Origin of the sequence: Oceaniglobus roseus (assembly GCF_002869745.1) — a bacterium.
In the GTDB taxonomy this organism is placed as follows: Bacteria; Pseudomonadota; Alphaproteobacteria; order Rhodobacterales; family Rhodobacteraceae; genus Oceaniglobus; species Oceaniglobus roseus.
On record NZ_PNOS01000033.1, the window covers coordinates 1 to 53,498 of the forward strand.

A 53,498-nucleotide genomic window follows, 5' to 3' on the forward strand; every position below is an offset into this window, starting at 1 on the left:
CGGCACCCGCGAAAGCGGCAGCGACCGCCTGCGCAACGCCGCCGTGGGCGCGGCCATCGGCGCCGCCGGCGGGGCCGTCGTCGGCAACATCCTGGACAAGCAGGCGCAGGAACTGCGCGGCGACTTCAGCAACGGCGCCATCGACGTCGTGAACACCGGCAACGAGCTGATCGTGCGGATGCCCCAGGATATCCTGTTCGCCACCGACAGCGCCGCCGTCTCGCCCGGCCTCCAGGGCGACCTGCGGGTTCTGGCGTCGAACCTGAACCGCTACCCGAACTCGATCGTCGAGGTGCAGGGCCACACCGACAGCGACGGTGCCGCCGCCTACAACCTCGACCTGTCGCAGCGCCGGGCGCAGTCGGTGTCGTCGATCCTGATCGCCAACGGCGTGTCCTCGGGCCGCGTGCGCGCGGTCGGCTACGGCGAGGACCGCCCGGTGGCCAGCAACCTGACCGCCGCGGGCAAGGCGCAGAACCGCCGCGTGGACATCGTGATCCGCCCGACGAACTGATCGCCCGCCGGGCGAACGGCAAAGGGGCCGGGCTTCGCAGCCCGGCCCTTTTTGCTGTGCGGGACCGGTGCACGGGCGGACGGTGCCCGCTCTCCGGACGATGCCGCGGGATCGCCCCTTGCTTCTCCGTCCCGCGAAGTGGTCATATAAGCTGACCAATCCAGCGGGGCCGCCATGCCGTTCCAGAAGATCCAGCCCGAGAAACTGTCCCGCTCCGTCGTCCGGCAGATCGAGCTCCTGATCCTGCGCGGCATCCTGCGCCCCGGCGAACGCCTGCCCTCGGAACGCGACCTGGCCGAGAAGATGGGCGTCTCCCGCCCCTCCCTGCGCGAGGCGGTGGGCGAGTTGCAGGCGCGGGGGCTGCTGACCAGCCGGGCAGGGGCGGGGATCTTCGTCTCCGACATCATCGGCTCGGCCTTCTCGCCCGCCCTCGTCGCGCTGTTCGGCAGCCACGAGGAGGCGGTGTTCGACTGCATCGCCTTCCGCCGCGACCTCGAGGGGCTGGCGGCCGAGCGCGCGGCCAGCCACGGCAGCGAGAGCGACCTGAAGCTGATCGCGACGCTGATGGAGAAGATGGAGGCGGCGCACGGCAAGCGCGATCCCTCGGAGGAGGCGGAGCTGGACGCCGCCTTTCATTTCGCCATCATCGAGGCGAGCCACAACGTGATAATGCTGCACATGATGCGCGCGATGTACGACCTGCTTCGGCAGGGCGTCTTCTACAACCGCCAGATCATGTTCCGGCAGAAATCCACCCGCGGCCTCCTGCTGGAGCAGCACCGCGCGATCAACGCGGCGCTGCAGGCGCGGGACGGGGCCGCGGCGAGGGCGGCGGTGGCGGATCACCTGACCTTCGTCGAGACCGCGCTGGCCGACCAGGTGAAGGCCGAGCGGAACGAGGTCATCGCCCGCCAGAGACTTGAACACGAACAGGGCCGCTGAATGAAAACGCTGATCGTCCTCGCCCATCCCGAGCCGCGCTCGTTCAACGGCCAGTGGGCCGAGGCGACCCGCGCCGCCTGTGCCGCGCTTGGCCACGAGGTGATGGTCGCCGACCTCTGTGCCGAGGGGTTCGACCCGGTGGAACGGGCAGCGCATTACCCCGCGCCGCTGTCGCCCTTCGACCCGCTGAAGAACCAGGAACAGGCAAGCAAGGCCGCGGCCCTGCCCGAGGACGTGCGCCGCCACGTGGCGAACATCCGCGCCGCCGACCGGATCGTGTTCCACTTCCCGATGTGGTGGTTCGGCCCGCCCGCGATCCTGAAGGGCTGGATGGACCGTTGCCTGCCCCATGGCGAGCTGCACACGGGGTCGGAGCGCTTCGACACCGGGCGCCTGCGCCACGTCTCGGCGCTGTTCTGCGTCTCGACCGGCGGGACCGAGGCCCAGTCGGGCCCGGACGGCAAGGAGGGGGACACGCGGCTGCTGCTCTGGCCGCTGGCGCAGACCCTGCGCTATTGCGGGGTCGAGGTGCTACAGCCGCGCATCGTCCACGGCGTCCACGGCTATCATCGCCCCGAGGGGCAGGCGAAGCTCGGGCGGGCGCTGGAGCACATGCTGGCGACGCAGGGGCAGGCGATGGCGGAGTGGGACAGCGCGCCGCGGATCCCGTTCAACGCCGACAGCGACTTCGACGAAAGCCAGCGGCTGAAGGACGGCGCGCCCAGTCACTCGCCGTTCATCCGCAAACCGGACTGAGCGGGGAAAGCGCCGCGCGCATCCCCCCGGAAACGCGAAAACCCGGCCTCGCGGCCGGGTTTTCCTGTCTTGCGGCGATCCGGAAGGATCAGTGCAGCTTGGCTTCCACCGTCCGGATCGAGTCGTCGATCAGGGCGTTGGCGCGGGCGCCGTCCATGTCCTTCTTCAGGACCTCGGCGGCGGCGGCCACGGCGACCTGGATCGCCCGGTTGCGCACGTCGCGCACGGCCTGCGCCTGGGCCTGGTCGATCTGGTCCTCGGCCGCCTGCAGGCGGCGGCGGATCGAGACCTCCAGATCCGCCTTCGCCTTGGCCGAGGCCGTCTCGGCCTCTTCCCTGGCGGAGGCGACGATGCGGTCGGCCTGGGCCTGCACCTCGGTCTGCTTGCGCTCGTAGGAGGCCAGCAGCGCCTGGGCGTCCTCGCGCAGCTTGCGCGCCTCGTCGAGGTTCGCCCGGATGCCCTCGGCCCGCTTGTCGAGCATCGACATCAGCGTGGAGGGCACCTTGAAGTAGACCAGCACCCCGAGGAACAGGATGAAGGCGATCAGCACCACGAAGTTGGTGTTGTTCAGCGAAAAGAACGGCCCCGTGGCGGCCAGCGCGGGGCTGGCGGCCAGGGTTGCGGCGAGGGCGGGAAGGGTGAGTCTCATCGTTTTCATCCTTTCAGCCGCGCCTCGACGGCGCCGTCGATGGCCGCCTGGTCGCCCGAGCCGCCAAGCGCGGTGACAAGCGCCCCGGCGGTGTCCTTGGCCACTTCCTCGATCGCGGCCATGGCGCCCTTGCGGATCTCGTCGATGGCGGCCTCGGACTCGGCCGATTTCGCCGCGATCTCCTCGTCAGCCTTCGCCATGGCGGCGTCCAGGTCCTTCTGGATGTCGGCCTTGGCCGCGGCGACGATGCGCCCCGCCTCGGCACGGGCATCGGCCAGCGCCTTGTCATAGGCCTTCTCGGCCTCCTGGGCGCGGATCTTCAGCTCTTCCGCGGCGGCGATGTGGTTGGTGATCGTGCCCTGCCGTTCGGCCAGCACGCCCCCGACCCGGGGCAGGCCGATGCGGGTCAGGATGAAGTAGATCGCGACCAGCGCGATGATCAGCCAGAAGACCTGGTTCGGGAACCAGTCCGCACAGAGCTGCGGCATCCCGATGGCGCCGCCGTTTGGGCCGACGCAGCTGCCGGCAAGTTCGGTTGTGATCGGCTCAGTCGCCATGTCGTCCCCCTGAAACCTTGAAATGCGGCGGGCGGGCCCCCGAGGAGGGGACCCACCCGGCCGGAAGGATCAAGCGTCGATCAGACGGCGAACATCAGCAGCAGCGCGACGAGGAACGAGAAGATCCCCAGGGCTTCCGCGAAGGCGATGCCGATGAACAGCGTCGCGGTCTGGCCCGCGGCGGCCGACGGGTTGCGCAGGGCGCCCGCCAGGAAGTTGCCGGCCACGTGGCCCACACCGATGGCCGAGGCGCCCGAACCGATGGCGGCCAGGCCGGCACCGATGAATTGACCCATGTTTGCGATATCGCCTTCCATGTCTTCTCTCCTTAGGATGGAATTTTTTGCGTGTCGTGTGCCGGGCCGTCCGGCCCGCCGTTGCGTCGGGGTGGGGTGTCGCCCCACCCGTCGTGTCAGTGATGCGGATGCAGCGCGTCCTTGAGGTAGACGCAGGTGAGGATCGTGAACACGTAGGCCTGGATGAAGGCCACCAGCAGTTCCAGCGCGTAGACCGCCGTGATCGCCGCGATCGGCAGGATCGAGAACAGGCCAAGCGCGCCGGCGAAGCCCGCGAACACCTTGATCACCGCGTGGCCGGCCATCAGGTTGCCGGCAAGACGGATGGAGTGGCTGACCGGGCGCACGAAGTACGAGATCAGCTCGATGATCGCGAGGATCGGGCGCAGCACCAGCGGCGCCGAGCTGACCCAGAACAGGCCGAGGAAGCCGGGGCCGTTCTTGATGAAGCCGAGCACGGTGACCGACAGGAACACCGCCAGCGCGAGGACCGCCGTCACGGCGATGTGCGAGGTGGTGGTGAAGGCCATCGGGATCAGGCCGATGAAGTTCGAGATCACGATGAACAGGAACAGCGTCATGATGTAGGGGAAGTACTTCACCCCTTCCTTGCCGGTCACGTCCTCGACCATCTTGTAGATGAATCCGTAGGCGAGTTCGGCGATCGACTGCGCGCGCGACGGCACGATGTTGCGGCCGCGGGTGCCGATCACCATCAGCAGCGCGACGCAGGCCACGGCGACCGCCATCCACAGCGTCACGTTGGTGACGGTGAACATGCCCACCGGCCCGTCGCCGAACAGCGGCTTGACGATGAACTGGTCCATCGGGTGGATGTTCAGCCCGCCGTGGGCCGCCTCGGCCCCGTGCGCGGCGGCCTCGGCCCCGTGTTCCGTCGCGGTCGCGGTCTCCGTCGCCATCCCTCAGTCCCTCTTCTCAGTGGCGCGGAGCTCTTCGTCCGCCGCCCGTATCGCCTCGTCCTGGAGTTCCTTCGCGGTGCGCATCATCGTCTTGACGCCCGCCGCAAGGCCCAGTCCCACAAAGATCAGCATGAACCACGGCAGGGTGCCCAGCAGCACGTCCAGCCCGTATCCCATGCCGAAGCCGATCCCCAGACCGGCCACAAGCTCGATCACCATGCGCCAGGCGATGTTCGCCTGGCTGTAATGGCTGTCCGTCTTCGGCTTCGGACCATGTTCCGCTTTCGCGGCGGCGATCCTGTCCTCCAGCGCCTTGAGGCGCGCGGCTGATGGATCGTCGGCCATGGCAGACCCCCTTGACGGCTGGCGGGACACTAGAAAGGTGCCCCCCCCGAGTCAAGGCGGAGCGGGCCGTTGCGGACCGGGCGCAAGTGATTGATATATTGACGGATTTCATTAGGTCGCCCCGTGCGCGACGATCAGCGCGTCGCCGCTTGGCGCCATATGCGGCCCGCCGCAATATTCAACCCGCAGGTTGACGATATGCGGGGGCGGTGGCACGAGATGCCATGGCTCCCTCGCTCGACATGGTGTTTTCCGCCCTCGCCGATCCGACGCGGCGCGAGATCCTGTCGATGCTGCTGGAGGATGACATGGCGGTGACGGACGTCGCCGAACCCTTCGCCATGTCGCTGGCCGCCGTCTCGAAGCACCTGGCGGTGCTGGCTGCCGCCGGGCTTATCACACAGGAGCGGCGGGGGCGGGTGAAGTGGTGCAAGCTCGAACCCGACGCCATGCGGGCGGCGTCGGTCTGGATGCAGGGGTTCGGTCAGTTCGAACCGGTGCATCTGGAAGCGTTCGAGAGGTTCCTCAGGCAGGAACTGCCCGAAGGGGATCCGGCCTCAGAGCACGAATGACACGATGGCCACCACGATGACCACGAGGCCGACGATATAGATGATGCGGTTCATTTGAGCTCTCCGTTGGAAGGGGGGAGGGCCGGTGCGACTGGATCGTCCCGGCCCGCGTGCGGCGACGGGATCAGGCCACGAAGTTGACGATGGCGACGACGATCACGACAAGGCCGACAAGGTAGATGATGGCGTTCATGGTGAGTTCCTTTCGATGTTGTTCACACAACATCGTGAGCGCCGCCTGGTTCCCTCCGATCGGTGCCCGCCGGCTTTCGCCCGGCAGTTTTCCGCAAGGTCCCGGCCATACCGGGGCTTCGGAAAAGAAACGGGCGGACCGCGAGGGTCCGCCCGGGAAGATGCTCAGGATGACCGCCCCGCCGGGGTGGCCGTCACGATGCCGGATCAGTTGCCCGTCGTAGTCGTGGTGGTGGTGGTGTTCTCGTCGTCGTTGTTGCCGACGATCAGCACCACGGCCAGCAGCGCGGCGGCGGCGGCGCCACCGGCAACGGCCGGGTTGATCTCCGACGCGCCGGCCGGCAGGCCGGTCACGTTGGCGCCGGTCGGGCGGAAGTCGGCACCGTTGCAGTTCGGCACTTCGACCGAGGAGGCGCGGGTGGACGTCGGCGCCTCGAACTGGACGCTCGGGTACTTCGACTGAAGCACGGCGACGATCTGCGCGTTGACGGAGGCGACGCGCTGGTTGTTGCCCGATGCCGGCATCGAGATGTTGCAGGTCGCGGCCTGGGCGGCGATGGCGGTGCCAAGAACGGCGAAGCCGGAAACGGCCATGGCCCGTGCAAGTGTCTTGAAGGTCATAATGGTCCTCACCCTTCTAAAGCTGTTCGGGGTCGTTTAATCACAGTGACGGCGGCCAGCAAAGCCCAAATCTCTGCTCGGCGTAAAATCACCGATGCAAATTAACGCAGTGATGCATTTTGGTGCGGCACGCCCGCCGGAGATAACACCAATAGGGCGGGAATCGTCAAGACCGACGCGTTTGGCGACACGGGAAACGCCCCCCGTAGGCGCTGACCGGGGGGCTGCCTAGCCCGGGGTCCAGCCGCGCACTTCCTCCTTCAGGAACCGCAGGAAGCTCTGCACCTTCACGGTGCGGTGCAGGTCCACGTGGGTGACGAGCCAGAGCGGCGATTCCCACTCCGGGCGCGGCGGCATCACCTGCACGAGGTCGGGCATTTCGCGCGCCTCGATCGCCGACAGGAAGCCGAGGCCCGCGCCCTCGGAAATCGCCGACCGCATCCCCATGATGTCGCCCGTGCGATAGGTCACGGACGAGCGCGGGACGTTCCCTGCCAGCCAACGGAAGAAGGGCGCGCGGCTGTCCACGTCGTCGGGGCCGCAGATCCGGTGCCGCGCGAGGTCCGCGTCGTCCTTCGGCGTACCCATCTCGGCGATGTAGGCCCGGCTGGCGTACAGCGCGACGGGATCCTTCAGGAACGGCTGCACCACGTTGTCGGGATCCTGCGGCGCGGCGCCCGCGCGGATCGCCACGTGCGCCTCGCCGTATTCCAGCCGGAACACCCGGTCGCCGGTCAGGAACCGCACCACCAGACCCGGATGCGCGGCCTGGAAGCGGACCATGATCGGCGTCAGCATCTGCGCGAAGCTCGACAGCGAGGTGACGACAAGCTCGCCCGTGACCGAATCCCCCTGGCCGCGGATCCGGCCCGCGAGCTGGGTGAACTGGTCGTCCGTCGCCTGCGCCACGGTCAGCAGGTCCGCCCCCGCCTCGGTCGCCGTGTAGCCGCGGGCGTGCCGCTGGAACAGCTTCACCCCCAGCTGCGCCTCGAGCGAGTCGATGTGGCGGATGACGGTGGCGTGGTGGACGCCCAGGGCCTCGGCCGCGCCGCTGACCGTGCCCAGCCGCGCGACGTGATAGGCGGGCCGCACCTCGTCCCAGGTCGTGATCGTCATCGTCTTTGCGGCTCCGGCTCGGTTCCGCGGAAGGCAACGCCATCCCCGGGCCCGACGCAAGCCCGATGATGTGCCGGGACGGAGTCGGACCGGGGCCGGGCCGATGCGGCGGGCGCCCCCCCCCCCCCCCCCCCCCAGCCGAGTTCTGCGCATCTGCGCACAGGTGCACGGCAGTTCCTGCCCTTTATCCCGAGCAAGGCACCGTTACCTTCTCCTGCATCGAAATATCCCGTTCTCTTGAAAGGACACCCGACATGACCCGCATCCTCCGGATCGACTCTTCCGCCAACCTCGAGACCTCCGTCACCCGTCGCCTGACCGACCGCGTGATCGACCGGTTCGACGGCGCCCGCGTCACCACCCGCGACCTCGCCCGCGAGCCGCTGCCGCAGATCACCGGCACCTGGGCCGTCGCCCGCGCCACCCCCGCGGCCGACCGCAGCCCCGAGCATGTCGAGGCGCTGCGCCAGTCCGACGCCCTGGTGGCCGAGCTTCAGGACGCCGACGTCGTGGTGATCGGCGCGCCGGTCTACAACTTCTCGGTGCCCGCCTCGCTGAAGGCCTGGATCGACCTCGTCGCGCGCACCGGCGTCACCTTCCGCTACACCGCCGAGGGACCCGAGGGCCTGCTGAAGGGCAAGCGCGCGATCGTCGTCTCGGCCTCGGGCGGCACCCCGGCGGGTGGCGAGATGGACTTCAACACCCGCTACCTGAAGACGGTCCTGGGCTTCCTCGGCATCACCGACGTGACCGTCGTCTCCGCCGACACGCTGGCGACGGATGCCGAGGGCACCATCGCCCGGGCCGAGGCCGCGATCGACGCGCTCGACACCGCGGCGCTGAAGAAGGCCGCCTGAGCCCGCATCCCGCAGCCAATCTTGACTCCCGGCGCCGGCGCGGCTAACAGCGCGCCAGTTCCGGGAGTCTCCATGTCTTCCGGTCCCCGCAGATGTGCGGGGATCGCCCCCCACCAGCGCGTTGCGTCCGTGGGGGCGTTCGGCGTTTGGCCCGTGCCATGCGCCGTTTGAACCGCCGCCGGTCCGTGCCCACATGCGGATCACCCGAAACCGTTCCGGAAGGACGCGCGCATGTTTGAAAATCTGTCCGAACGCCTCTCCGGCGTCTTCGACCGGCTGACGAAGCAGGGCGCGCTGTCCGAGGACGACGTGAAGACGGCCCTGCGCGAGGTCCGCGTGGCCCTTCTGGAGGCGGACGTGTCGCTGCCGGTGGCCCGCGACTTCGTCAAGGCGGTGCAGGACAAGGCGACGGGGCAGGCGGTGACGAAGTCGGTCACCCCCGGCCAGCAGGTGGTCAAGATCGTCCACGACGAGCTGGTGCACGTGCTGGCGGGCGACGACGAGGATCCCGGCAGCCTGCGCATCGACAACCCGCCCGCGGCGATCCTGATGGTCGGCCTCCAGGGCGGCGGCAAGACGACGACCACCGCGAAGCTGGCGAAACGCCTCGCCGCCCGCGGCGGCAAGCGGATCCTCATGGCCTCGCTCGACGTGAACCGCCCCGCGGCGATGGAGCAGCTGGCGATCCTCGGGAGCCAGATCGGCGTCGACACCCTGCCGATCGTCCCGGGCCAGAAGCCCGTGGACATCGCGAAGCGGGCGAAGCAGCAGGCGGCGCTCGGCGGCTACGATGTCTACATGCTCGACACCGCCGGCCGCCTCTCGATCGACGACGCGCTGATGGCCGAGGTCGCGGCGGTCCGCGACGTCGCCAACCCGCGCGAGACGCTGCTGGTGGTCGACGGCCTGACCGGCCAGGACGCCGTCCACACGGCCGAGAACTTCGACGAGCGCATCGGCATCACCGGCGTCGTGCTGACCCGGATGGACGGCGACGGCCGCGGCGGCGCCGCGCTCTCCATGCGCGCCGTCACCGGCAAGCCGATCAAGTTCGTGGGCCTCGGCGAGAAGCTCGACGCGCTCGAGGAATTCCACCCCGAGCGGGTGGCGGGCCGGATCCTCGGCATGGGCGACATCGTCGCGCTGGTCGAGAAGGCCCAGGCGACCATCGAGGCCGAACAGGCCGAGCGGATGATGAAGCGCTTCCAGAAGGGTCAGTTCAACATGAACGACCTGAAGATGCAGCTGGAACAGATGCTGAAGATGGGCGGCATGGAAGGCGTCATGGGCATGATGCCCGGCATGGCCAAGATGCAGAAGCAGGTCGCCGAGGCGGGCTTCGACGACACCGTGCTGAAGCGCCAGATCGCCCTGATCCAGTCGATGACGAAGAAGGAGCGCGCCAATCCCGCGATCCTCCAGGCCTCCCGCAAGAAGCGGATCGCGGCCGGGTCGGGGCTGGAAGTCTCGGAACTGAACAAGCTTCTGAAGATGCAGCGCCAGATGGGCGACATGATGAAGAAGATGGGCAAGATGGGGAAGGGCGGCATGCTGAAGCAGGCGATGCGCGGCATGTTCGGCGGCAAGGGCATGCCGTCCGAGGCCGACATCCAGGCCGCGCAGGCCCAGATGGGGTCCGGCAAGGGCGGCGCGCTGCCCCCGGGCTTTCCCGGCGGTGCGGGCGGCTTCCCGGGGCTCGGCGGCGGCGCGTCACTGCCCCCGGGCCTCAGCGGCTTCGGCAAGAAGAAGTGATCATGGCTTCTTCTTTGTCCAAATACTCCCGCCGGAGGCATCCCCGGCCCGCCACGGGCACGGCCCCCGGCCTGACGCGGGACGGTCGCCCATGCTGATCCCCACCCTCACGACCGAGCGGCTGACCCTGCGCGCGCCGGTGCCTGCGGACCTGCCGGTGTTCACCGAGTTCCGCATGTCCGAACGCTCCCGCACCGTCGGCGGCCCCTTCACCGAGGATCAGGCCTTCCACCAGTTCTGCGGCATCTTCGGCCACTGGAACGTCCGCGGTTACGGCCGCTGGATCGTCGCCGACGGCGAAACCGACGCGCCGCTCGGCATCGTCGGCCCCTTCCATCCGCCCAACTGGCCCGAGCCCGAGCTCGCCTGGACGGTCTTCGCCGCGGGCGAGGGGCGGGGCGTGGCCTTCGAGGCGGCACAGGCCGCCCGCCGCCACATCTACGGCACCCTCGGCTGGCCGACGCTGATCAGCTGCGTCGCGCCGGACAACGCCCGCTCCCTCGCGCTCGCGCGGCGCATGGGCTGCACCGCGGACGGGCAGTTCGAACATCCGGACCACGGCATCCTGCACATCTGGCGCCACCCGGCCCCGGAGGCGCTGCAATGACGACGCTCGCCACCGACCGCTTCCTGCTGCGCAAGCCGCAGCCCTCGGACCTGCCCGCCTGGACGGCGTTCTTCCGCACCCCCCGCGCCACCTGGATCGGCGGCGGGCCCGAGCAGGCGGACCGCGCCTGGCGCGCCTTCGCGGGCATCCTCGGCCACTGGGACCTCCGCGGCTACGGCTTCCTCACCGTCGAATCGCGCGACACCGGCGCGCCCCTTGGCCTGATCGGACCCTGGTGCCCCGAGCCCTGGCCCGAGCGCGAGATCGCCTGGAACCTCTGGGACGCAGACCGGGAGGGCACCGGCGTCATGGCCGAGGCGGGCCGCGCCGTGCTGGCGCACGTCTTCGGCGACCTCGGCTGGGACACCGCCGTCAGCTACGTCGACCCCGCCAACGCCCGCTCCGCCGCGCTGGCCCGCCGCCTCGGCGCCGACGAGGATCCCGGCGCCCCGCGACCGGGCGGCGAGGTCGGCAGGGACACCCTCGTCTTCCGCCATCGCCCCGGTGCCGAAACGGCTCCGACGCCCCGTGCCCGCAAGGAAACCACTGCATGAGCGATCCCGCGACCCGCGCCGCCGAACTACTGAAGGAGCATCGCGCCAGCATCGACCGGCTGGACGCGATCCTCGTCTACACCCTGGCCGAGCGCTTCAAGCACACCCAGGGCGTCGGCCGGCTCAAGGCCGAGCACGACCTGCCGCCCTCCGATCCCGCCCGCGAGGCGCAGCAGATCGCGCGGCTCGAAACCCTTTGCGCGGATTCGGGGCTGGATCCCGAATTCGCCAGGAAATTCCTGGCCTTCATCATCCGGGAAGTCATCAAGCACCACGAAAGCCACCTCTCGTAGGATGAGTGATTCCCTCCATCCTGCCCAAGCCATTCAAAGGAGATAACCACAATGGCCATGAAGATCCGACTCGCCCGCGGCGGCTCCAAGAAGCGTCCGCACTACGCCATCGTCGCCACCGATTCGCGGATGCCCCGCGACGGCCGCTTCCTCGAGAAGCTCGGCACCTACAACCCGCTGCTCGCCAAGGACGACGAGAACCGGGTGAAGATGGACGCCGAGCGCGTGCAGTACTGGCTTGGCCACGGCGCCCAGCCGACCGACCGCGTCGCCCGGATGCTGGAAGCCGCGGGCCTGCGCGACAAGGCGACCCGCAACAACCCCAAGAAGGGCACCCCGGGCAAGGCCGCGACCGAGCGCGCGAAGCAGAAGGAAGCCAAGGCCGCTGCCGCCGCCGAGGCCGCCAGCGCCCCGGCCGACGAGTAAGACCGACGAACAAGACCGACCGGCAGGCGCCCCGCCATCGCGGCAGGGCGCCGCGCCTTCCTCCTCTGCGCGCGGGAAACAGCGACATGGGCCAGTCCGGCAAGGTGTGCGTCGGTGCCGTCTCGGGTGCCTTCGGGGTGCGCGGCGACGTGCGGCTGAAAAGCTTCTGCGCCGATCCCGAGGCGATCGCCGACTATGGCCCGCTGACCGATGAAAGCGGCGCGCGGAGCTTCGACATCCGCCTCACCGGGCAGGTCAAGGGCGGCTTCACCGCGCGCCTCTCGGGCGTCGCCACGAAGGAGCAGGCCGACGCCATGAAGGGGCTGCGCCTGTTCGCGCCGCGCGACCGCCTGCCGAACCTCGACGACGACGAATATTACCATGCCGACCTGATCGGCCTGCCGGTCTTCGACACCGGAGGCGTGCAGATCGGCACCGTGAAGGCGGTGCTGAACCACGGTGCCTCGGACCTTCTGGAGCTGCACCGCCCCGGATCGCCCTCCACGGTGCTGCTGCCCTTCACCCGCGATGCGGTGCCCACCGTCGACATCGCGGCGGGCCGGATCGTCGCCGATCCGCCCGAGGGCCTGCTGGATTGAGCTCACGTTTTCGGGAACAAGCCCCGGTGCCCCCGCGTTCTGCGACCGAACCGGCGCAGAGGCCGGAAACCGAAAGGGCATGTCATGCTGAAGCTCATCCTCATCCTGCTCGTGGTCGCGGCCGTCGCCTCGCTCCTCGGGTTCAACTTCATCTCCGGCGCGGCCCTGACCGGCGCCAAGTTCCTGATCGGCGTGGCCCTGGTGCTGTTCCTGCTGGTGCTGCTCGGCATCGTCGCCATCGCCTAGACCATTCCCGCGGGGGCGCGGATGGCTGATCCCGCCCCCCGCGTCATCGTCCACGCGGGCTTCCACAAGACCGGCACCACCAGCCTGCAGGCCTTCGTGGAGCGCCACCGGAAGGCGCTGTCCCCCTACGCACAGATCCACATCAAGACGGACCTCGGCCGCGCCCGTTATCTCGGGCGGTGGTACGGACAGCGCCCCTCGGCCTTCCGGCGGTGGCTGTTCCGCCTTGGCCTCGCGGCCTTCCTCCGGCGGCTCGACGACGGCCCCGTGCACTTCATCTCGCGCGAAAGCTTCTCCGGCATGATGCCGGGCTTCCATCGCCGCGGACGGCGCGTCACCGGCTACGGAGACACGGCGATCCCGCTGGCCCGCGCCATCGTCGACGGGTTGCGGCGCCGTTTCGGTCCGGAGGTGCGGATCGAGTTCCTCTACACCCTGCGCGACGGCGAGGCCTTCGTCCGCTCGCTCCATGGCCACATCCTGCGCACGAGCCCCCTGACCGAGGACGAGGCGGCCTTCCGTGCCGGCTTCCCCGCCGAGGTCGACCTCGCGGCCGAGGCGGCGCGGATCGCCGCCGCCATCGCGCCCGTGCCGGTGCACACCGAGCGGCTGGAGGAGATGACGCGCCACCGCCTCGGCCCCGGCATCGCCGTGCTGCGCCTGCTGGGCGTCCCGCGGGAGGAGTGGCGCCGCTTCACCGCCGCGCCGCCGAACAATCCCGGCCCCGATGCCGGACAGCGTGCGGAGATGCTGGAGATCAACCGCACCGGCGGCCGCCGCGCCGCCCTGCGCAGGCGCAAGGAGGCGCTGATGGCCGCGCGTCCCTGACCCGCTTGCCATCCGCGCCGCGCCGGTGCATCGAACGGCCCGTTGAGCCCCGAAGGAGCCCGCCATGCCCGAGGATCCCCCCGCCCGGTCCCACGGCCGCCTGACGATCCAGCCCACGGCCGTCCCGCGCGACCTGATGGACGAGGTGCCCCGCATCAAGGGCGCCTGGTGCGCCCGCGTCATCACCCTGTTCCCCGAGGCGTTCCCGGGCGTCCTCGGCGCGTCGCTGACCGGCAAGGCGCTGCAGGACGGTCTGTGGCAGCTCGACCCGATCGACCTGCGCCTGTTCGGCGAGGGGCGGCACCGCAACGTCGACGACACGCCGGCGGGGGGCGGGGCAGGGATGGTGCTGCGCGCCGACATCCTGCACCGCGCCCTGCGCCACGCCGCCCGCGGCACGCCACAGGACCGGGGGCGCTGGCCGGTGATGTACCTGTCCCCGCGGGGACGCCGGTTCGACCAGGCCATGGCGCAGCGGCTGAGCGCGACCGAGGGGATCACCCTGCTCTGCGGCCGGTTCGAGGGCGTGGACGAGCGGGTGCTGGAGCATCACGGCATCGAGGAGGTGTCGCTCGGGGATTTCGTGCTGACCGGGGGCGAGATTGCCGCACAGGCCTTGATCGACGCCACGGTCCGCCTTATACCCCGCGTGCTCGGGAATCATGCATCGACGCAGGAGGAATCCTTTTCGGAGGGCCTGCTGGAGCATCCCCAGTACACGAAACCCGCTCTCTGGGAAGGCCGCGCGATACCGGACATTCTCCTGTCCGGCCACCACGCGAACATCGCCGCCTGGAGACGGGAACAGGCCGAAAGGCTGACCAAGGAACGCCGCCCTGATCTCTGGCGGGCCTACTGTGCGCAGCACGGCAGGGACCCGGAGGACGACCGAGAGCTCTGAGGGTGCTTTGCAACAGCGGGAACAACCCGTGCAACATGAGGAGCGTGTCAGATGGATCTGATCGCACAGCTCGAGGCCGAACAGATCGCGGCCCTGGGGAAGGATATCCCCGATTTCAAGGCGGGTGACACCATCCGCGTCGGCTACAAGGTGACCGAGGGCACCCGGACCCGCGTGCAGAACTACGAGGGCGTCTGCATCTCGCGCAAGAACGGCAAGGGCATCGCCGGCTCGTTCACCGTCCGCAAGATCTCCTTCGGCGAGGGCGTGGAGCGCGTGTTCCCGCTGCACTCGACCAACATCGACAGCATCACCGTCGTGCGCCGCGGCAAGGTGCGCCGGGCGAAGCTGTACTACCTGCGCGACCGTCGCGGCAAGTCGGCCCGGATCGCCGAGGTCACCAACTACCGCCCGTTGTCCGACGACAAATCGGCCTGAGGAGCAGCCCCATGAAAGCCAACATCCATCCCGACTACCACATCATCGACGTCAAGATGACGAACGGCGACGTGGTGCAGATGAAATCCACCTGGGGCAAGGAAGGCGACCAGATGTCGCTCGACATCGACCCCTCGGTGCACCCGGCCTGGACCGGCGGCTCGCAGCGCCTGATGGACACCGGCGGCCGCGTGTCGAAGTTCAAGAAGAAATACGAGGGTCTCGGCTTCTGAGAGAAGCCGGACACCGACATCTTCCGCGGGCCGCCCCATCTCGGGCGGCCCGTTTGCTTTTGCGCTGCGCCATGAACTTTCAATGCCTCCGGCGGGGATATTTGGAAAGCAAAGATGGGGAGCGATTCCACAGGCATCTTTGCTTCTTAAATATCCCCGCCGGAGGCATTTGACTATCGTGAGAGACGTCAGCCGCCCCAGCCCTCGCCCTGCATCTCGCGCAGGCGCGAGGCGGTGCGCTCGAACTCGAACAGGCCCGCGCCCTCGAGGTAGAGGCGTTCGGGCAGGTCGGCGGCGGACAGGATCAGCTTGACCTTCGCCTCGTAGAGCGCGTCGATCAGGGTCACGAAGCGGCGCGCCTCGTTGTAGTTGTCGCTGGAGAGCCGCGGCACGTTCTCCAGCAGCAGCACCCGCACCGCGTCGGCGAGGGCGAGATAGTCGGCGGCGCCAAGGGCGCGGCCGCAGAGATCCCAGAAGCTGGCGCGCGCCACGCCGCCGGAGAACTGCGGCACCTCGACCGTGCGGCCCTGGACCTTGAGGTGCAGCGGTTCGGGATCGGGGCCTGCCAGCGTCTCCCACAGCCGGTCCATGGCGGCGCGGCTTTCGGCGTCGAGGGGCGTGAAGTAGACCGGCGAGCCGCCGAGGCGGTCCTGGCGGTAATCCTTCTCGGCCGCGAGCTCGCGCACCTCCATGTGCGCCTTCAGGTAGGCGATGAAGGGCAGGAACAGCTGCCGGTTCAGCCCGTCCTTGTAGAGGTCGTCGGGCACCCGGTTGGACGTCGTGACGATGGCGACGCCGCCGCCGATCAGCATCTCGAACAGCCGGCCCACCAGCATCGCGTCGGTGATGTCGGTGATCTGCATCTCGTCGAGGCAGAGCAGCCGGAGCCCCTTCGCGATCTCCTTGCCCACCGGCTCGAGCGCGTCGTCCACGCCGCGCTTGCGGGCGGCGATCATGCCCTTGTGCACCTCCTGCATGAAGGCATGGAAGTGGACGCGGCGCTTCTCGGGAAGGTCGACCGAGCGGAAGAACAGGTCCATCAGCATCGACTTGCCGCGCCCGACCCCGCCCCAGAGGTAGAGGCCGCGGATCGGCTCGGGCGCGCGGCGGGTGAAGAAGCCGCTCTTCCTCACCGGCTTGGCGAGGTCCCCGGCGATCCGCTCGAAGGACGGCAGGACGGCGCGTTGCACCGGGTCGTCCGCGATCTCGCCCGCCGCGATGCGCTGTTCGTAGAGGTCTTCCAGTGCGCCCATGCCGCCCCCGCTGTTCCGCCCGATGGCCTAGCCCATACCGCCGCGCGATCAAAGCCCTTCCGGCCATCGCGGCCGCGGGGGCGGGCCCCCACGAAATCTGATTTGACCGGGGGCGCGGCACGGCCCAATGATCCCCGGCATGGAACAGACCCGCGCCCCCCTGCTGACGCCCGTCCTCGTGACCGGCTGCCTGATCATCCTGGTCAGCTTCGCCATCCGTGCCTCGTTCGGGGTGTTCCAGATCCCCATCGCGTCGGAGTTCGGCTGGATGCGGGCCGACTTCTCGCTTGCCATCGCGGTGCAGAACCTGGCCTGGGGCGTGGGCCAGCCGCTGTTCGCCGCGCTGGCCGAACGGATCGGCGACCGGAAGGCGATCGTGCTGGGTGCGCTGACCTATGCCGCGGGGCTGGTGCTGTCCTCCTTTGCGGTGACGCCCGAGCAGCACCAGCTGCTGGAGATCCTCGTCGGCTTCGGCATCGCGGGCACCGGGTTCGGCGTGATCCTGGCCGTGGTAGGCCGCGCGGCGAGCCCCGAGCGGCGGTCGATGTCGCTGGCCGTGGCCACCGCCGCCGGCTCGGCCGGGCAGGTGATCGGCGCACCCACGGCCGAGTGGCTGCTGTCCTTCCTGCCCTGGCAGCAGGTCTTCACCGTCTTCGCCGCGGCGATCCTGCTGGTGCTCCTCGTGCTGCCGATGATGCGGGCGCCGAAGGTCGCGGGGCCGGTCGAGGTCGAGGAGGCGATGATGGCGAACCTGCTGCGGGCCTTCCGCGATCCCTCCTATACGCTGATCTTCGTCGGCTTCTTCTCCTGCGGCTACCAGCTGGGCTTCATCACCGCGCATTTCCCGGCCTTCGTGACCGAGATGTGCGGGCCGATCATGGCGGGCGGGATCCTGGCGACGCTCGGCATCTCGACCACCTCGGCGCTCGGGGCCGTGGCGATCTCGCTGATCGGGCTGGCCAACATCGCCGGCACGCTGGTGGCGGGGTGGCTCGGGCAGAAGTACCAGAAGAAGTACCTCTTGGCGGGGATCTATGCCGGGCGGACGCTGGCCTCGGTGCTGTTCATCGTCACGCCGATGACGCCCGGTTCCGTCCTGCTGTTCTCCACCGTCATGGGGGCGCTGTGGCTGGCCACGGTGCCGCTGACCTCGGGCCTCGTCGCGGCGCTCTACGGGGCGCGCTACATGGGGACGCTGTTCGGGATCATCTTCTTTTCCCATCAGCTTGGCAGCTTCATGGGCGTGTGGCTGGGTGGGCGGCTCTACGACCTGCAGGGGGACTACACGCTGGTCTGGTGGATCGGGATCGGCGTCGGCGCCTTCTCGGCGCTGGTCCACCTGCCGATCCGCGAGCGCGGGGCCCGGCCGGTCGCGGCCTGAAGCGACGTTGCCGCGGGGCGCCAATGCGCCCGAAGGGCAGATGGCGTCGCGCGTCGGCGCGGCTATTGGATCAGACCTGTCCGCCCCCGGCGAAGGCTGCCGCGTGGCGCCCGGCCCAGCGGCCCGTGGCAAGGCAGGCGGTGACGAGGTAGCCCCCCGTGGGCGCGTCCCAGTCGATCATCTCGCCCGCCGCGAACACGCCGGGGTGGCCCTTCAGCATCAGCCTGTCGTCGAGGGCGTCGAGGGCGAGGCCGCCGACGGTCGAGATCGCCTCGTCCATGGGGCGGAACCCTGCGTGTTCCAGCGGAAGGGCCTTCGCCAGCCCGGCCAGAGCCGCGCCTTCGGGCAGGGGGCGGCCGAAGGTCATCAGCAGGCCGAGGCGCGCGGGGTCCAGTCTCAGCGCCTTGCGCAGGTGGTTCGACAGGCTCGCCTTGCCGCGGGGCCGCGACAGGCGCTCGGCGACCTTCCCGGCGGGCCAGTCGGGCAGGAGGTCGATGGTCACGGGATGGCCCGCGCGGATCGCGGCGGAGACGGCGTAGATGCCGCCGCCTTCGAGGCCTTGGGCCGAGATCACGTATTCGCCGCGGTGGACGGCGTCGGGCGTGGCGAGGGCGGTGCCCTTGACCGGGGTGCCAAAGAGCCGTTCCATCTGCGGTGGCCAGTCGACGGCGAGGGCGGCGTTGGAGGGGGCGAAGGGACGGGTCGGGATGCCGCGCGCGGCGGCGAGACCGGCCCAGCGGCCGTCCGAGCCGAGCCGCGCCCAGCTTGCCCCGCCGAGGGCGAGGACGGTGGTGTCGGGGCGCAGGGTCTCGGGACCTTCGGGCGTGTCGAAGGTGAAGGCGCCGTCCTGCCAGCCGGTCCAGCGCCAGCGGGTGCGGGCGGTGACGCCGCGCTCCGCCAGGCGGCGCAGCCAGGCGCGCAGCAGGGGCGAGGCCTTCATCGCACTCGGAAAGACCCGCCCGGAGGAGCCGGTGAAGACCTCCTGCCCGAAGCCGCGCGCCCAGGCCTGCACCTCGGCCGGGCCGAAAGCGGCGAGGGCGGGGGCGAGGGGGCCGGTTTCGCCGTAAGCGGCGAGGAACTCGGCGGGGGCCTCGTCCTTGGTGAGGTTCAGCCCCGACTTCCCGGCCATGAGCAGCTTGCGCCCGAGGCTCGGCATCCGGTCCGCGAGGGTGACGGCGAGGCCGGCCCGCGCCACTTCCTCGGCGGCCATCAGGCCGGCGGGGCCGCCGCCGATGACGAGGGCGGATCTGTGCGGGCGTGTGGTCATGCCTCAAGCACCACGGCCGCGCTGACACGGATTTTGAGGTCGACACCGCGGAGAGGACTTTCCCGGCGGCAACGCCGTGCAGCAACCGGTTGGAGATTACGTCCGGATGGCCCTACTTCAGGGATGTCACAGAACCGGACCGCGCTCCCTTGCCCGATACCACAGACCCGATCTGCCCGCTCTGCCTGCGCCCGATCCCGCCGGACGTGCCGCAGAGCCTGCACCACCTCGTCCCGAAGCTGCGGGGCGGGAAGGGCGGGCCGACCGTGCTGATGCACCATGTCTGTCATCGCGAGATCCATGCCGCGCTCAGCGAAACCGAACTCGCGCGGCAGTACAACACCCCCGAGGCCCTGCGCGCCCATCCGCGTCTTGCCCGGTTCGCGGCCTGGGTGGCGAAACGTCCGCCCGGCTTCGCCTCGAAGATCCCCGGCAGGCGGCGTCATCGCTAGCTGCGGGCGGGCCGCGCGCGGCGGCTTTCGCGCCAGAGGGTGAACAGCCCCGCGCCGACGACGATCGAGGCGCCGAGGATCACCGCCGGGCGGATCGTCTCGCCGAAGACGAGGACGCCGAACATCGAGGCGAAGACCAGCTGGAAATACGAGAACGGCTGAACCGCGCTTGCCTCCGCCGCCTCGTAGACCTTGATCAGCAGATAATGGCCGAAGGCCCCGGTCATGCAGAGCACGGCCATCCACACCCAGTCCGGCGCGCTCATCGGCTCCCAGCTCCAGAGGCCGAAGGGGGTGATGACGATGGCGCCCATGACCCCGGTCCAGAAGAACGAGGTCGCGGCGGTGTCCTTCCGCGCGACATAGCGGGTCAGCAGGCCGTAGAGCGCGAACATCAGCGCCGCGACGAGGGCGACGAGGGAGTAGGGCGAGAACACGCCCGAGCCCGGTTGCAGGATCACGAGGATCCCGAGGAAGCCGACGGCGATCGCCAGCCAGCGCCGCCAGCCCACGGATTCGCCCAGCACCGGCCCCGACAGCGCCGCCACCAGCAGCGGGTAGCAGGCGAAGATCGCGTGCGATTCGACAAGTCCGAGGTGGACGAAGGCCAGCACGGTCACGCAGATCTCCAGCGCCAGCAGCACGCCGCGGAATCCCTGGACCAGCGGCTGCTCGGTCGCCGCGGCGGCGCGCAGACCGCCCGCCCGGCGGGCCGACACGGTCATGCAGAAGGCGGCGAAGAACCAGTAGCGCACCGTCACCACCATCAGCACGTTGTACTGGGTGCCGAGGTGGCGCGAGATCCCGTCCTGCATGGCGAAGACGAAGGTCGTCACGATCATCAGCAGGATGCCGCGGCGGGTGTCGTTGCCGGTCATGGGGCGGGCTCCAGCGCGCAGGCGGTCATGTGCCGCTTGCGCCCGTAGCCCGGCGCGCGGGTCACCGCGAAGCCCGCCTCGGCCAGCGCCCGGCGGACGTGGCCCGCGGCGGTATAGGTGGCGGCGGTGCCGCCCGGCGCGGTGTGGCGGGCGACCTCGGCCATCAGGTCGGGCGACCAGAGTTCGGGGTTCTTCGCGGGCGAGAAGCCGTCGAGGAACCAGGCGTCTGCCTGCCCCTGCCAGCGGGTAAGCGTCTGCCGCGCGTCCCCGGCGACGAGCGTGACGGTCAGCCCCGGCAGGGGGACGGTGCCGTCCCTGAGCCGCCAGACCGGCCCGAGGGCGGCGGAGATGCCGGCGAGGTCGGGGAAGGCGGCGTGGGCCTCGAGGATCTCGCCCTCGTCCAGCGGGAAGGCCTCGAAGCTGGTGAAGTGCAGGGTGCCGGGCGCACCGCTGTCGCGCCAGGCCGCGACGGTGGCCAGCAGGTTCAGCCCGGTGCCGAAGCCCAGTTCGGCGATGCAAAAGCCGTCCCGGAACCGCCCGGGCAGTCCGTTCCCGGCAAGGAAGACGTGGCGCGTCTCGGCCAGGCCGTCGTCGAGCGAGAAGTAGGGATCGTCGAACCGGCGCGATACCGGCACGCCGCCGGGCCGCCATTCGAGCGCCGATTGCTGGTTCGTCTCCATGATCTGCCGTATGTCCCCGCAAGGCCTCCGGTCCGCGGGACCGGGCGAGGCGGACCATGGGGAAGGGACAGGGGAATGGCAACGGTCGACGTGACGGTTTTCGGCGCCGGGATCTTCGGGCTGTCGGTCGCCTGGGCCTGTGTCCGGCGCGGCGCGCGGGTGCGGGTGGCCGACCCCCACGGCGTCGCGGCCGGCGCATCGGGCGGCATCGTCGGCGCGCTGGCCCCGCACACGCCCGAGCGATGGAACGCGAAGAAGGCCTTCCAGTTCGACAGTCTGATCGCGGCCGAGGCGTTCTGGGCCGAGGTGGCCGAGGCGGGGGGACGCGATCCCGGCTATGCGCGCACCGGCCGGGTGCAGCCGGTGGCCGACGACCGGGCGCTTGGCCTCGCGCGGGAGCGGGCGGCCGAGGCGGCGTCGCTGTGGCAGGGGCGCGCGGCGTGGGAGGTGGTGCCGGCCGGGGCGCAGGGCGCGTGGGCGCCGGTTTCGCCCACCGGCTGGCTGATCCGCGACACGCTGAGCGCGCGGCTGCATCCGCGGCAGGCCTGCCTTGCCCTCGCCGCCGCGCTGGCGGCGCGGGGCTGCGAGGTGGTGCGGGAGGCGCCCGAGGAGGGCCGCGTGGTCTGGGCCACCGGGGTTGCCGGGCTGGAGGCCCTCGGCGCGGCGGTCGGAAGCCCGGTGGGCAACGGCGTCAAGGGGCAGGCGGTGCTGCTGGACCTCGACGCGCGGGAGGCGCCGCAGCTGTTCGCCGACGCCCTGCATGTCGTGCCCCATGGCGACGGGACCACAGCCGTCGGCTCGACCAGCGAGCGGAGCTTTGGCGATCCGGCCGCGACCGACGACCAGCTTGACGCGGTGCTGGACAGGGCCGTCGCCGCGGTGCCCGCGCTGGCCGGGGCGCGGGTGCTGGCCCGCTGGGCGGGGGTGCGGCCGCGCGCGCTGAGCCGCGCGCCGATGCTGGGGCCCTGGCCGGGGCGGGCCGGGCATTTCGTGGCGAACGGCGGCTTCAAGATCGGCTTCGGCATCGCACCGGGGGTGGCAGGGGTCATGGCCGACCTGCTGCTGGAGGGGCGGGACCGGATCCCCGAAGGCTTCCGGGTCGAGGACAGCCTGCAATCGCCGCGCGCCCGCCGCCCGCGGTAGGCCGGGGCCCGGCCCGACCGCCGCCCCGCTATCCCCCGGCCGCCACCGCCTTGGCCTCGATGCACTGGCGGCCGTCCGGGCCGCGGACCCAGAACCGCGTGCCGTCCTGGCAGAGCCACGCCGCCTCGCCGCAGATCAGCGGTGACGTCAGGCGGAAGCGGAACTCCGCCAGCGGCCCGAGGCTGTCGGCCGCCATCAGGATCAGGTGCTGGGCGAGCAATGGGCCGTGGACCACGAGCCCGGCATAGCCCTCGACCTCGCGCGCATAAGCCTCGTCGTAGTGGATGCGGTGGCCGTTGAAGGTCAGCGCGGAGTAGCGGAACAACGTCGTCGTGTCTGTGGCAAGCGGCAGCGTCCGCTCGGCCCGGCCGGGCGCGGGGGGCGCGGCGGGGACGGGGCGGGACGGATCGTGATCCTCGCGATAGACGAGGTCCTGGCGTTCGGCGAGGCACAGCCGATCCTCCTGGTGCACCTCGTGGGCGAGGGTCACGAAGGCAAGGGGGCCCGACCGCCCCTCCTTCCGCACGGCCGAGACGACGCGGCTGGTGCGCCGGGCGGGGCGGCCGGCGATCAGCGGCGCCCGGAACGACAGCGCGCCGCCCGCCCACATCCGCCGCGGCAGGCCGAGATCGGGGATCAGCCCCGTGCCGACCCTCGGGTGTCCGTCGCGGCCCAGCATTTCGGGCGGGCGGGCCTCCCAGAAGTGGATGTGGTGGAAGAACGGCGGCAGCGGGGCGCCCACCTCCGGCGCCGGACCCTCCCGCCCCAGCGTCGCCCAGAGCGCGGCGGCGCGGGCCGGGTCCATCGCGTCTTCCAGACTGCCGACGGCGCTCATGCCGCGGCGCCCGCTTCGGTGCGCAGGATCGCCATGGCCTCGGTCAGGGCCCTGAGGTTCATCTCGTTGATCAGCCGCCCCTCGGCGTCGAACTGCTGCGCGGCGGCGGCGACCAGAACCTCGGGCCCGGCGCTGAAGCGCGGGCGGAAGGGCGTCATGGCGAGGCGCAGCGCATAGGTGCTGCGCGCCCCGCCCGCGCGGCCCGCGGCGGCGGCCATGATCGCGACCGGCTTGCCGAGCCAGGGCTTGCGGTCGGTGCGGCTGACCCAGTCGAGCGCGTTCTTCAGCACGCCGCTCATCGACTGGTTGTATTCCGGAGAGGAGATCACCACCGCCTCGGCTGCGGCGATCTGGTCGGCGAGGTCGATCACCCTGGCCGGGATGCCATCGCGCCGTTCGAGATCGCCGTCGTAGAGCGGCAGCGCCAGGTCCGCCTCGGTGAAGGGGCCGCCGTAAAGCCGCGCCGCCTCGCGGATCAGCTTGCGGTTCGTGGCCTCTTTACGCAGCGAGCCTGAGATGCCAAGCAGCATGGGTGCCTCTCTTTCCAATGGCTTCCGGTCTGACCTAGCCCGGTGGCGCGGGGGCAGCAAGATTTCGGCAGGCAGGAGCGGACATGGCACGGCACGGCGGGCAGATACTGGCGGCGGCGCTTGCGGCGCAGGGGGTGGAGCGGGTGTTCTCGGTGCCCGGAGAAAGCTTCCTCGCGGCGCTCGACGGGCTTTACGACAGCGGCATCCCGAACGTCGTCTGCCGCCAGGAGGGCGGGGCCGCGATGATGGCCGAGGCCCATGCCAAGCTGACCGGCAAGCCCGGCGTCCTGTTCGTCACCCGCGGCCCCGGCGCCAGCAACGCGAGCGCGGGCCTGCACGTCGCGATGCAGGACAGCACGCCGATGGTGGCCTTCGTCGGCCAGATCGCCCGCGGCCACCGCGACCGCGAGGCGTTCCAGGAGGTGAACTACCGCGCCTTCTTCGGCCCCCTGGTGAAATGGGTGGCCGAGGTCGACCAGACCGAGAGGCTGCCCGAATACATCGCCCGGGCCTTCCACGTGGCGACATCGGGGCGGCCGGGGCCGGTGGTGCTGGCACTGCCCGAGGACATGCTGTCGGGGCAGAGCGACGTGGCGGACCTCGCGCCGACCGCGCCCGCCGTGCCCCGGGCCGACGCGGACCAGATCGAGGCGCTGGGCCGGATGATCGCCGCGGCCGAGCGGCCGCTGGTGGTGCTCGGCGGTTCGGACTGGAGCGCCGAGGCCGCAGCGGCGGTGCAGCGGTTCGCCGAAGCCTGGCAGGTGCCGGTCGCGGCGAGCTTCCGGCGGCAGGGCCACATGGACAACCGCTCGCCCGCCTATGCCGGGGACCTTGCCGTGGGGATGAATCCGAAGCTGGGCGAACGGCTGGCCGCGGCGGACCTGCTGGTGGTGCTCGGCGCGCGCCTCGGCGACATCGCGACGCGGGGGTACGAGCTGATCGACCCGGCGGCGCCGGGGGTCCGGATCGCCCATGTCGCGCCCGATGCCTGCGAGATCGGCAAGGTCTTCCGCGCCGACCTCGGGATCGTGGCGCGGGCGGCGGACGTGGCGGCGCAGCTGGCCGCGCTGGACCACGCGCCCCGCGATCCGGCCTGGTGCCGCGCGGCGCGGGCCGATTACGAGGCCTGGCAGCAGCCGAAGGAGACGCCGGGGCAGGTGAAGCTGGAGGAGGTCGTCGGCTGGCTTTCGGCCAACCTTTCCGAGGATGCGATCCTGACCAATGGGGCGGGCAACTATGCGGCCTGGCTGCACCGCTATTTCCGGTTCAAGCGCTACGGCACCCAGCTGGCGCCGACGAGCGGCTCCATGGGCTATGGCTTCCCGGCCTCGGTGGCGGCGTCGCTGGCGCGGCCCGGCACCTGCGTGGTGTGCCTTGCCGGGGACGGCTGTTTCCAGATGACGCTGAACGAGATGTCGACCGCGGTGCAGCACGGGGCCACGCCGATCGTCGTGGTGGCCAACAACGGCCGCTACGGCACGATCCGGATGCACCAGGAGAACCACTATCCGGGGCGGGTCAGCGGCACCGACTTGGCCAACCCGGACTTCGCCGCCCTGGCCCGCGCCTATGGCGGCCACGGCGAGGTCGTGGAACGCACCGGGGACTTCCCCGAGGCGTTCCGGCGGGCCCGGGACAGCGGCCGGGCGGCCGTGATCGAGCTGAAGATGGACACCGACGCGCTGTCCACGAACCAGAGCCTGAGCGCGACGCGGGCGGCGGCGCTGGCGCGGCTCGGGGGCTGAGGCAGGGGGGCCGGGCTTCAGCCCGGCGCCCGCGGCCCGTGAGGCGGGCTCACTCCGGCGAGGCGATCTCCAGCTTCACCGCGGCGTACCAGTCGGCGGCGGCGCGGATCTGCTCGTCGCTCAGGTCGGCGGCGATGGCCGACATGATCTCGTGCGTCCGCTTGCCGCTGCGGAAGGCCTTCAGCTGGGTGTCGATGTAGATGTTCGTCTCGCCCGCGAGGTTCGGCGCCCCCTCGACCACCGCCATGCCGTCTACCCCGTGGCAGGACACGCAGGCCTCGGGCGCGCCCGAGGGATCGGCGGTCAGGGTCGCCGTGGCCTTCTGGCTGGAATACCAGGCGGCGAGGTCGGCGATCTGCTGTTCCGAGAGCGAGGCGGCGACCACGCTCATCATCTCGTTCTGGCGGGTGCCCTCGTGAAAGGCGGTGAGCTGGCGGACGATGTAGGCCGCCTGCTCGCCGCCGATGTGCGGAGCGACCGGGATCTTCGCATAGCCGTCGATCCCGTGGCAGGTGCGGCACATCCCGGCAAGCTTCTTGCCCTCGGCGGGGTCTCCCCCGTCCTGGGCGTGAACCGCCCCGGCGAGGATCACCCCGCCGAGGCCGATGAGAAGGGACCGGATCATTCGCCGTAGCTGATCCGGTAGACCGCGCCCGCGAGGTCGTCGGAGACGAGGAGCGAGCCGTCGCGCAGCTGCGCCACGTCCACCGGGCGGCCGAGGTATTCGCCGTTGGAGTCGATCCAGCCCTCGGCGAAGGGTTCGGTCGTGGCGGTGCCGTCCTCGGCGATGGTGGTCACCATCACCCGCGCGCCGACCGGCGTGGTGCGGTTCCACGAGCCGTGCTGGGCCGAGAAGATGGCGTTCTTGTACTTCTCCGGGAACATGTTGCCGGTGTAGAACGTCATGCCGAGGTCCGCGGCATGGGCCACGGTGGTGACCACGGGCATGGTCACGTCGACCGGCACTTCCTGGTCCTTGTACTCGTTGGTGCGGATGTCGCCGCCGCCGTACCACGGATGGCCGTAGTTGGCGCCGATCTCGGTCATGTGGTTGATCTCGCCCGGCGGGATGTCGTCGCCCATGCCGTCGACCTGGTTGTCGGTGAACCACAGGTCGCCGGTCTGCGGGTCGAAGTCCTGGCCGACCGAGTTGCGCACGCCGGTGGCGATGACCTCGCGCCCGGTGCCGTCCTGGTTCATCCGGATGATGCCGCCGATGCCGGTCTTCTGGTACTTCTCGATCTTGTCGGGCGGCGTCACGTTGTGCGGCTGGCCGAGCGAGATGTAGAGCTTGCCGTCGGGGCCGATGTCGCAGACGCGGGCGGTGTGGTTGAACGATTCCTCGTCGGTCGGGATCAGCTCTCCCTGCTTCACAACCTGGCCCACGGCGACGTCGGGGGATTCGTAGAAGAACTCGGCCGCCGGGAAGACCAGCACGCGGTTCTGTTCGGCGATGTAGAGGAATCCGTCGGGGCTGAAGCAGACGCCGTTCGGGATGGTGAAGGTCAGCGAGGGGGCGAAATCCTTCACCTCGTCGGCGACGCGGTCCTTGTTGCGGTCGGTGACGGCCCAGACCTTGTCCTTGCGGGTGCCGACGAAGGTGACGACGCCCTGCGGACCGACGGCGATGTGGCGCGCGTCGGGGACGACGGCGTAGAGCTCGATCTTGAAGCCGTCGGGCATCTTGATGCCTTCCAGCGTCTTCTTGATGCCGTCGGCATAGGCGCCGGTCTGTTCGACGGTCGTGAAATCCTTCACGCCGGTGGACTGCATGCTTTGCAGGCGTTCGATGTTGGGCGGCAGCTCCGCGCTTTGGGCATGGGCCGAAGCCGCGACCAGGGCAATGGCCGCCGCGGAAGAAAGCAGGCGTATCATGGATGTCCTCCCCGAGATTTCTGAATGTTATCAGAAAGCTCACCCTCCTAGCGCGCTGCCCTTGGGTCAACTCAGCCTAAGGTCGCGATGGACAGGGTTCTTGCCGCCTCAAGGGATTCGGGGCCTGTTCAGTCCACTTCGCGCATCATCGTCGCCATGTTGTCGTTGCGCGCGACTTCCTCGTACCCGGCCGCCTTGTAGGTGTTCACGGCCGGTTCGTTCTCGACCTCGACCTTCAGGGTGACGAGCGCGGCGCCCAGGCTCTTCGCGGCCTCCTCGGCCAGTTCGGCAACGCGGGCGCCCGAACCGCCGCGCTGCTCGGGCGAGAGGTAGACATAGGCGAGGTGGCGCATTTCCGGGCCGACGCCGGGGCGCAGGGCGAAGAAGCCGACTTCGGCGCCGGTGGCGTCGAGGATGTAGAAGGATTCGTCGTCGAGGTCGGCCAGCCACTTCTCCTGCCATTCGAGCGGGTCGAACGGGTGCTTGGCGCTGGGATTGACCAGCGCCAGGTCGCCTTCGTCGGTCAGCAGCGTCCGGAGGGGGGCAAGATCGCGCGTCACGTTGTGACGCAGGCTCAGGTCAGTCATGGCGGGATTCCCGTTGCGATTGGCTTGAAGGGGGCGATGTGGGCCATCGGGGGGCGTTTGTCCACCCCGGCGGGCGTTTGCATCGCGGCGCGGGGCGTGGTCAGGTGAGGCCGTTTCGCGCGCGGAGGTGGCTCATGGTGTCGACGGCGACGATGCGGGTGTTGGAGCCCGCGCCCCACGTCCTGGCCTTCTACGACGGCCGCGTGCCAGGGCGGCGGCTGGTCTCCGACGCGGCGAACTGGATGGACGACGGCGGCTATGTCCTGGGGATCGCCACCTATGCCGTGGTGGACGATGGCGAGGCGGTGCTGTTCGACACCGGGCTGTCGCCCGACCATGGGCGGGCGATCCGGGCCGAGCTGGAGCGGCGCGGGGTGCGGTCGGTCCGCGTGGTGCTGAGCCACCACCACCGCGACCACGTGGCCGGCGGCGCGGCCTTCGCGGAGTGCGAGATCATCGCCCTGCGCGCGACGGCCGAGGCGATGGAGGCGCAGCGCGACGTCTTCGCCGCGGGCACGCCGCCGATCGCGCCGCTGGCGATGCCGACGACGGTGTTCGACGGGGTCATGGGGCTGCGGGCCGGGGCGGTGGAGCTGGAGCTGCACCCCTACGACATCCACAGCCGCGACGGGCTGACGATGCTGCTGCCGGTGCCGCGGCTGCTGCTGGCGGGCGACACGCTGGAGGATACCGTGACCTACGTGGCCGAGCCGGAGCGGCTGGGCCTCCACCTGTCAGAACTCGACCGGATGGCGCGGCTCGACCTGCGGCGCATCCTGCCGTGCCACGGCGATCCCGGGCGGATCGCGGCGGGCGGCTATGGTCCGGGGCTGATCGCGGCGACGCGGGACTATGTGGCGTGGCTGCTGGCGCTGCGGGAGGATCCTTCGAGAGCGGACCTGCCGCTGCGCGATGTCGTGGCGGCGGCGCTGGAGGGCGGCGCGACCACCTGGTTCGCCCCCTACGAGGCGGTCCACCGGGCCAACGTGGCCGCGGTGCTGGCGCCCTGACGGGCGGGGCGATCACAGACGCCGGGGGTAGGTGCCCAGAACCGTCAGTTCGCTGGTGAAATGGGCGAGCTCGTCGAAGGCGAGCTTCATGTTCTCGTCGTCGGGGTGGCCTTCGACATCGGCATAGAACTGGGTCGCCGTGAATTCGCCGTTGACCATGTAGCTTTCGAGCTTGGTCATGTTGATGCCGTTCGTGGCGAAGCCGCCCATGGCCTTGTAGAGCGCGGCGGGGATGTTCCTCACGCGGAAGACGAAGGACGTGACCATGGCGCCGTCGCCGCGGCGCGACAGGTCCGCCTCGCGCGCCATCACGAGGAAGCGGGTGGTGTTGTTGCTGTTGTCCTCGATGTTCTTCGCCAGCGTTTCCAGCCCGTAGATCTGCCCGGCGAGTTCCGAGGCCAGCGCGGCGGCCGCGGCATCGCCCCGCTGCGCGACGAGCGCGGCGGAGCCTGCGGTATCGGCGCCGGTCACGGGCCTGATCGCGTGGCTTTTCAGGAACTTCTTGCACTGGCCGAGCAGGACGGTGTGGCTCATCGCCGTCTTCACCTGGTCGAGTGTCGCGCCGGGCACGCCGAGAAGGCAGATGTGGACCCGCACGAAGGCCTCGTCGACGATCTTCAGCCCCGAGTTCGGCAAGAGCGAGTGGACGTCGGCGACGCGGCCGTAAGTCGAGTTCTCGACCGCGATCATGCCGAGGTCCGCCTCGCCCGAGCGCACGGCCTCGAGCGCGTCCTCGAAGGTGGTGCAGGGCAGCGGCAGGTGATCGGGTCGCGACTGGACGCAGGCCTGGTGGCTGTAGGCCCCCAGTTCACCCTGGAACGATATCTTTCCGGGCATGGCGGCTCCTTTCCGGCATCCGGTGTCGAAAATAAGCGTCACCGGGCGTTTCGTCGCGGCTCATAGCGCTTGAAAGGGGGGGCTGGAAGGGGATAGGTAGCACGGCAACGCACAGCTGAGACGGATCGCGACATGTTCGACACAATGACCATCACCAAGGCCGTGGGCGCGTTTTGCGGCGCGTTCCTGATCTTTCTGCTGGGGGGCTGGGCTGCCGAGGCTCTGTACCATGTCGGCGGCGGACATGGCGAGGAAGAGCAGGCCTATGTCATCGACGTGCCGGAGTCCGAGGGGTCGGGCGGCGGCGAGGCCGCGGCGGAGGATCCGCCGGTGGAGGAGCTTCTCGCGTCGGCCGACGTCGGCTCGGGCGAGCGTATCTTCGGCAAGTGCAAGGCCTGCCACAAGCTGGAGGCAGGCGCCAACGGCACCGGCCCGACGCTGCACAACGTGGTCGGCCGCCCGGTGGACTCGATCGACGGCTATGCCTATTCCGGCGCGCTGGAGAAGGTCGCGGACGTCTGGACGCCCGAGAACCTCTATCACTTCCTGAAGGATCCCAAGGGCTATGCGCCGGGCACCAAGATGGGCTTCGCCGGCCTGCCGAAGCCCGAGGACCGCGCGAACGTCATCGCCTACCTCCAGTCGACCGAGGGCTGAGACCCGCCACAGGCTTACCGGGCACGGCCGTCGCGGGACCGCGGCGGCCGTTTTCGTTCGGTTTCCGCCAAGGCGGGATCGGCGGAACATTGCAGGGAGATGTCGGGAGGATCACGGAGTTTCAACTTGATCCCCCCTGCCTTGCCTTTACCTTGCAGACGAGTTGTGCCCCTGCTTTCCCGACGCGAAAAGGAACACGCCCATGCACCGATCCCCCACCCGTCGCCACCCTGCCGTCGCCGTCGCGGCGGCCCCGGCCAGACCGGGAGAGCAGGGGCTGCGATGGCTCGGGGCGCTGCTTCTGGGCGGCGCTCTGGCCTTCGGCGCCGGGATGGCGCGGGCGCAGTCGGACGATGCGGGCACGTCCGAGGGCGACGAGAAGATCATCACCTCCTACGGCTTCTCCGACCTCGGGACGCTGAAGTACGACGAGAACTTCAGCCACCTCGATTACGTCAACGTCGATGCGCCCAAGGGCGGCGAGATGTCGACCTGGGCGCGGGGGACGTTCGATTCGATGAACCCCTATTCCCGCAAGGGCCGGGCGCACGGCTTCTCCGTCCTGCCCTACGAGCGGCTGATGACCTCGGTCGCGGACGACGCCTACGGCTCCTACTGCCTGCTGTGCTCGACCCTTGAGTATCCCGAGAGCCAGGACTGGGTGATCTTCAACCTGCGCCCCGAAGCGACCTTCTCGGACGGCACGCCGCTGACGGCGGAGGACGTGAAGTTCACCTATGACATCCTGATGGAGCAGGGGCTGCCCTCGTTCTCGTCCGCGGTGAAGGCGATGATCCCCTCGGTCGAGGTGCTGGGGCCGCACAAGGTGAAGTTCAACTTCGCCGACGGCATCCCGAGGAAGGGACTGATCAGCCAGGCCGGGTATTTCATCGTCTTCCAGAAGAAGTGGTACGAGGACACCGGCGCGCGGCTGGACGAGAGCCGGCTGGAGAACTCGCCAGGGTCCGGTCCATATGTCTATGACCAGATCGAGGTGAACCGGCGGATCGTGCTGAAGAAGAACCCCGATTACTGGGGGAAGGACCTGCCGATCAACAAGGGCACGGCCAACTTCGACACGCTGAGGGTCGAGTTCTTCGCCGACAGCAACGCCGCGCTCGAAGGGTTCAAGGCGGGCGCCTACACCTTCCGGCAGGAGACGAGCAGCCTGACCTGGGCGACGCAGTACGATTTCCCGAAGGTCGAGAACGGCACAATCGTCAAGACCGAGCTGCCGGACGGCGACCTGCCGACGGCCACCGGCTTCGTCTTCAACCTGCGGAAGGAGAAGTTCCAGGATCCGCGGGTCAGGAAGGCGCTGGGGATGATGTTCAACTTCACCTGGACGAACGACACGCTGCAATACGGGCTCTTCGCGCATCGGCAGTCGTTCTGGCAGAACTCCGACCTGGAGGCGAAGGGCGTGCCGGAGGGGCGCGAGCTGGAGCTTCTGAAGACGGTCGAGGACCTGATCGACCCCGCCATCCTGACCGAGCCGGTGTTCGTCGCGGACGACGGCAGCGACCGGCAGCTCGACCGCGGCGCGTTGCGCGCGGCCTCGGCCCTGCTGAACGACGCGGGCTGGGTCGCCGGGGACGACGGCATCCGGCGCAAGGACGGCGAGGTGCTGAGCCTGGAGTTCATCGAGAACAACCCCAGCAACGACCGCATCATCCTGCCCTACATCGACAACCTGAAGCGGCTGGGGGTGCAGGCGGTCTATAACCGGATCGACGATTCCCAGTACACCGACCGGGTGCGGAACCACGATTTCGAGATGATCTTCGACAGCTACACCAACGGGCTGGAGGAGGCGCGGGGGATCTCTCAGCGCTATGGCTGCGACGACCGCGACGACGTGTTCAACCCCGCGGGCTATTGCGATCCGGCGGTCGACAAGCTGATCGAGCGGCTGATCGAGACCGACAACCTGGAGGACATGCAGGCGGCGGTCCGGGCCATCGACCGGATCATGCGCCACGCCTATTTCATGGTGCCGGTCTGGTACCTCGACAAGTACTGGGTCGCCTACTACGACATGTTCGAGCATCCCGATCCGCTGCCGCCCTATTCGCTGGGGAACCTCGATTTCTGGTGGTACAACGCCGAGAAGGGCCAGCAGCTGAAAGCTGCCGGGGCGTTCTGATCCCGCCATGGGCGCCTACATCCTCCGCCGGCTGCTGCTGATCATCCCGACCCTGCTCGGGATCATGATCCTGAACTTCGTGCTGACCCAGTTCGTCCCCGGCGGGCCGATCGAGTCGGTCATCGCGCAGCTTCAGGGCCAGTCCGACACCTTCGCCGGGATCAACGGCGGGGCGGGCGACGCGCAGAACCAGACCGCAGACACCGAAAGCTATGTCGGCGCGCGGGGTCTGCCGCCCGAGTTCATCGCCAAGCTGGAAAAGGAGTTCGGCTTCGACAAGCCGCCGCTCGAGCGGTTCCTGAACATGATGTGGAACTATGTCCGGTTCGACTTCGGCGACAGCTACTTCCGCTCGATCTCGGTCATGGACCTGGTGCTGGAGAAGATGCCGGTGTCGATCACGCTGGGGCTGTGGTCGACGGTCATCGCCTATCTCGTGTCGATTCCGCTGGGTATCCGCAAGGCGGTGAAGGACGGTTCCTCCTTCGACACCTGGACCAGCGCGCTGATCATCGTGGCCTATGCGATCCCGGGCTTCCTGTTCGCGATCCTGCTGCTGGTGCTGTTCGCGGGAGGGTCGTACTTCCAGATCTTCCCGCTGCGCGGCCTGACCTCGGACAACTTCGCCCAGCTGAGCACCATGGGCAAGATCGCCGACTACTTCTGGCACATCACGCTGCCGGTGCTGGCCTCGACCATCTCGGCCTTCGCGACGCTGACGCTGCTGACGAAGAACAGCTTCCTCGACGAGATCAAGAAGCAGTATGTGGTCACGGCGAAGGCGAAGGGGCTGTCCGAGGGGCGGGTGCTGTACGGGCACATCTTCCGCAATGCGATGCTGATCGTGATCGCGGGCTTTCCGGCGGTGTTCATCGGCGTCTTCTTCGGCGGCTCGCTGATCATCGAGACGATCTTCTCGCTCGACGGTCTGGGGCGGCTGGGATTCGAGGCGGCGGTGCAGCGGGATTACCCGGTGATCTTCGGCACGCTGTTCTTCTTCGGGCTGATCGGGCTGGTCGTCGGCATCCTGTCGGACCTGATGTATGTCCTCGTCGATCCGCGCATCGACTTCGAGACCCGGGAGACCTGAGCCGTGGCCAACCGTTCCGATCCCGACAAGATCCGCGGCCCGGTCTACGACACCGGGGAGCCGCTGGCGCTGCGCCGCCGCGACGGCGACCTTGCCTGGCAGAACCAGCCCGGCCTTCAGCCGGTGCCGGGGATGGACGCGCCCGCCCCGGTCGAGGCGCCGCCGCGGCAGGGCGGGTGGCTGAGCCCGCTGAACAAGCGGCGGCTGAGGAACTTCACGCGCAACCGACGGGCCTTCTGGTCGCTCTGGATCTTCCTCGTCATCTTCACCCTGTCGCTGTTCGCCGAGTTCATCGCCAACGACAAGCCGATCCTCGTCAGCTATCGCGGCGAGACCTATGCGCCGGTGTTCAACTTCTATTCCGAGCAGGACTTCGGCGGCGATTTCCGGACCGAGGCCGTCTATGGCGACCCGGAGGTGCAGTGCCTGATCGTGACCGGGGGGCTGGAAGACTGCTTCGACGAACCCGAGGCGCTGATCGCGCAGATCAAGGCCGGGGAGACGGTGGAAGGGGCCGAGCCCGGCTGGATCCTCTGGCCGCCGATCCCCTATTCCTACGACACGATCAACGACCTCGGCCGCGCGGCGCCCTCTCCGCCGGACAGCCAGCACATCCTCGGCACCGACGACACGGCGCGGGACGTGGCGGCGCGGGTGATCTACGGCTTCCGCCTGTCGATCCTGTTCACGCTGATCGTGACGGTCCTGACCTCGATCGTCGGCATCGCGGCGGGGGCGGTGCAGGGGTATTTCGGCGGCTACACCGACCTGCTGTTCCAGCGCTTCCTCGAGATCTGGACCTCGATGCCGTCGCTCTACGTCATCATCATCCTGTTCGCGATCCTCGGGCGAAGTTTCTGGCTGCTGGTCTTCGTCACGGTGCTGTTCGGCTGGCCCGCGCTGGTGGGTGTGGTCCGGGCCGAGTTCCTGCGGGCGCGGAACTTCGAATACGTCCGCGCGGCGAAGGCGCTCGGCGTCGGCAACTGGACGATCATGTTCCGCCACACCCTGCCGAACGCCATGGTGGCGACGGTGACGATGCTGCCCTTCATCATCACCGGCACGATCTCGACCCTCGCCTCGCTCGACTTCCTCGGCTTCGGCCTGCCGTCCTCGGCGCCCTCGCTGGGAGAGCTGACGTTGCAGGCGAAGCAGAACCTTCAGGCGCCGTGGCTGGGGATCACCGCGTTCCTGACCTTCGCGATCATGCTGTCGCTGCTGGTCTTCATCTTCGAGGGCGTGCGCGACGCCTTCGATCCGCGGAAGACCTTCCGGTGACCGCGATGGGCCGCCTCGGCGACACCATGCGCGCTGCGCCGCTCTACGGGGCGGGGCTGGTGCTGCTGGCGATCGACGTGGCGGTGTTCGGCGGCGACCTGCTGGCGGCGATCGTGCAGGGGCCGCCGCTGCCGATCCTCAGCCATCCGCCGACCTTCTGGGCCGCCTTCGTGGTGATCGGCATCGCCCTTGCCGTGCTGGCGGCGGCGTGGCGGCGGGCGCAGCGGGGCCAGCGGCCGGGCCTCGGCTTCCGCATGTTCACCGTCATCGCGAGCCTTGCGGCGGCGGCCTGCACCATTCTGGCGGTGTCGCTGTGAGCGGGGGCCTGACCGCCGACTGGCTGTGGCGGGCCTATTGCACGGGGCTGGTGCTGCACGGGCTCCTGATCCTGTTCTTCGCCTTCGCCGCCCTGGCGCTTGGCGGCTTCGTCTACCGCACGCCGAACGCGGCCTCGCAGGACCTGGGCTTCGCCCTCCTTTCCATGGTGCCGGCGCTGCTGCCCGCGCTGCCCTCGGCCCTGGCGCTGGCCTCGTGGAGGATCCTGCACCGGCGGGGCGAACGCGCCGGCCCCGGCCACCAGGCGCTGGTGGCGGCGGGGGCGGTGACGATCCCCGCACTGATCCTTCTCACCGCTGCCCTGACCGCGTGACCCCTGACCCTGCCATGACCGGAAGCTCCTGCCGATGACCCGTATCCTCGACGTCCGCGATCTGAGCGTGTCCTTCCGCCAGGACGGCGCCGAGACGCGCGCCGTGAAGGGCGTATCGTTCCACATCGACAAGGGCGAGACGGTGGCGCTGGTGGGCGAGTCGGGCTCGGGCAAGTCGGTCACGGCGCTGTCGACGGTGTCGCTTCTTGGCGAGTCGGCGCAGACCTCGGGCTCGATCAGGTACCTCGGCGCCGAGATGGTGGGCGCGCCGGAGAAGGAGCTGCGCCGGGTGCGCGGCAACGACATCAGCTTCATCTTCCAGGAGCCGATGACCTCGCTGAACCCGCTGCACACGATCGAGCGGCAGCTGGAGGAATCGCTGGCCCTGCACCAGGGCCTGCGCGGCAAGGCGGCGCGGGAGCGGACGCTGGAGCTTCTGAACCAGGTCGGCATCCAGAACGCCGAGGAGCGGCTCCAGGCCTATCCGCACCAGCTGTCCGGCGGGCAGCGGCAGCGGGTGATGATCGCCATGGCGCTGGCGAACGGGCCGGACCTTCTGATCGCGGACGAGCCGACGACGGCGCTGGACGTGACGATCCAGGCGCAGATCCTCGAGCTCTTGGACGAGCTGAAGGCGCGGATGGGGATGTCGATGCTGTTCATCACCCACGACCTCGGCATCGTGAGGAAGATCGCCGACCGGGTCTGCGTGATGAAGGACGGCGAGATCGTGGAGGCCGGGCGCACGGCGGAGATCTTCGACAATCCGCGCCATCCCTATACGCAGATGCTGCTCGGTGCGGAATCGACGGGCCATCCCGCACCGGTGCCGGGGGATGCCGAGGAGGTGGTGCGCACCGAGAACCTGAAGATCTGGTTCCCGATCCAGCGCGGGCTGCTGAAGCGCACGGTAGGCTACGTGAAGGCGGTGAACGCGGCGACGCTGTCCGTCCGGGCGGGCGAGACGGTGGGAATCGTCGGCGAATCGGGGTCGGGAAAGACCACGCTCGCGCTGGCGATCATGCGGCTGATCTCGTCGGAGGGGCCGGTGGTGTTCCTCGGCAAGGACATCCAGGGATTGAAGTCGCGGCAGCTGCGGCCGATCCGCGGGGCGATGCAGATCGTGTTCCAGGATCCCTACGGCTCGCTCTCGCCCCGGATGACGGTGGAGGAGATCATCGCCGAGGGGCTGACGATCCACGGCACGCGCAAGGGCCAGGACAAGCGGCAGGCGGTGGCCGAGATCATGTCGGAGGTGGGGCTGGATCCGAAGACCATGCACCGCTATCCGCACGAGTTCTCGGGCGGCCAGCGGCAGCGCATCGCCATCGCCCGGGCGATGATCCTGCGCCCGCTGCTGGTGGTCCTGGACGAGCCGACCAGCGCGCTGGACATGACGGTGCAGGTGCAGATCGTGCAGCTTCTGAGGGATCTCCAGCAGAAGTACAGGCTCGCCTACCTGTTCATCTCGCACGACCTGAAGGTGGTCCGCGCGCTGAGCCACAAGGTGATGGTGATGAAGCGCGGCGACGTGGTGGAGGCGGGGCCGGCGGGCGAGATCTTCGATTCGCCGAAGACCGACTATACCCGCGAACTGATGGCGGCGGCCTTCGGGGCGAAGGCGGCGGGCTGATAGCCTGGCTTACAGGCGGCGCATCGTCGTGGCTGGCATCAGGGCGGCGCGACCGGTACATTTCCTCGGGAAACGAGGAGAAGCGCCATGTTCGACCGCCCCTACCTGCTGCTGGTTTCGCTGCGCAGCCTGCCACGCGCCCGCACGGCTTCCGAGCCCCGCCCCGCCCGCCTGAACGCCCGCCTTGTCCGTGACGACAGCACCCGGCGCGCGCGGCGGATGACGCTGGCGAGCGGTCTCTGGTGAGACGCCGCGTCCGGCGGCGGCGCTTCGGCACGCGCCGGGGAGAAACCGCTCTGGCAGAGCGCTTTCTCCCCGGACCCCTCTGGGCGCGGGGCCCGAAGCGTCGTGCATTGGGGGAGGGGGTCTTGCAACCATTCGCCGCGTCGGCGTCTGCGCGGGGTGTTGCCTCTGCCGCGGGCACGCTAGGTTGCCGGTGAAACGACGGATGTGAAACAGCGGTCACGGGCACCATGGCGAAACACAACAGGACCTTCGGCGTGGTCGGTCTGGGCAACTTCGGCAGCACCGTCGCGGTCGAGCTGATGCGCTTCGGCAACCACGTCATCGGCATCGACATCGACGAGCGGCTGGTCTCGGCCCATGCCGACAAGCTGACCCAGGCGATGATCGTCGACGCGCGGGACGAAAACGCGCTGCGCGAAGCGGGCTTCGCCGACTGCGACACCGCGCTGGTCGCCATGGGCGAGGACCTGGAGGCCAACATCGTGGCCTCGATCAATCTGAAGATGATCGGGGTGAAGCAGGTCTGGGCCAAGGCGAAGACGCGGACGCACCACCGGATCCTGTCGAAGCTGGGGGTCGACCGGATCATCCACCCCGAGGTGGAGGTGGGCCAGCACATCGCGCAGGTGCTGCACAACCCGCTGGTGCGCGACTATGTCAGCCTCGGCAACGGCTATCACGTCGTCAACTTCATGGTCCCCGAAAGCCTGGAGGGCAAGAAGCTGAGCGAGCTGCCGCACACCAAGAACCACAACCTGCGCTGCGTCGGGATCATGCGGGGCACCGATTTCATCGGCCGCGACGGCGACAGCTGCACGCTTCAGGGCGACGACCGGCTGCTGCTCCTGGGGCAGCGCAAGGATCTCAGGGCCTTCGCGGCGACGCTCTGATGGGCTTGGCCATCCGCCTGAAGACCCGGACGCGGCGCCGCATGTGGCAGATCCCGCCACCGGCCTTCCTCGCCGCGCTCTATCTCGTGCTCGTCATCGTCGGTTGCGGGCTGCTGAAGCTGCCGATCGCCACGACCGAGCCGATCAGCTGGAGCGACGCGCTGTTCACCTCGACCTCGGCGGTGACGGTGACGGGGCTGTTCGTGGTCGACACCGGGTCGATCTTCACCCTGTTCGGGCAGGCGGTGATCCTGGTGCTGATCCAGCTCGGAGGTCTCGGGCTGATGACCTTCGCGGGGCTGGTCCTGCTGGCGCTCGGCATCTCTATCGGGATGCCGCAGCGGCTGATCCTGAAGGAGGACCTGAACCAGACCTCGATGAGCAACCTCACGACGCTGGTACGGGTGATCTTCTCGATCGCGCTGCTCTGCGAGGCGGTGGGGGTGGTGTTCCTGTCCTTCGTCTTCGTCCCCGAGTTCGGGTTCTGGCCGGGGCTGTGGCAATCGGTGTTCCACGCCGTGTCGGCCTTCAACAACGCGGGATTCTCGCTGTTCCGGGACAGCCTGATGCACTATGTCGACAACCCGGTCATCAACATCGTCATCCCGGCGCTGTTCATCCTCGGCGGCATCGGCTTCGTCGTGGTCGCCGACATCTACGAGAAACGGCGGTTCCGCACCCTCAGCCTCCATTCCAAGCTGATGCTGACGGGTACACTGGCGCTGATCCTTTGGTCCTGGCTGATGTTCGCGATGCTGGAATGGACCAACGACGGCACGCTCGGCGGGCTCGACGGCTGGGGCGCGCGGCTCTGGGCAAGCTGGTTCCAGGCGGTGACGACGCGCACCGCCGGGTTCAACACGCTGAACACCGGGGCGATGCACGACTCGACGGCGCTGATGACGATCCTGCTGATGCTGGTCGGGGGCGGGAGCGCCTCGACCGCGGGCGGGATCAAGGTGACGACGCTGATCGTGCTGGTGCTGGCGACGCTCGCCTTCTTCAAGCGCACCTCGACGCTGCACATCTTCGGCCGCTCGCTGGGGATCGAGGAGGTTATGAAGGTGATGGCCCTGACCACGGTCAGCATCATCCTGGTGATGACCGGGCTGTTCCTGATCTCGATGTCCCACGACGGCGATTTCCTGGATCTCGCCTTCGAGGTCGCCTCGGCCTTCGGGACGGTGGGGCTGTCCATGGGCGCGACGCCGACGCTGGACGGGCTCGGGCGGGCGATGATCATCCTGATCATGTTCCTCGGCCGTGTTGGGCCGCTGACCATCGGCTTCTTCCTCGCGACCCGCAGCGTGCCGCGGGTGCGCTATCCCTCGGGGCAGATCTACCTCGGGTAGGGCGGGGCGGTCGGCAAGCCGTCGCCGGGCCCCCTGTCCCAGAGGAACGTGGCTGCGGTGTGCTGCGTTTACGGGGCAAAAGCGAGGTTTTCGACATGAACAAGTTTGTTTTCGGCAGCGCCGTGGCGCTGGCCCTGTTCTCAACGTCCCTCTCCGCCGCGCCGGTTCCGGCCGGGGGAGTCCCGGGTCAGATCGCCCTCGCGCAGGACGCGCAGGTCTGGCGGGTCAAGGGCAACAACGGGAATGGCAACGGCAAGGGCCACGGTCCGAAGAAGATCGTGAAGGGCAACGGCAACCCCGGCAAGGGCAACGGCCACGCGGGCAAGCCCGAGAAGGGGCACGGAAACGGCAACGCGGCCAAGGACACCGGCAAGCCCGGCCGGGGCAACGACGTTGCCGCGAAGGGCAAAGGCAAGCCCGACCATGCGGGCGGTCCGAAGCCGAAGGCACGGCCCGAACAGGCCGCGCAGGACGGCAACGGCAACGGCAAGGGCAACGGCGCTAAGGAACGCCGCGATTTCAACGGCGCCGAGCGGGAAGAATACGTGCGCCGCATCGTCTCGACCCCCGCGCCTGCCGGGCGTGACATGGCGGCGATTCTTGGCGCCTCGGCGCTGGCCTTCCTGACGCCGCAACTGGCCGTCGCCGACATCCCCGAGGACGAGCTGATCACCTATCGCAACTGTCCGCCGGGACTGGCGAAGAAGGACCCGCCCTGCGTTCCGCCGGGGCTGGCGAAGGACGGTGTGACCTATGACGAATGGTCCTCCTGGGACCGGGACCGCTACGACGAGATCTGGATCGACCGCCGCGACGACTGGCTGCGCTCGGAATCCGCCTATGATCCCGACCCCGGTCTCCTGCTGCTGCAATCGCAGGACATCGCTTCGCTCTTCGGCCTCGACCCCGCGCCGAGCGGCCAGCGCTATGGCCTGATCGACGGGCTGCCGGTGCTGCTGGACGAGCAGGACTATACCTCGCTGCTGCTGATCAACCAGATCGCCCAGGTGGCCGACGTGGCCGGGGGCGTGCCGATCGCGCCGACGGCGGCGCTGACGCAGCAGGAGCTGATGAGCCTCTACCGCCTGCCGCAGCTCGGGGCGGGGCAGAACTATTCCGTGCTGAACGGCCAGCTGGTGCAGCTGAACGACCGGGAATACGACATGCTTCAGTTGATCCGGATCGCTCGGGCGGTGCTCTAGGCGGGCGCCTCGCCGAGAGCTTCCCCGGACAAGGAAAAGGGCCGCCCGACGGGGCGGCCCTTTTTCGTGCCGTAGGTCCTTCGGTCCGCGTCTCAGCCCGGGCCGAAGGTGGAACAGGCCACCTTGCGGGCGACGAGGCGGCGGCAGGCCAGTTCGGCGCGCTCCTCGGTCAGGCCGACGAAGTTGGCCTCGTAGCCGCCCTTGCGGGTCACGACCTTGCGCAGCGCCTCGTCCAGGGTGCCGATCTCGACCAGGGCGGTCTTGAGAAGCACGCGCTCGGCCTCGTATTTCGAGGCGTAGCGGCCGACGTTGATGCCGTAGTGGCGGCCGCCCGAGGTGGAGACCCGTGTGACGATCTCCAGCGCCATGGGCGGGTTCACGCCGTCGGCAAGCCCCGGCAGGTCTTCCGGGCGCGGCGGCGGGGCAGGGGCGGCGGCCACGACCAGCGTCTCGGCCGGGGCGCGGGCGACGACGACATCCTCCGGTGCCGGAGTCGTCGTCTGCGCCGGCGCCGGTGCGGCCTGGCGGCCCGGGCGCGGGGCCGGGCGGGGCGAGGCGTTGACGGCGGTCAGCAGGCGGATCGTCTTGCCCTTCAGGGACGGATCGCCGCCCTGCGCGGCGGCGACGAGGTCGGGCGCGGCGGGCTTGTTCACGGTCGCTCCGCTCGGCGCGCGCCGGAAGCCGAGGTCCAGCAGCTCGGCCACCTTGGCGTTGCGCGCGGCGCTCGAGCGGCCGCCGAAGACCGTCGCGATGACCCGCTCGTTGCCGCGCTTGGCCGAGGCGACGAGGTTGAAACCCGCGGCGTTGGTGTACCCGGTCTTGATGCCGTCCGCGCCTTCGTAAGCGGCCAGCAGGCGGCGGTTCGTGTTCGCCACCTTGCGGATGCCGGCGTCGGCCGTCGTGCGCGAGAACAGGTTGTAGTACTCGGGGAAGTCATACAGCAGGTGCCGCCCGAGGATCGTCATGTCCCGGGCAGTGGACAGGTGGCCCTCGCGGGTCAGTCCGTTGGCGTTCTTGAAGGTCGTCCGTGTCATCCCCAGGGCCTTCGCGGTGCGGTTCATCCGGTCGGCGAAAGCGGCTTCCGACCCCGCCAGCGCCTCGCCGATGGCGGTGGCGGCGTCGTTGGCCGATTTCACCGCCGCGGCGCGCACGAGATAGCGCAGCGCGATCCGCTGGCCCGCCTTCAGCCCCAGCTTGGAGGGCGGCTCGGACGCCGCGTGCTGCGAGACGCGCACCTGGGTGTCCATCGTGATCTCGCCCCGGCGCACGGCGTCAAAGGTGATGTAGAGGGTCATCATCTTGGTGAGGGACGCGGGGTGGAGTCGGGTGTCGGCGTTGGTCTCGTGCAGCACCTCGCCGGTGCGCGCGTCCATCACCAGCGCCGCATAGGGCGCCGCCTGGGACGTGGTGGCAAGCGCCGCCAGGAGCGAAAGGTAGAGCGCTATCGTGAATAGAATCCGCCCGATGCGGATGCCAAGGATCCGTCGTGTGTCCACGGTGTTCTGCCTTCTTACTGCCTCACGCGGCCGGGTCTGTCGCCCGATCCATCATTGCCCTGACGCTAGCACAAAGGCGGGGCGGCCAAAACATCTTTGTGCTCAGCGGCTTGCAAAGCTGGATGCAACAAGGACATCAACATGTACCGATAACGGCGCCCGAACCCCCAACATGTCTCCGAATCGACACGCGTCGACGAAGGGTTCAGCCGTCGAGATTATTGCAGATTGCGACAATTTTGCCGAGCCGCTCAACCTGAAGGAACCGTCCGTGTCCCTCAGGCGCGGCGGCGGATTCGAGCGCCCATGTCATCTCGTGCGGGACGTGGACGCCCCAGCCGCCCGCCGCCAACATCGGCAGCACGTCGGATTTCAGCGAGTTGCCGGCCATCAGCGCCCGCTCGGCCCCCTCGCCGTGGCGCTCGAAGATGCGCCGGTAGGTGTCGGGCGTCTTGTCCGAGACGATCTCGATCCCGTCGAACAGGTCGCCCAGCCCGGACTGCGCCAGCTTGCGCTCCTGGTCCAGCAGGTCGCCCTTGGTGATGACGAGCAGGCGGAAGTCCCCGGCCAGCGCCTCGACCGTCTCGCGCACCTCGGGCAGCAGGTCGATCGGATGTTCGAGCATCTCCTTGCCCGCGGCCACCAGCTCGGCGATCACGGTGGCGGGGACGGTGCCCTGGGTGACGTCGATGGCGGTCTCGATCATCGACAGCACGAAGCCCTTCACGCCATAGCCGTAGGGGCCGAGGTTGCGCCGCTCGGCGGCGAGCAGGCGCTCTTCCAGGTGGTCGGGATCGGCGTGGTCCGCCAGCAGCGCGGCGAATCGCTCCTGCGTCAGGCGGAAGAACTTCTCGTTGTGCCAGAGCGTGTCGTCGGCATCGAAGGCCACGGTGGTCAGGCGGCGCGTCATCTCGGGCTCCGGGGGCCACGGTTTTCGGCCCTGTCCCCGACGCCCCCCTTTTCAGTGCAAAGGGTCATCTTATATACACGTCTCACAGCGCAATCCCCGACTTCCGGAGTTTCGGTTTGACCACCAGACCTATTACCATGTCGGACAAGGATGACCAGCGGGACGGCGACTCGGGTGTTATCCTTGAGACGAAGAAGAAAACCCAGCGTCCGCCGCTGTACAAGGTGCTGCTGCTGAACGACGACTACACCCCGATGGAATTCGTGGTGCACGTGCTGGAGCGATTCTTCGGCATGAACCACGCCCAGTCGTTCGAGCTGATGCTGACCGTCCACAAGAAGGGGCTGGCCGTCGTCGGCGTGTTCTCGTTCGAGGTGGCCGAGACGAAGGTCGCGCAGGTGATGGACTTCGCCCGCCGCCACCAGCACCCGCTGCAGTGCACCATGGAAAAGGAATAGGGCCCCCGCGCCCGGCCGATGCTGACCGACCGCCTGTCCTTCGCCCGTGACGCGGGTGCGCTGGTGCTGCCCGACCCGGGGCGGCTTTGCGTGTTCGGGGCGCGGGGCGACGACGACCTGTCGCCGCTCGGTGCGGACCTGCAGGTGGTGCAGGGGATGAAGCCCGAGCACGATGCGCTGGCGGCGCGGGGCGTGGACGTGGCGGTTGCCCCCTCGGGAGAGTTTGCGGGCGCGCTGGTGGTGCTGCCGCGGGCGCGGGACCTGGCGCGGGACCTGGTGGCACGGGCGGTGGCGCTGGCGCGGGGCGGGCCGGTCTGGATCGACGGGCAGAAGACCGACGGCGTCGACGCGATGATCCGCAGCCTGCGCGCCCATGGCACGGTCGATCCGGTGATCTCCAAGGCCCATGGCAAGCTGTTCCGCTTCGAGGGCCGCGTGCCCGACGACTGGCGGGCGGGCGAGACCGTGCTGCCCTCGGGCTTCGTGACCCGGCCCGGCGTGTTTTCGGCCGACGCGCCGGACCGCGGGTCCGAGCTTCTGGCGGAGTTGCTGCCCGAGGGGCTGAAGGGGACGGTGGCGGACCTCGGGGCCGGCTGGGGCTATCTCGCGGCGCGGATCCTCGAGCGGCCGGGCGTCACGGCGCTGCACCTGGTCGAGGCGGACCACGCCGCGCTGGAGTGCGCCAGGGCGAACGTCCGCGACCCCCGCGCCGTGTTCCACTGGGCCGACGCGACGCGCGCGAGGCTGCCCGATCCGGTGGACCATGTCGTGATGAACCCGCCCTTCCACACCGGGCGCAAGGCGGATCCCGCGCTGGGGCGTGCCTTCATTGCCGCGGCGGCGGGGCTTCTGAAACCGGCTGGGCAGCTTTGGCTGGTGGCCAACCGGCATCTGCCCTATGAGTCCGTGTTGTCCGAGCGGTTCGCGAAATCCGCGGACCTGTCCAACGATCCGGCGTTCAAGGTGATCCACGCCGAACGCCCCCGCCGCGCCGGGCGCCCCCGCGCCTGAGCCGGCCCCTTCCGGAGCACGTCCATGTCGTTTTCCATCGCAGGCAAGACCGCCGTCGTCACCGGAGCGGCCAATGGCGTCGGGCTTGCCATCGCCCGGCATTTCGTCGCCCAGGGCGCCAAGGTGATGTTCGCCGACATCGACGAGGAGAAGCTGATCGACGAGATCGGCGAGACCCAGGAGGACGACAGCGCCGCCCGCTGGTTCGCGGGCGACCTGCGCGAGAAGCTGACGGTGGCGAACCTGCTCTCGGCCACGATCGACGCCTTCGACCGGGTCGACATCCTGGTGAACGCCTCGCGGCAGATGATGGTGACCGATCCGCTGGACGCCGACGACGAATCGATGGCGGTGCTCTTGCAGCAGAACCTGTTGACCAGCCTGCGCCTGTCCCAGGTCTTCGCCAACCGGATGATCCGCCAGGCCGACGAGGCGGGCGGCGACGGGAAGCTCGCGGGCTCGATCGTCAACCTCAGCTCGATCGCGGCGCGGCGGACCCATCCCGAGCTTCTCGCCTATTCCGTCAGCGCGGCGGCGCTGGACCAGGCGACGCGCTCGATGGCCGTGGCGCTTGCGGCGCACCGGATCCGGGTCAACGCCGTGGCCTTCGGCAGCGTGATGAGCGCTTCGCTGAAGGGCGCGATCCGCGACAATTCCGAGGTGCGCGACGACATCATCGGCCACACGCCGCTGTCGCGCATCGCAAGCCCCGGCGAGGTGGCCGAGGCGGTGCAGTTCCTGGCCTCCGAGGGCTCGGGCTTCATGACCGGGCAGATCCTGACCATCGACGGCGGGCGCACCCTGATCGACGTCGTGGACTGCGCCGCGCACTGAGACGATCCGTCGCTTGCCTTGGTGTCAACTTTGCGTGACAACGTGCCCGCCCAAGGGATCAGTCAGCGAAGAAAGGCACCCCCCATGACCGACCAGATGGACGCCGAAAAGGCCCGCGCCGCGGCCTGGTTCCGCGAGCTGCGCGACAGCATCGTCGCCGCGTTCGAGGCGCTGGAGGACCGCCAGACCGAAGGGCCCACGGCCCATCTGCCCGCGGGCCGGTTCGAGGTGACCGAGACGAGGCGGAAGTCCGACGACGGCTCGGACGCCGGGGGCGGGCTGATGAGCGTGATGCGCGGCGGACGGGTGTTCGAGAAGATCGGCGTCAACGTCTCGACCGTCTACGGGCAACTCGGAGAACGGGCGCAGGCGGCGATGGCGGCGCGCAAGGGCATCCCCGGCATGGCCGAGGATCCGCGGTTCTGGGCCTCGGGCATCTCGCTGGTGGCGCACATGCAGAACCCGCACACGCCTTCGGTCCACATGAACACGCGCATGTTCTGGACGCCGCAGGCCTGGTGGTTCGGCGGCGGGTCCGACCTGAATCCGTGCATCGAGTACGCCGAGGACACGGCCGATTTCCACGCCGCCCAGAAGGCGCGCTGCGACCTGCACGGCCCCGACATCTATCCCCGCTACAAGGCCTGGGCCGACGAATACTTCTTCGTGCCGCACAGGGGCCGGGCGCGGGGCGTCGGCGGGATCTTCTTCGACGACCACAACACCGGCGACTGGGAGGCGGACTTCGCGCTGACGCAGGATGCGGGGAAGGCGTTCCTGGAAGCCTTCGTGCCGCTGGTGGACCGCCGCCGCGACACGCCCTGGAGCGACGCGGACAAGGACACCCAGCTGATCCACCGCGGCCTCTATGCCGAGTACAACCTCGTCTATGACCGGGGCACGAAGTTCGGGCTGGAGACCGGCCACGACGCCAACGCGGTGCTGATGAGCCTGCCGCCGATGGCGAAGTGGGTCTAGGCCTGCGCGGGTGACGGCTGGCGCCGTCGCCCTCGCCTCGGAAGCCCTGCCGTCGCGCCACGTGGCGGCCCCAAGTTGCGCGGCCGCCTTGTTGCCGGGGCCTCGGCACTCTATGTCCGGGGGCATGAAGCGGTTCCTTCCTTTCCTGTCCAAGGGCCCCGTGGTGGCCGTCATCCGCCTGCAGGGCGTCATATCGACCGGCGGGCGGGGCGGGCTGAACGACGCCGCCCCCGCGCCCCTGATCGAGAAGGCCTTCGCCCGCGGCAAGCCCGCCGCTGTCGCGCTGTCGATCAACTCGCCCGGCGGCAGCCCGGTGCAGTCGTCGCTGATCGCCTCCCGCATCCGCCGCCTCTCCGCCGAGAAGAACGTGCCGGTCCATGCCTTCGTCGAGGACGTGGCGGCCTCGGGCGGCTACTGGCTGGCCAGCGCGGCGGATCACATCTGGGCCGACGAGACCTCCATCGTCGGCTCGATCGGGGTCATCTCGGCGGGATTCGGGCTGAACGAGTTCATCGCCCGCCACGGGATCGAGCGGCGCGTCTACACCGCGGGAAAGAGCAAATCCATGCTGGACCCCTTCCAGCCGGAAAAGCCCGAGGACGTGGCGCGCCTGCGCAGCCTCCAGGACGAGATCCACAAGGCCTTCATCAACCAGGTGAAGACCCGTCGCGCGGGCAAGCTGGCCGAGGACCGCGACCTGTTCACCGGCGAGATCTGGGTGGGGCAGGGGGCACAGGAGGTTGGCCTGATCGACGGCATCGCCCACCTCGTGCCGAAGATGAAGCAGCTGTTCGGGGACAAGGTGAAGTTCGCCGCCTACCAGCGCCGCCGCCCGTTCCTGTCGCGCTTCGGCCTCGCCCTGGCCGAGGATGCGCTCGGCACGCTCGAAGACCGCGCCGCCTTCGCCCGGTTCGGTCTCTGACGTGCTGTTGAAGATCGTCAGCCTGTTCCTCGTCGGCATGGTCGTGCTCGGGATGTTCGGAAAGCTCCGCTTTCCGGGCCAGAAGAAGCTCACCTCGATGAAATGCCCGCGCTGCGGCCGCTACCGGATCGGCAGCGGACCCTGCCCCTGCGGCGAAGGAAGACGCTGACATGGAATTCGCCGTCGCCCTCCTCGGCCTCGTGATCCTCCTGCTGGCCGGCGACGCGCTGGTGCGCGGCGCGGTCAACGTCTCACTGCGGCTCGGGGTGCCCGCCTTGATCGTCTCGCTGACGGTGGTCGCCTTCGGCACCTCGGCACCCGAACTTCTGATCTCGATCCAGGCGGTCCGGGACAACGCGCCGGGGATCGCGCTTGGCAACGTCGTCGGCTCGAACATCGCCAACGTCCTGCTGGTCCTCGGCATCCCGGCGATCCTGTCGGCGATGAACATGGCCGACTGCGACACGCGCCGCAGCTATCTGATGATGCTGGCGGCCAGCGTGCTGTTCATCGCGCTCGCCTTCTTCGGTCCGATCACGTGGTGGCACGGGCTGATCCTGCTGGCGGGGCTTGCCGTCATCCTGTTCGACCAGGCGCGCGCGGCTTTGGCCCACCGCCGCCTCGGCCCGGACGAGACGGAGGACCTGGAGGGGGCCGACCCCGACATGCCCTGGTGGAAGATCCTCATGTTCCTCGCGCTCGGGCTGGTCGGCCTGCCGCTCGGCGCCGACATCCTGATCGACAGCGCCACGAGCATCGCGCGGGATCTCGGCATCAGCGAGACGGTGATCGGCCTGACCCTCGTCGCCGTCGGAACCTCCCTGCCGGAACTGGCCACCACGGTCGTCGCCGCCCTGAAGAAACAGGCGGACGTGGCCATGGGCAACGTCATCGGCTCGAACATGTTCAACCTCCTGGCCATCATCGGCATTGCCGGGCTCGTCGGGCCGATCGAGGTCGATCCAAGCTTCTTCCGCCTCGACCTCTGGGTGATGCTCGGCGCCGCGCTGGTGCTCGCGCCCTTCGTGTTCCTGCGCTGGACCATGGGGCGGCTCTGGGGGCTGGTCTTGACCGCGCTCTACGCCGCCTACCTCTGGGCTGTGATCGTCTTCTGAGGATATCGACATGACCGAGCGACGCGCCCTCGTGACCGGCGGGGGCAAGCGGCTGGGCCGCGCCATGGCGCTGTACCTTGCCGAACGGGGGATCGGCGTTGCCGTCCATTACAACAGTTCCGCCGACGCGGCCGAGGAGGTGGCGGACGAGATCCGCGCCGTGGGCCTGCCCGCGGCCGCCGTGCAGGCCGACCTTCTGGACGAGGCGGCGACCGGGGCGCTGATGCCTGCCGCGGCCGAGGCCCTGGGCGGGCCGATCACGGTTCTGGTCAACAACGCCTCGATCTTCGAACACGACACAATCCACACCGCGACACGCGACAGCTGGGACCGGCACTTCGGCTCGAACCTCCGGGCGCCGTTCCAGCTGATCCAGGCGCTGGCCCGCACCGCGCCGCCCCCGGCAGAGGACGCGAACGGAGAGCCGGTGGCGCAGGCGCTGGTCGTCAACATGATCGACCAGCGGGTGCGGAAGCTGACGCCGGAGTTCATGACCTACACGCTGGCCAAGACCGCGCTCTGGACCCTGACCCGCACGGCGGCGCAGGGGCTGGCGCCGAAGGTGCGGGTCAACGCCATCGGCCCCGGCCCGACGCTTCAGGGGGCGCGACAATCCGACCGCCACTTCGCCGCGCAGAGGGCCGCCACGGTCCTTGAACGCGGCGCGGGCGAGGCCGATATCGTGGCGGCGCTCGGCTATTTCCTGGATGCGCCGGCGGTGACGGGGCAGCTTCTGTGCATCGACGGCGGCCAGCACCTGGCCTGGCGTACCCCGGACGTGCTGGGCGTGGAATAGGGCGCGGCGACACGGGTGTACGGCCGCCCTTACGTCAAGTTGTGCACCGGGCGGGAATTTGTAACGGTTTTGTATAAATTCCCGTTGCGAACCAGCCGGTTGCGCCGGAAACGAAAAAACATTGTGCGAAATCAACGCGTTGAAAATCCGCTGAAATCTTGTGCAGGGCGATGAGGGGTGTGAAATCAAAGGACAATTTCCACGTGCCCAAAACTTCTCCGCAGAGTTGTCCACAGGATCCGTGGGTATCATTCGACTTGAAGCCGCTGCCCTGACGGTGCAGCCAGAAAGCAGAATCACGAGGGTGTACAGATGAACGACGGCGACACCCGGCCCACCGGCCACGCCTGCATCCAGTCCTACCTGAGGACGCTCGACAACTCGCCCGGCGTCTACCGGATGCTCGATGCGAAACAGGCCGTCCTCTACGTCGGCAAGGCGCGGAACCTGAAGAAGCGGGTGAGCAACTACGCCAACCCGAACGGCCACTCGCCGCGGATCGACCGGATGATCCGCGAGACGGCGTCGATGATGTTCCTGACTACGCGCACCGAGACCGAGGCGCTGCTGCTGGAGCAGAACCTGATCAAGCAGCTGAAGCCGAAGTTCAACGTGCTGCTGCGGGACGACAAGTCCTTCCCGAACATCATCGTCACCGGCGACCACCCCTACCCGATGATCAAGAAGCACCGCGGCGCCAAGACCGAGAAGGGCAGCTATTACGGCCCCTTCGCCTCGGCCGGGGCGGTGAATCGGACGCTGACCCAGCTCCAGCGCGTGTTCCTGCTGCGGAACTGCTCGGACTCGATGTTCGAGACGCGCACGCGACCCTGCCTCCAGTACCAGATCAAGCGCTGCTCGGCCCCCTGCGTCGGCCACGTGAGCCAGGACGAATACCGCACCCTCGTCGCCGATGCCGAGCGGTTCCTGCAGGGCAAGTCCACCAAGGTGCAGACCCAGCTCGCCGCCGAGATGGAGCAGGCCAGCGCCGACATGGAGTTCGAGCGCGCCGCCGCCCTGCGCGACCGCATCCGCGCGCTGACCCAGGTGCAGGCGGGGCAGGGGATCAATCCGCAGGGCGTGGCCGAGGCCGACGTGATCGCACTGCACATGGAGGGGGGGCAGGCCTGCGTGCAGGTCTTCTTCATCCGCGCCAACCAGAACTGGGGCAACCACGACTTCTATCCCCGGACCGGCGCGGGGGCCGAGGCGGCCGAGGTGATGCAGGCCTTCGTCGGCCAGTTCTACGCGACCCGCGAGCCGCCGCCCCTCGTCCTCCTTTCCGACGCGATCGAGGATGCCGACCTCATGGCCGAGGCGCTGACCGAGAAGGCGGGCCGCAAGGTCGAGCTTGCCGTGCCGCAGCGGGGCGAGAAGAAGGATCTCGTCTCGGGGGCGCTCCGGAACGCCCGCGAAAGCCTCGCCCGCACCATGGCCGAGACGGCGACCCAGGCGAAGCTGCTGAAGGGGCTGGCCGAGGCGTTCGAACTGCCGAAGGTGCCCGAGCGGATCGAGGTCTACGACAACTCGCACATCCAGGGGTCCAACGCCGTCGGCGGCATGATCGTCGCGGGGCCCGAGGGCTTCGTCAAAAGCCAGTACCGCAAGTTCAACATCAAGGGGACCGAGCTGACGCCCGGCGACGACTTCGGCATGATGAAGGAGGTGATGACCCGCCGCTTCTCGCGCCTCCTGAAGGAAGACCCCGAGCGGACCTCGGGCACCTGGCCGGACCTGCTGCTGATCGACGGCGGCGCGGGGCAGGTCTCGGCGGTACGGGAGATCATGGAGGAGATGGGGGTGGGCGACATCCCCATGGTCGGCGTCGCCAAGGGCATCGACCGCGACCTCGGCAAGGAAGAGTTCCACCGCACCGGCAAGCCTGTCATGGCGCTCCGCCACAACGACCCCGTGCTCTACTTCATCCAGCGGATGCGCGACGAGGTCCACCGCTTCGCCATCGGCGCCCACCGCGCCAAGCGGGCCAAGGCAGTGGGAGCGACGCCGCTCGACGACCTGCCGGGGGTGGGGGCCGCGCGGAAGCGGGCGCTGCTGACCCACTTCGGCTCGGCCAAGGCCGTGGCCCGGGCCGACCTGAAGGACCTGAAGGCGGTCGAGGGGATCTCAGGGAACCTGGCGGAGAAGATCTATGATTATTTTCATGAAAGGGGGTGAAGGGTTTTGTGTGTCGAAAGGTGTGGATAGCTACCCTTCGCTTTAATATCTGAAAATTCCAAATTTACGGAAAAAGCATCTCCCCGCTTGCGCCAATTTTGTATATACTCTAAAATTGTCGATGATGAACTCTTCTAGCATTTCTAGAATAGATTCTTTGCCTTCCCGCCATAGAATGTTAAACATGCTACTAAGCTGGTTAAAAGAAATAAGCCGAGAAAGTAAGCACCTATCTCCCAGTCCTCGTAGGAACTGCGCCTTCGATAGTACATTTGACTTGCTATGATCAGGCAGACGCAGCCAAAAACGGTTGCAGCAGCTATGAACGACACGCTCCTACGACCCGCATTGGTATTTTGGTTCCAGCGCTTATAGATGGCGTTCGCAAGCCAGATTCCGCTCAGGGTGCCACCAAAACCAATGCCATATTTAATTAGAAGCCGACTTCCTGAAAGAAGTGGGCCGCCAAATATCCATGTGGATATGAGCGAAAAGATAAATGTATATACTGCAACCTTCCTTACGCTGGACATCCGTCCTACTCCAGCGGAACTGGAGCTTCTGCTCTGGCCACAGCACGGTCTCCATCAAGAATAAGAATTGAAATGAGTTGCCCGAGCCTATTAATGTCTTTCATTTTGTAATAATGCCTCATGCCAATCCCATCAAGCCCTTTGAACATGAGGGTTGGCGATTGACTTGGAATGTTCTCAGTCAAAAACCCAGGCTCGACGTCCCCGATTTCTTTAAAATAGCCAAATGTATTAATCTGAAGGCCCTCGCCGCTGTCGAGAAGGTCTCTAATCTCATCAATGGAGGCGTCCTCTGAATTCACAATGACCGCAATATGCTCTACGCCATCCGAGGACTCAATAAAGACTTCCGCAAGCCCATTATTAAGGCTTCGGATCCCGATGGTTACGGTCTCCATCTGAAGATTATTTCCATCTGGAGTGGACAGAAATATTGAAAGTTCAGTAATCTGAGCGGCGGCATTTCCCCAGAAGCTATCGTCGCAGGAGTCAATTCCAAAGTGCGCATAGCATTGATAGATGGTTCCAATCTCGCCACTAGTTCCGTCTTGGAAAACTACAGGTGACTCGCCGCGATCAAGACTCTTGACGCCTTTCTGAGTCCGTCGCGCGCACAATTTTGGGTTGAGTTGGTTCAAAGAGTCAATACCGAGACCTGCTTTCGACCAGAAAAATGCGCTCGCTTCGTCGGTCAGATTGCAAACTTCGTGGTATATTGAGGTGGTGTCTTGGTCTGTGATGATTGCAGAAAGAAACCGATGTTCATTCAATTCATCTATTATCGTATCCTCTGCCAAAGCTGAATTTGCCATGGAAAAAAGGCAATTACACCGATTAGCTTTCTGCTGTAGATTTTCATTCGGTTGCCCTCGGACTGCAAAGGTGACTAACTATCAGAAGCCTTGTTGGTTATACGGCTCGATGCTTGAACGTTCTTGGTGTGCGGACCAAGTCGATCTCACACAAAATTTGCAACGAAAAAAAATTTTGTTCAAGATTGAGTGCCCTTGAGCCTTGGTCCGTCGCCGCCGTTCGCCGTAAGTTGTGCGCACGTCCGCTAGGGCCAATGGCCCAGTCAACTCCTTACAACCCTCCCCGCCAAAGCCTGCAACAGCACCACCGTCTTTCCGCAGACGATCTCCCCCCGCCGCACCATCTCCAGCGCCTCGGGAAGGGGCAGGTGGACCACCTCGATGTCCTCCCCCTCGGATGCCAGCCCGCCGCCCCGGCCCACCCGGTCGGCGGGGCTGTAGGTGCCGAGGAAGAAGCTCTGCGCGCCGGGGACATAGGCGGGGGACATGAACAGGTCGAACAGGTGTTCGAGCGCACCGACGCGGTAACCCGTCTCCTCCTCCAGCTCCTCGCGCATCCGCGCCTCGGGCTCCATCCCGTCGAGGAAGCCCGCCGGCGCCGCCAGGATCATCCCCGCGTCGGGCGCCC

62 protein-coding genes (1 of these 62 running past the window's edge) are annotated in these 53,498 nt (G+C 68.5%); 41 read left to right on the forward strand and 21 right to left on the reverse strand.

The features are described 5' to 3' along the window. The 3 genes from A7B20_RS15545 to A7B20_RS15555 all read left to right on the forward strand — a co-directional run. The coding region (locus A7B20_RS15545; protein WP_102109501.1) for a YiaD family glycine zipper/OmpA-like lipoprotein at positions 1-514 on the forward strand (514 nt) is incomplete at its 5' end. A 174-nt stretch (positions 515-688) separates the two neighbouring features. Beyond that, positions 689-1,456: a FadR/GntR family transcriptional regulator gene (locus tag A7B20_RS15550; RefSeq protein WP_102109502.1), complete on the forward strand. Its 768-nt coding sequence runs from the start codon at positions 689-691 to the stop codon at positions 1,454-1,456. Beyond that, entirely contained in the window at positions 1,457-2,212 is a 756-nt protein-coding gene (locus A7B20_RS15555) for an NAD(P)H-dependent oxidoreductase (RefSeq protein WP_102109503.1), read from the forward strand. A gap of 88 nt (positions 2,213-2,300) precedes the next feature. Here A7B20_RS15555 and A7B20_RS15560 read toward each other — a convergent pair whose 3' ends face one another. From A7B20_RS15560 to A7B20_RS15580, 5 genes are all read right to left on the reverse strand, one after another. Further along, positions 2,301-2,861, reverse strand: coding sequence for a F0F1 ATP synthase subunit B (locus A7B20_RS15560; RefSeq protein ID WP_102109504.1), 561 nt, complete (start codon positions 2,859-2,861; stop codon positions 2,301-2,303). A 5-nt stretch (positions 2,862-2,866) separates the two neighbouring features. Then, positions 2,867-3,418, reverse strand: a complete 552-nt coding sequence (locus A7B20_RS15565; RefSeq protein WP_102109505.1) for a F0F1 ATP synthase subunit B' — start codon at positions 3,416-3,418, stop codon at positions 2,867-2,869. A gap of 80 nt (positions 3,419-3,498) precedes the next feature. Next, the gene (locus A7B20_RS15570) at positions 3,499-3,735 is read right to left on the reverse strand and encodes a F0F1 ATP synthase subunit C (RefSeq protein ID WP_102109506.1); all 237 of its coding nucleotides are present in this window, start codon (positions 3,733-3,735) and stop codon (positions 3,499-3,501) included. Positions 3,736-3,830: 95 nt separating this feature from the next. After that, a complete protein-coding gene (locus A7B20_RS15575) occupies positions 3,831-4,634 on the reverse strand; it encodes a F0F1 ATP synthase subunit A (protein ID WP_102109507.1) in 804 nt (267 codons plus the stop codon). Between the two features lie 3 nt (positions 4,635-4,637). After that, positions 4,638-4,979, reverse strand: coding sequence for an AtpZ/AtpI family protein (locus tag A7B20_RS15580; protein ID WP_102109508.1), 342 nt, complete (start codon positions 4,977-4,979; stop codon positions 4,638-4,640). 224 nt (positions 4,980-5,203) lie between these two features. Here A7B20_RS15580 and A7B20_RS15585 point away from each other — a divergent pair, with 224 nt between their 5' ends. After that, on the forward strand, positions 5,204-5,551 hold the full coding sequence (locus A7B20_RS15585) for an ArsR/SmtB family transcription factor (protein WP_102109509.1): 348 nt from the start codon (positions 5,204-5,206) through the stop codon (positions 5,549-5,551). Positions 5,552-5,950: 399 nt separating this feature from the next. On the opposite strand, the gene A7B20_RS15590 is transcribed toward A7B20_RS15585, so the two are convergent. Next, the gene (locus A7B20_RS15590) at positions 5,951-6,364 is read right to left on the reverse strand and encodes a hypothetical protein (protein ID WP_102109510.1); all 414 of its coding nucleotides are present in this window, start codon (positions 6,362-6,364) and stop codon (positions 5,951-5,953) included. Between the two features lie 228 nt (positions 6,365-6,592). Then, positions 6,593-7,474, reverse strand: coding sequence for a LysR family transcriptional regulator (locus A7B20_RS15595; protein WP_102109560.1), 882 nt, complete (start codon positions 7,472-7,474; stop codon positions 6,593-6,595). A gap of 260 nt (positions 7,475-7,734) precedes the next feature. Here A7B20_RS15595 and A7B20_RS15600 point away from each other — a divergent pair, with 260 nt between their 5' ends. From A7B20_RS15600 to rpmE, 12 genes are all read left to right on the forward strand, one after another. Continuing rightward, positions 7,735-8,337, forward strand: a complete 603-nt coding sequence (locus A7B20_RS15600) for an FMN-dependent NADH-azoreductase (protein WP_102109511.1) — start codon at positions 7,735-7,737, stop codon at positions 8,335-8,337. Positions 8,338-8,568: 231 nt separating this feature from the next. Beyond that, entirely contained in the window at positions 8,569-10,089 is a 1,521-nt protein-coding gene (gene ffh, locus A7B20_RS15605; RefSeq protein ID WP_102109512.1) for a signal recognition particle protein, read from the forward strand. A 91-nt stretch (positions 10,090-10,180) separates the two neighbouring features. Beyond that, positions 10,181-10,696, forward strand: coding sequence for a GNAT family N-acetyltransferase (locus A7B20_RS15610; protein ID WP_172961035.1), 516 nt, complete (start codon positions 10,181-10,183; stop codon positions 10,694-10,696). Continuing rightward, positions 10,693-11,250, forward strand: a complete 558-nt coding sequence (locus A7B20_RS15615) for a GNAT family N-acetyltransferase (protein WP_102109513.1) — start codon at positions 10,693-10,695, stop codon at positions 11,248-11,250. Before A7B20_RS15610 ends, A7B20_RS15615 begins: the two co-directional genes overlap by 4 nt. Beyond that, the gene (locus A7B20_RS15620; RefSeq protein ID WP_102109514.1) at positions 11,247-11,543 is read left to right on the forward strand and encodes a chorismate mutase; all 297 of its coding nucleotides are present in this window, start codon (positions 11,247-11,249) and stop codon (positions 11,541-11,543) included. Before A7B20_RS15615 ends, A7B20_RS15620 begins: the two co-directional genes overlap by 4 nt. 51 nt (positions 11,544-11,594) lie before the next feature. After that, on the forward strand, positions 11,595-11,969 hold the full coding sequence (gene rpsP, locus A7B20_RS15625; RefSeq protein ID WP_102109515.1) for a 30S ribosomal protein S16: 375 nt from the start codon (positions 11,595-11,597) through the stop codon (positions 11,967-11,969). Positions 11,970-12,055: 86 nt separating this feature from the next. After that, positions 12,056-12,568: a ribosome maturation factor RimM gene (gene rimM / locus A7B20_RS15630; protein WP_102109516.1), complete on the forward strand. Its 513-nt coding sequence runs from the start codon at positions 12,056-12,058 to the stop codon at positions 12,566-12,568. An 84-nt stretch (positions 12,569-12,652) separates the two neighbouring features. Continuing rightward, a complete protein-coding gene (locus A7B20_RS15635; protein WP_102109517.1) occupies positions 12,653-12,814 on the forward strand; it encodes a DUF1328 family protein in 162 nt (53 codons plus the stop codon). A 21-nt stretch (positions 12,815-12,835) separates the two neighbouring features. Beyond that, entirely contained in the window at positions 12,836-13,642 is an 807-nt protein-coding gene (locus A7B20_RS15640) for a hypothetical protein (protein WP_102109518.1), read from the forward strand. Positions 13,643-13,706: 64 nt separating this feature from the next. Next, on the forward strand, positions 13,707-14,543 hold the full coding sequence (gene trmD / locus A7B20_RS15645) for a tRNA (guanosine(37)-N1)-methyltransferase TrmD (RefSeq protein ID WP_102109519.1): 837 nt from the start codon (positions 13,707-13,709) through the stop codon (positions 14,541-14,543). Between the two features lie 51 nt (positions 14,544-14,594). After that, entirely contained in the window at positions 14,595-14,981 is a 387-nt protein-coding gene (gene rplS / locus A7B20_RS15650) for a 50S ribosomal protein L19 (RefSeq protein WP_102109520.1), read from the forward strand. An 11-nt stretch (positions 14,982-14,992) separates the two neighbouring features. Continuing rightward, positions 14,993-15,214, forward strand: a complete 222-nt coding sequence (gene rpmE / locus A7B20_RS15655; protein ID WP_102109521.1) for a 50S ribosomal protein L31 — start codon at positions 14,993-14,995, stop codon at positions 15,212-15,214. A gap of 188 nt (positions 15,215-15,402) precedes the next feature. On the opposite strand, the gene zapE is transcribed toward rpmE, so the two are convergent. Then, positions 15,403-16,467, reverse strand: coding sequence for a cell division protein ZapE (zapE, locus tag A7B20_RS15660; RefSeq protein WP_102109522.1), 1,065 nt, complete (start codon positions 16,465-16,467; stop codon positions 15,403-15,405). A 139-nt stretch (positions 16,468-16,606) separates the two neighbouring features. Between zapE and A7B20_RS15665 the strand changes: the two genes are divergently transcribed. After that, on the forward strand, positions 16,607-17,848 hold the full coding sequence (locus tag A7B20_RS15665) for an MFS transporter (RefSeq protein ID WP_102109523.1): 1,242 nt from the start codon (positions 16,607-16,609) through the stop codon (positions 17,846-17,848). 70 nt (positions 17,849-17,918) lie between these two features. On the opposite strand, the gene A7B20_RS15670 is transcribed toward A7B20_RS15665, so the two are convergent. Then, positions 17,919-19,115, reverse strand: a complete 1,197-nt coding sequence (locus A7B20_RS15670; protein WP_102109524.1) for a TIGR03862 family flavoprotein — start codon at positions 19,113-19,115, stop codon at positions 17,919-17,921. A 149-nt stretch (positions 19,116-19,264) separates the two neighbouring features. On the opposite strand from A7B20_RS15670, the gene A7B20_RS15675 reads away from it, so the two are divergent. Continuing rightward, complete coding sequence (locus tag A7B20_RS15675) at positions 19,265-19,567, forward strand: HNH endonuclease (protein WP_102109525.1); 303 nt, start codon at positions 19,265-19,267, stop codon at positions 19,565-19,567. Here A7B20_RS15675 and A7B20_RS15680 read toward each other — a convergent pair. Continuing rightward, entirely contained in the window at positions 19,564-20,445 is an 882-nt protein-coding gene (locus A7B20_RS15680) for a DMT family transporter (RefSeq protein WP_102109526.1), read from the reverse strand. The two genes, A7B20_RS15675 and A7B20_RS15680, sit on opposite strands and share 4 nt — an antisense overlap. Further along, complete coding sequence (gene mnmC2 / locus A7B20_RS15685) at positions 20,442-21,125, reverse strand: tRNA (5-methylaminomethyl-2-thiouridine)(34)-methyltransferase MnmC2 (protein ID WP_102109527.1); 684 nt, start codon at positions 21,123-21,125, stop codon at positions 20,442-20,444. Before mnmC2 ends, A7B20_RS15680 begins: the two co-directional genes overlap by 4 nt. A 75-nt stretch (positions 21,126-21,200) precedes the next feature. Here mnmC2 and A7B20_RS15690 point away from each other — a divergent pair, with 75 nt between their 5' ends. After that, positions 21,201-22,268: an NAD(P)/FAD-dependent oxidoreductase gene (locus A7B20_RS15690; RefSeq protein ID WP_102109528.1), complete on the forward strand. Its 1,068-nt coding sequence runs from the start codon at positions 21,201-21,203 to the stop codon at positions 22,266-22,268. Positions 22,269-22,296: 28 nt separating this feature from the next. Here A7B20_RS15690 and A7B20_RS15695 read toward each other — a convergent pair whose 3' ends face one another. After that, the gene (locus tag A7B20_RS15695; protein WP_102109529.1) at positions 22,297-23,103 is read right to left on the reverse strand and encodes an HTD2 family dehydratase; all 807 of its coding nucleotides are present in this window, start codon (positions 23,101-23,103) and stop codon (positions 22,297-22,299) included. Further along, positions 23,100-23,633, reverse strand: coding sequence for an NADPH-dependent FMN reductase (locus A7B20_RS15700; RefSeq protein WP_102109530.1), 534 nt, complete (start codon positions 23,631-23,633; stop codon positions 23,100-23,102). The genes A7B20_RS15695 and A7B20_RS15700 overlap by 4 nt, the downstream gene beginning before the upstream one ends. 83 nt (positions 23,634-23,716) lie before the next feature. On the opposite strand from A7B20_RS15700, the gene A7B20_RS15705 reads away from it, so the two are divergent. Next, positions 23,717-25,378, forward strand: a complete 1,662-nt coding sequence (locus A7B20_RS15705) for a thiamine pyrophosphate-binding protein (RefSeq protein WP_102109531.1) — start codon at positions 23,717-23,719, stop codon at positions 25,376-25,378. Positions 25,379-25,427: 49 nt separating this feature from the next. On the opposite strand, the gene A7B20_RS15710 is transcribed toward A7B20_RS15705, so the two are convergent. The 3 genes from A7B20_RS15710 to A7B20_RS15720 all read right to left on the reverse strand — a co-directional run bounded on the left by A7B20_RS15710 (position 25,428) and on the right by A7B20_RS15720 (position 27,840). Beyond that, the gene (locus A7B20_RS15710) at positions 25,428-26,003 is read right to left on the reverse strand and encodes a c-type cytochrome (protein ID WP_102109532.1); all 576 of its coding nucleotides are present in this window, start codon (positions 26,001-26,003) and stop codon (positions 25,428-25,430) included. Further along, positions 26,000-27,253, reverse strand: coding sequence for a PQQ-dependent sugar dehydrogenase (locus A7B20_RS15715; RefSeq protein WP_102109533.1), 1,254 nt, complete (start codon positions 27,251-27,253; stop codon positions 26,000-26,002). The genes A7B20_RS15710 and A7B20_RS15715 overlap by 4 nt, the downstream gene beginning before the upstream one ends. A 128-nt stretch (positions 27,254-27,381) precedes the next feature. After that, entirely contained in the window at positions 27,382-27,840 is a 459-nt protein-coding gene (locus tag A7B20_RS15720) for a GNAT family N-acetyltransferase (protein WP_102109534.1), read from the reverse strand. A 134-nt stretch (positions 27,841-27,974) separates the two neighbouring features. On the opposite strand from A7B20_RS15720, the gene A7B20_RS15725 reads away from it, so the two are divergent. Beyond that, positions 27,975-28,850 carry an MBL fold metallo-hydrolase gene (locus tag A7B20_RS15725; RefSeq protein ID WP_102109535.1) on the forward strand — a complete coding sequence of 292 codons (876 nt, stop codon included), beginning with the start codon at positions 27,975-27,977 and terminating at the stop codon, positions 28,848-28,850. Between the two features lie 12 nt (positions 28,851-28,862). On the opposite strand, the gene A7B20_RS15730 is transcribed toward A7B20_RS15725, so the two are convergent. Further along, entirely contained in the window at positions 28,863-29,687 is an 825-nt protein-coding gene (locus A7B20_RS15730; RefSeq protein ID WP_102109536.1) for a prephenate dehydratase, read from the reverse strand. 132 nt (positions 29,688-29,819) lie between these two features. Between A7B20_RS15730 and A7B20_RS15735 the strand changes: the two genes are divergently transcribed. From A7B20_RS15735 to A7B20_RS15780, 11 genes are all read left to right on the forward strand, one after another. Continuing rightward, positions 29,820-30,344 carry a c-type cytochrome gene (locus tag A7B20_RS15735; protein WP_102109537.1) on the forward strand — a complete coding sequence of 175 codons (525 nt, stop codon included), beginning with the start codon at positions 29,820-29,822 and terminating at the stop codon, positions 30,342-30,344. A 202-nt stretch (positions 30,345-30,546) separates the two neighbouring features. After that, the gene (locus A7B20_RS15740; protein WP_245866996.1) at positions 30,547-32,490 is read left to right on the forward strand and encodes an extracellular solute-binding protein; all 1,944 of its coding nucleotides are present in this window, start codon (positions 30,547-30,549) and stop codon (positions 32,488-32,490) included. 7 nt (positions 32,491-32,497) lie between these two features. Continuing rightward, positions 32,498-33,580 (forward strand): microcin C ABC transporter permease YejB, encoded by a 1,083-nt coding sequence (locus tag A7B20_RS15745; protein ID WP_102109538.1) that lies wholly within the window; start codon positions 32,498-32,500, stop codon positions 33,578-33,580. Between the two features lie 132 nt (positions 33,581-33,712). Further along, positions 33,713-34,858: an ABC transporter permease gene (locus A7B20_RS15750; protein WP_102109563.1), complete on the forward strand. Its 1,146-nt coding sequence runs from the start codon at positions 33,713-33,715 to the stop codon at positions 34,856-34,858. Continuing rightward, on the forward strand, positions 34,855-35,175 hold the full coding sequence (locus tag A7B20_RS15755; RefSeq protein WP_102109539.1) for a hypothetical protein: 321 nt from the start codon (positions 34,855-34,857) through the stop codon (positions 35,173-35,175). Before A7B20_RS15750 ends, A7B20_RS15755 begins: the two co-directional genes overlap by 4 nt. Beyond that, positions 35,172-35,507, forward strand: a complete 336-nt coding sequence (locus tag A7B20_RS15760; protein ID WP_102109540.1) for a hypothetical protein — start codon at positions 35,172-35,174, stop codon at positions 35,505-35,507. The genes A7B20_RS15755 and A7B20_RS15760 overlap by 4 nt, the downstream gene beginning before the upstream one ends. Before the next feature lie 34 nt (positions 35,508-35,541). Continuing rightward, positions 35,542-37,140: an ABC transporter ATP-binding protein gene (locus A7B20_RS15765; protein WP_102109541.1), complete on the forward strand. Its 1,599-nt coding sequence runs from the start codon at positions 35,542-35,544 to the stop codon at positions 37,138-37,140. An 87-nt stretch (positions 37,141-37,227) separates the two neighbouring features. Next, on the forward strand, positions 37,228-37,386 hold the full coding sequence (locus tag A7B20_RS21325; protein WP_157937704.1) for a hypothetical protein: 159 nt from the start codon (positions 37,228-37,230) through the stop codon (positions 37,384-37,386). Between the two features lie 227 nt (positions 37,387-37,613). Next, complete coding sequence (locus A7B20_RS15770; RefSeq protein ID WP_102109542.1) at positions 37,614-38,276, forward strand: potassium channel family protein; 663 nt, start codon at positions 37,614-37,616, stop codon at positions 38,274-38,276. Next, a complete protein-coding gene (locus A7B20_RS15775) occupies positions 38,276-39,628 on the forward strand; it encodes a TrkH family potassium uptake protein (RefSeq protein WP_172961036.1) in 1,353 nt (450 codons plus the stop codon). Before A7B20_RS15770 ends, A7B20_RS15775 begins: the two co-directional genes overlap by 1 nt. Positions 39,629-39,723: 95 nt before the next feature. After that, on the forward strand, positions 39,724-40,830 hold the full coding sequence (locus A7B20_RS15780) for a hypothetical protein (RefSeq protein WP_102109543.1): 1,107 nt from the start codon (positions 39,724-39,726) through the stop codon (positions 40,828-40,830). Positions 40,831-40,922: 92 nt separating this feature from the next. Here A7B20_RS15780 and A7B20_RS15785 read toward each other — a convergent pair whose 3' ends face one another. Then, positions 40,923-42,326: a D-alanyl-D-alanine carboxypeptidase family protein gene (locus A7B20_RS15785; protein WP_102109544.1), complete on the reverse strand. Its 1,404-nt coding sequence runs from the start codon at positions 42,324-42,326 to the stop codon at positions 40,923-40,925. Positions 42,327-42,531: 205 nt separating this feature from the next. Further along, positions 42,532-43,236, reverse strand: a complete 705-nt coding sequence (locus A7B20_RS15790) for an HAD family hydrolase (RefSeq protein ID WP_102109545.1) — start codon at positions 43,234-43,236, stop codon at positions 42,532-42,534. A gap of 137 nt (positions 43,237-43,373) precedes the next feature. Between A7B20_RS15790 and clpS the strand changes: the two genes are divergently transcribed. The 9 genes from clpS to uvrC all read left to right on the forward strand — a co-directional run bounded on the left by clpS (position 43,374) and on the right by uvrC (position 51,525). Beyond that, positions 43,374-43,694, forward strand: coding sequence for an ATP-dependent Clp protease adapter ClpS (gene clpS / locus A7B20_RS15795; RefSeq protein ID WP_172961037.1), 321 nt, complete (start codon positions 43,374-43,376; stop codon positions 43,692-43,694). Positions 43,695-43,712: 18 nt separating this feature from the next. Beyond that, a complete protein-coding gene (locus tag A7B20_RS15800) occupies positions 43,713-44,705 on the forward strand; it encodes a class I SAM-dependent methyltransferase (RefSeq protein WP_102109547.1) in 993 nt (330 codons plus the stop codon). Positions 44,706-44,729: 24 nt separating this feature from the next. Further along, a complete protein-coding gene (locus A7B20_RS15805) occupies positions 44,730-45,539 on the forward strand; it encodes an SDR family NAD(P)-dependent oxidoreductase (protein ID WP_102109548.1) in 810 nt (269 codons plus the stop codon). An 84-nt stretch (positions 45,540-45,623) separates the two neighbouring features. Further along, entirely contained in the window at positions 45,624-46,517 is an 894-nt protein-coding gene (gene hemF / locus A7B20_RS15810) for an oxygen-dependent coproporphyrinogen oxidase (protein WP_102109549.1), read from the forward strand. A gap of 124 nt (positions 46,518-46,641) precedes the next feature. After that, a complete protein-coding gene (locus tag A7B20_RS15815; RefSeq protein ID WP_102109565.1) occupies positions 46,642-47,439 on the forward strand; it encodes a S49 family peptidase in 798 nt (265 codons plus the stop codon). A gap of 1 nt (position 47,440) precedes the next feature. Further along, positions 47,441-47,608 carry a hypothetical protein gene (locus A7B20_RS15820; RefSeq protein ID WP_172961038.1) on the forward strand — a complete coding sequence of 56 codons (168 nt, stop codon included), beginning with the start codon at positions 47,441-47,443 and terminating at the stop codon, positions 47,606-47,608. A 1-nt stretch (position 47,609) separates the two neighbouring features. Then, positions 47,610-48,554: a calcium/sodium antiporter gene (locus A7B20_RS15825; RefSeq protein ID WP_102109551.1), complete on the forward strand. Its 945-nt coding sequence runs from the start codon at positions 47,610-47,612 to the stop codon at positions 48,552-48,554. Positions 48,555-48,564: 10 nt separating this feature from the next. Beyond that, complete coding sequence (locus tag A7B20_RS15830) at positions 48,565-49,350, forward strand: SDR family oxidoreductase (protein ID WP_102109552.1); 786 nt, start codon at positions 48,565-48,567, stop codon at positions 49,348-49,350. A gap of 312 nt (positions 49,351-49,662) precedes the next feature. Next, positions 49,663-51,525: an excinuclease ABC subunit UvrC gene (gene uvrC / locus A7B20_RS15835; RefSeq protein WP_102109553.1), complete on the forward strand. Its 1,863-nt coding sequence runs from the start codon at positions 49,663-49,665 to the stop codon at positions 51,523-51,525. A 538-nt stretch (positions 51,526-52,063) separates the two neighbouring features. Here the strand turns inward: uvrC and A7B20_RS21330 are convergent. Together A7B20_RS21330 and A7B20_RS15840 are read right to left on the reverse strand one after the other, a co-directional pair. Beyond that, positions 52,064-52,870 carry a hypothetical protein gene (locus A7B20_RS21330; RefSeq protein ID WP_157937705.1) on the reverse strand — a complete coding sequence of 269 codons (807 nt, stop codon included), beginning with the start codon at positions 52,868-52,870 and terminating at the stop codon, positions 52,064-52,066. Positions 52,871-53,133: 263 nt separating this feature from the next. Then, on the reverse strand, positions 53,134-53,498 hold the 3' portion of the coding sequence (locus tag A7B20_RS15840) for an NUDIX hydrolase (RefSeq protein WP_102109554.1). It continues 238 nt past the right edge of the window; 365 of the gene's 603 nt are visible here — the last part of the coding sequence; the start codon falls outside the window, past its right edge — the gene reads right to left on this strand; the stop codon is at positions 53,134-53,136.

Bases quoted from the DNA above. Each gene is read 5' to 3' on its own strand.
- A7B20_RS15550 (WP_102109502.1), top strand. From the start codon at position 689: ATGCCGTTCCAGAAGATCCAGCCCGAGAAACTGTCCCGCTCCGTCGTC.
- A7B20_RS15555 (WP_102109503.1), top strand. From the start codon at position 1,457: ATGAAAACGCTGATCGTCCTCGCCCATCCCGAGCCGCGCTCGTTCAAC.
- A7B20_RS15560 (WP_102109504.1), bottom strand. From the start codon at position 2,861: ATGAGACTCACCCTTCCCGCCCTCGCCGCAACCCTGGCCGCCAGCCCC.
- A7B20_RS15565 (WP_102109505.1), bottom strand. From the start codon at position 3,418: ATGGCGACTGAGCCGATCACAACCGAACTTGCCGGCAGCTGCGTCGGC.
- A7B20_RS15570 (WP_102109506.1), bottom strand. From the start codon at position 3,735: ATGGAAGGCGATATCGCAAACATGGGTCAATTCATCGGTGCCGGCCTG.
- A7B20_RS15575 (WP_102109507.1), bottom strand. From the start codon at position 4,634: ATGGCGACGGAGACCGCGACCGCGACGGAACACGGGGCCGAGGCCGCC.
- A7B20_RS15580 (WP_102109508.1), bottom strand. From the start codon at position 4,979: ATGGCCGACGATCCATCAGCCGCGCGCCTCAAGGCGCTGGAGGACAGG.
- A7B20_RS15585 (WP_102109509.1), top strand. From the start codon at position 5,204: ATGGCTCCCTCGCTCGACATGGTGTTTTCCGCCCTCGCCGATCCGACG.
- A7B20_RS15590 (WP_102109510.1), bottom strand. From the start codon at position 6,364: ATGACCTTCAAGACACTTGCACGGGCCATGGCCGTTTCCGGCTTCGCC.
- A7B20_RS15600 (WP_102109511.1), top strand. From the start codon at position 7,735: ATGACCCGCATCCTCCGGATCGACTCTTCCGCCAACCTCGAGACCTCC.
- ffh (WP_102109512.1), top strand. From the start codon at position 8,569: ATGTTTGAAAATCTGTCCGAACGCCTCTCCGGCGTCTTCGACCGGCTG.
- A7B20_RS15610 (WP_172961035.1), top strand. From the start codon at position 10,181: ATGCTGATCCCCACCCTCACGACCGAGCGGCTGACCCTGCGCGCGCCG.
- A7B20_RS15615 (WP_102109513.1), top strand. From the start codon at position 10,693: ATGACGACGCTCGCCACCGACCGCTTCCTGCTGCGCAAGCCGCAGCCC.
- A7B20_RS15620 (WP_102109514.1), top strand. From the start codon at position 11,247: ATGAGCGATCCCGCGACCCGCGCCGCCGAACTACTGAAGGAGCATCGC.
- rpsP (WP_102109515.1), top strand. From the start codon at position 11,595: ATGGCCATGAAGATCCGACTCGCCCGCGGCGGCTCCAAGAAGCGTCCG.
- rimM (WP_102109516.1), top strand. From the start codon at position 12,056: ATGGGCCAGTCCGGCAAGGTGTGCGTCGGTGCCGTCTCGGGTGCCTTC.
- A7B20_RS15635 (WP_102109517.1), top strand. From the start codon at position 12,653: ATGCTGAAGCTCATCCTCATCCTGCTCGTGGTCGCGGCCGTCGCCTCG.
- A7B20_RS15640 (WP_102109518.1), top strand. From the start codon at position 12,836: ATGGCTGATCCCGCCCCCCGCGTCATCGTCCACGCGGGCTTCCACAAG.
- trmD (WP_102109519.1), top strand. From the start codon at position 13,707: ATGCCCGAGGATCCCCCCGCCCGGTCCCACGGCCGCCTGACGATCCAG.
- rplS (WP_102109520.1), top strand. From the start codon at position 14,595: ATGGATCTGATCGCACAGCTCGAGGCCGAACAGATCGCGGCCCTGGGG.
- rpmE (WP_102109521.1), top strand. From the start codon at position 14,993: ATGAAAGCCAACATCCATCCCGACTACCACATCATCGACGTCAAGATG.
- zapE (WP_102109522.1), bottom strand. From the start codon at position 16,467: ATGGGCGCACTGGAAGACCTCTACGAACAGCGCATCGCGGCGGGCGAG.
- A7B20_RS15665 (WP_102109523.1), top strand. From the start codon at position 16,607: ATGGAACAGACCCGCGCCCCCCTGCTGACGCCCGTCCTCGTGACCGGC.
- A7B20_RS15670 (WP_102109524.1), bottom strand. From the start codon at position 19,115: ATGACCACACGCCCGCACAGATCCGCCCTCGTCATCGGCGGCGGCCCC.
- A7B20_RS15680 (WP_102109526.1), bottom strand. From the start codon at position 20,445: ATGACCGGCAACGACACCCGCCGCGGCATCCTGCTGATGATCGTGACG.
- mnmC2 (WP_102109527.1), bottom strand. From the start codon at position 21,125: ATGGAGACGAACCAGCAATCGGCGCTCGAATGGCGGCCCGGCGGCGTG.
- A7B20_RS15690 (WP_102109528.1), top strand. From the start codon at position 21,201: ATGGCAACGGTCGACGTGACGGTTTTCGGCGCCGGGATCTTCGGGCTG.
- A7B20_RS15695 (WP_102109529.1), bottom strand. From the start codon at position 23,103: ATGAGCGCCGTCGGCAGTCTGGAAGACGCGATGGACCCGGCCCGCGCC.
- A7B20_RS15700 (WP_102109530.1), bottom strand. From the start codon at position 23,633: ATGCTGCTTGGCATCTCAGGCTCGCTGCGTAAAGAGGCCACGAACCGC.
- A7B20_RS15705 (WP_102109531.1), top strand. From the start codon at position 23,717: ATGGCACGGCACGGCGGGCAGATACTGGCGGCGGCGCTTGCGGCGCAG.
- A7B20_RS15710 (WP_102109532.1), bottom strand. From the start codon at position 26,003: ATGATCCGGTCCCTTCTCATCGGCCTCGGCGGGGTGATCCTCGCCGGG.
- A7B20_RS15715 (WP_102109533.1), bottom strand. From the start codon at position 27,253: ATGATACGCCTGCTTTCTTCCGCGGCGGCCATTGCCCTGGTCGCGGCT.
- A7B20_RS15720 (WP_102109534.1), bottom strand. From the start codon at position 27,840: ATGACTGACCTGAGCCTGCGTCACAACGTGACGCGCGATCTTGCCCCC.
- A7B20_RS15725 (WP_102109535.1), top strand. From the start codon at position 27,975: ATGGTGTCGACGGCGACGATGCGGGTGTTGGAGCCCGCGCCCCACGTC.
- A7B20_RS15730 (WP_102109536.1), bottom strand. From the start codon at position 29,687: ATGCCCGGAAAGATATCGTTCCAGGGTGAACTGGGGGCCTACAGCCAC.
- A7B20_RS15735 (WP_102109537.1), top strand. From the start codon at position 29,820: ATGTTCGACACAATGACCATCACCAAGGCCGTGGGCGCGTTTTGCGGC.
- A7B20_RS15740 (WP_245866996.1), top strand. From the start codon at position 30,547: ATGCACCGATCCCCCACCCGTCGCCACCCTGCCGTCGCCGTCGCGGCG.
- A7B20_RS15745 (WP_102109538.1), top strand. From the start codon at position 32,498: ATGGGCGCCTACATCCTCCGCCGGCTGCTGCTGATCATCCCGACCCTG.
- A7B20_RS15750 (WP_102109563.1), top strand. From the start codon at position 33,713: ATGGACGCGCCCGCCCCGGTCGAGGCGCCGCCGCGGCAGGGCGGGTGG.
- A7B20_RS15765 (WP_102109541.1), top strand. From the start codon at position 35,542: ATGACCCGTATCCTCGACGTCCGCGATCTGAGCGTGTCCTTCCGCCAG.
- A7B20_RS21325 (WP_157937704.1), top strand. From the start codon at position 37,228: ATGTTCGACCGCCCCTACCTGCTGCTGGTTTCGCTGCGCAGCCTGCCA.
- A7B20_RS15770 (WP_102109542.1), top strand. From the start codon at position 37,614: ATGGCGAAACACAACAGGACCTTCGGCGTGGTCGGTCTGGGCAACTTC.
- A7B20_RS15775 (WP_172961036.1), top strand. From the start codon at position 38,276: ATGGGCTTGGCCATCCGCCTGAAGACCCGGACGCGGCGCCGCATGTGG.
- A7B20_RS15780 (WP_102109543.1), top strand. From the start codon at position 39,724: ATGAACAAGTTTGTTTTCGGCAGCGCCGTGGCGCTGGCCCTGTTCTCA.
- A7B20_RS15790 (WP_102109545.1), bottom strand. From the start codon at position 43,236: ATGACGCGCCGCCTGACCACCGTGGCCTTCGATGCCGACGACACGCTC.
- clpS (WP_172961037.1), top strand. From the start codon at position 43,374: ATGTCGGACAAGGATGACCAGCGGGACGGCGACTCGGGTGTTATCCTT.
- A7B20_RS15800 (WP_102109547.1), top strand. From the start codon at position 43,713: ATGCTGACCGACCGCCTGTCCTTCGCCCGTGACGCGGGTGCGCTGGTG.
- A7B20_RS15805 (WP_102109548.1), top strand. From the start codon at position 44,730: ATGTCGTTTTCCATCGCAGGCAAGACCGCCGTCGTCACCGGAGCGGCC.
- hemF (WP_102109549.1), top strand. From the start codon at position 45,624: ATGACCGACCAGATGGACGCCGAAAAGGCCCGCGCCGCGGCCTGGTTC.
- A7B20_RS15815 (WP_102109565.1), top strand. From the start codon at position 46,642: ATGAAGCGGTTCCTTCCTTTCCTGTCCAAGGGCCCCGTGGTGGCCGTC.
- A7B20_RS15825 (WP_102109551.1), top strand. From the start codon at position 47,610: ATGGAATTCGCCGTCGCCCTCCTCGGCCTCGTGATCCTCCTGCTGGCC.
- A7B20_RS15830 (WP_102109552.1), top strand. From the start codon at position 48,565: ATGACCGAGCGACGCGCCCTCGTGACCGGCGGGGGCAAGCGGCTGGGC.
- uvrC (WP_102109553.1), top strand. From the start codon at position 49,663: ATGAACGACGGCGACACCCGGCCCACCGGCCACGCCTGCATCCAGTCC.
- A7B20_RS21330 (WP_157937705.1), bottom strand. From the start codon at position 52,870: ATGGCAAATTCAGCTTTGGCAGAGGATACGATAATAGATGAATTGAAT.